The organism is Micromonospora inaquosa (assembly GCF_003857055.1).
In the GTDB taxonomy this organism is placed as follows: domain Bacteria; phylum Actinomycetota; class Actinomycetes; order Mycobacteriales; family Micromonosporaceae; genus Micromonospora; species Micromonospora inaquosa.
In genome coordinates this window covers 1-57,671 of sequence record NZ_QGSZ01000274.1, presented here as the reverse complement: position 1 = coordinate 57,671, position 57,671 = coordinate 1, and the positions used below count along the sequence as shown (strand labels likewise).

The window sequence follows — 57,671 nt, the reverse complement described above, 5'->3', positions numbered from 1 at the left end:
TTGCCGTCGGCATCGGAGGAGATCGCGGAGAGCACGATGTTGGTCTTCGCCACCGTCACACCTCCGCCGGGGCCGGGTACGCAGGCGCCGCCGGGTGAGGTGGCACCGTCCTTCGGCTCGTTGGGTGGACGGTTGTAGACGACGGTCAGCTCGGCGGAGGTGACCTTGAATTTGCGCCACGTGATCGTGTCGGACTCGCTGGTGGCGCGCATGCCGAGGGTGAGGTTCGACCAGCCGCCGTTGGCGGCGTCCTGGGCACCCTTTTTCACGTCGAAGCTCACGTAGTCGTCGGCGCAGTTGCTGCCGTAGCCGTAGGCGAAGGAACGTCGGGACTGTTCCTCCTTCCAGGCCGGCTGCTTGTTCCAGGTGCTGCCGCTGGAGATGGAACCAGTCAACCAGAGCTGCATCTCCCGGGCAGAACAGTTCCACGAGTGGTTGTTCAGCACCTTGAAGCTCGCTGAGGTGACCGTCGCACCCTTTATCGCGGCGTTGTAACCCATGCGCCAGAAGGAGCGGGCTCGCAGCGGGGTGTCCTGCTCGTAGCCGACTCGGGCATCCGTGGTTCCGGCGTTGAAGTTGGTGCCGTTGTAGGTGTTGGTATTGGGGTGCTGTGAGTAGACGGTGGCCCAGGCCTGTTTGCCGCTGATGAGCGTCGGGTCCAGGAAGACGGGGAAGAGCACGTCCGGGCCGGTGAGCAGACCGGTGGCGGCGGCGTCGAGGTGCAGCCGGACGTCGCCGGTCCCGTCGCCGTCGAGTCGGGTGGGGATCTGCGCCTCGCGCGCGCCCGGCTCACTGCCGACCAGGCCGGACAACGTCAGCACGTCGGCGGGCGTGGCCACGGCGGTGCGGGGGGCGCTGTCGGGTGCCTCCGGGTCGCGTCCGGCGGAGTCCCAGGCGAACGGGCTGGGGATCGAGCTGACCTCCTCGCCGCTGACCTTGTCGAGGGCGAGGACGCCGCCGGTCGTCGCGTCGCGTCGGAAGACGACCGTCTGGGAACGCAGACCGTAGGTGAGGGAGCTGACGGCCTGGAGGGTGGCGGCCGCTCGGTTCTTGACGATCAGCAGTTGTCCGACGCCGCCGTCGTCGCGGGCGACCACGAGCAGGTCGACCCCGGGGTGAACCTCGGGGTAGAGGGCGCGCGGGCCGTCGAGCACCGGCTTCGGCAGTCGGCCGGGCCAGGTGTACGCGATGGTGTGGCCGTCGACGTCCATTTCGGTCAGCACGGTCGCGGTGCCGTCCGGCTGGCCAGGGTCGCTGCCGCCGGAGAACCGCACGGGCGTGACGGCGTTGACGGGCCGGATGTCCAGCCCGCTGGCGGCGCTTCCGCCGCGGGTCAGCGTGTTGTCGACCGCCACCCACTGGCCGGCGGCGTTCTTCGACCGCTGGGGGATGGCGTGGATCGTGGTGCGCAGTTGCCCGTTCGGCATGGCCCAGGTGAGCGAGGTGGCGCTGGTGGCCGTGTCCACCAGCACTTCCGTGCCGGTCCGTAGGGCGTCGGTCATCGCGGTCGCCTCGTCGCGCGGGGCGGCTGGCACCGGCGCGAGGACGGTGTCGCGGGGCTGGTCGGTCCACCGCGTCGGCAGCAGGGTCGCGACAAGTGCGGCCAGCAGGACGCCCAGGGTGAGAGTCAGCCTGAAGCGCGTACGCACGAGCGGGCTGAGCAGGCGAGGCACGGTCACGGCGCTTCTACTCCCGTGGGGGCCGACAACAAGGGGAAAGGCACAACGATCAGCCCCATTCGGCGGGCCGAGGGGCAAAATGCGAGCACACGATCGCACGACGTGAGGTGTTTTCGGCTATCCCTCAAGCGTTATCGATCCGTTACACATCACCGTGCTGTCACCGAGAGTTCAGGCAGAATTCGATCTTGTGTACGTTTTGCCCGTGCGATTTTGCGAGATGTAGGAGCAGTCGCCATCTTTGACCGATTCTTGCTACGCGCGGCTAACTGATCACCAATGGTGGCGTGACCCAGATCACCTGAAGTCGATCCAGTGACGGTCGGTTGGCCTTGAGTAGCGACTCAGTCTGCCGCAGAGTGCTCACGCACGCGCCGATCCCGGCGCGTGCTTTTCGCGGTCTTCCGCGCCTTTTCGTTGTTTTGCGCCTGGGTGGAGTCGACACGTATGCGTGGTATCGGGTTGCTGTCCCGGCGGTGGCACGGCCGACGGACCTCGACGGAGCCGCTTCGCCCTCGGGGGCATCGCGCCCGTACGGCGATGGTGCTGTTCCTGTCCACGACACTCGTCGCGACCTCCGTGCCCGCGCCGGCGTGGGCGGTGCCGGGCGCCGGCATGAGCCGCGAGGACACCCAGGTCCAGCTGCCGGACGTCCCGAAGAGCAAGCAGGTCCTGCAGAACGAAGAAGCCGACTCGGACCTGCTCACCGCTGACCAGGTGCCGGTGGTCCCGTACGTGCCCACGTCCGTGGCGCCGTGGCAGCAGGACAGCGGCGCCGTGGACCTGACCGGCGTCGAGGCTGGAGCGACCAAGCAGGTCGACGACCTGCCGGTCGCCCTCGGCGTACCGGAGGGTGGCGACCCGGCCGCCCTCGCCGGGACCTGGACCGTCGATCTCGCCGCACCCGAGGCGTCCCAGGCGGCCAGCGTGTCGGGCCTGATCATGAAGATCACGCCGCCGGCCACCGCCGACCCGGCCGCGGAGGTCGCTCTCGACGTCAACTACACCGACTTCGCCGATCTGTACGGCCCGCTGGCCGCCGACCGCTTCGGCGTCGTGCTGCTGCCCGACTGCGTCTTCGACGCCCCCGACAGCGGCGACTGTGCCACCGGCAGCAGCGGGACGATGTGGACAACGTCCGGTGCGACGACTGCTCAGGCGGTGTCCAGCGAGGTGAAGCTGGTATCGACCAAAATGGCGTCGGCGCGCGTCGCGGCCACCGCGGACGAGCCGACGCAGCGGGTCGTCACCGGCAAGGTGCCCGTGGGCGCGTTGCTCGGCGCACAGGGTGCGGCGGGCGCACGCGCGGCGGCGGCGGAGAGTTCAAGCGTCGTCGGCGTACTGGACACCGGAGCGTCAGCGGCCGGCGACTTCACCGCCACTCCGTTGCTCTCCTCGGGCTCCTGGGCCGCGGGTTCGTCGTCTGGCGCCTTCACCTACTCGTACCAGGTACAGACTCCCGAGACGGCCGCCGGCCTGATGCCGAAGGTGTCGCTGTCGTACTCCTCGCAGTCGGTGGACGGCCGCACGTCCGCCAGCAACAACCAGTCCTCCTGGATCGGTGACGGCTGGGACTACAGCGCGGGGGCGATCACCCGCAGCTACGCGAGCTGCCGCGAGGATTCGAAGAAGCCGGGTGCGAACAACTCCTCGCACCGCACCGCCGACCTCTGCTGGGGCTCGAAGAACGCCACCCTGTCACTTGCCGGCATGACCACCGAGCTGGTCTGGGACGAGGGCAAGGACGCCTGGTTCACCGCCAACGGCGATGGTTCCAAGGTCCAGTTGGTGCAGGACACCAGCCTGGCGAACGGTGACGCTGACGGCGAGTACTGGATCGTCACGACCCGGGACGGCACCCGCTACCACTTCGGCCGCAACCGCCTGCCGGGCTGGTCCGACCGGGGCAGCGCCGCCGACGACCCGGTCACCAACTCGGTGCTCACCGTGCCGGTCTACAGCAACCACTCCGACGAACCCTGCTACAAGGTGGGCAACTGGGCCGGATCGGTCTGCACCGAGGCATGGCGGTGGTCCCTCGACTACGTCGAGGACATCCACGGCAACGCCATGAGCCTGTGGTGGGAACGCGAGACGAACCACTACGCCCGGAACTTCAATTTCAAGGACCCGGTCAGCTACGACCGCGGCGGCTATCTGACCCGCATCGACTACGGGCAGCGCCGGGACACCCTCTTCTCCGAGGCGCCGCTGGCGCGGATCTCCTTCAGCGTCGCGGAGCGCTGCTTCGCCGAGGGTTCCCTCACCTGCACTGACGAAAACTTCGCCAGCACCAAGCCTGACAAGTACCGAATCTGGTACGACACTCCGGCGGACCTTCGGTGCGCCGCCGGCCAGAAGTGTTGGAACGCCTCGCCGTCCTTCTTCACCCGCAAGCGCCTCGACAAGATCACCACGTCGGCGCAGCGCACGTCGGCGAAGACTCTCCAGCTCGTGGACGAGTACCAGCTCAAGCAGTCGTTCCCGATCCTCAAGACCGGCCCCAACACCGCGCTCTGGCTGGAGTCCATCACCCGTACCGGACATGGCCGAAGCGGCGACAAGATCGCGCTCAACGCGGTGCGCTTCGAGTCCAACACCGAGGAGATGCCGAACCGCGTCAAGCGGGACAACCGCCCCGGCTTCTCCCGCCTGCGCATCGCCCGGGTCATCAACGAGTACGGCGGCGAGACCGTCATCAACTACAAGGCGCCGGTGGGTGACTGCAAGAGTGGCACCGGCCTGCCCGGCAAGGGTGACACCGCCGAGCTGAAGGCCAACGACCGGCTGTGTTACCCCGCCTTCTGGCACCCCGACCCAGCGGTCGAGGAGATCGACTGGTTCCAGAAGTACGTCGTCGACAGCGTCGAGGAACTCCCCAACCTGGACGGCGCGTACACCACCATCACCGGGTACGCGTACGAGAAGCCGGCATGGCGGCTCGCCGAGCAGGAGTTCACCAAGAAGTCCACCCGCACGTACTCCCAGTTCGCCGGCGTCGAGAAGGTCACCGTCATCACCGGCGCCGACGACCCCGACATCGGCAGCAAGCGGAGCAAATCCGTCACCCGGTACTTCCGGGGCCTGGGCGACACCGTCTCGGTGAAGGACTCCGCCGGCTCCGAGATCGCCAAGGACCACGAGGCGTTCGCCGGTCGGGTCGCCGAGGAGCTGACGTACGCCGACGCCGCCGACGCCGACGGCGACTGGCTCACCCGCAGCGTGACGTTCCCCGCGGTGCAGGAACTCGCGACGCGGTCACGCGACGACGGCCTGAGCCCCCTGCGGGCATGGCGGGTCACCGAGCCCCGGCAGGCTTCGTACACCAGGTCCTCCGGCACCGGTGACGATGCCCGCACGTTGCGCACGGTCGAGACGAAGACCACCTACGAGGCGACGCATGGCCTGCCCACGTACATAGAGTCCCTCGGTGACACCGGCAAGACCGGCGACGAGTCCTGCACCTTCATGGAGTATCTGCACCGCGACGACAAGAACCTCATCGGGTTGACCAAGCAGATCCGCACCAGCCCGACGACCTGCGCCGCGGCCAACTTCAACGACCTGAAGACGCTGAGCTCCGCGGACCGGGTGGCTTACGATGGGCAGGCGTACGATGTCGCCCTCGGCGCCTCGACCCGCGGGCTGGCGAGCCAGACCTGGTCGTTGAAGGGCGACGGTTCCGGCTTCCAGCCCAACGGCACCACGGGCTTTGACGCCATCGGTCGCGTCGTCAGCAGCACCGATCCGGACGGCAAGACCTCCAAGATCACTTACACCCCGGCCACCGGCCAGGCCACCAGCGTCACCGAGGAGAACTCGCTCGGGCACAAGCAGGTCCGGGAGTTGGATCCGGGCCGCGCGGTCACGGTCAAGACCACCGATCTGAACGACCGGGTCAGTGAGGCGAAGTACGACGCGCTGGGCCGCCTCGTCGAGGCGTGGGGGCCTGGGCGCACCCCGTCGTCCACGGCGGTACCGGACTTCCGGGCCCAGTACACCGTGCCCGCCGGGAAGCCGCCGTACATCACCACCTTCAGCCGCGGCCACGAGAACCGCGTCCAGACCTCCGTTGCCATCTACGACGGCCTGGGCCGCGAACGGCAGACCCAGGAAGAGGCCACCGGCGGCGGCCGGCTGATCACCGACACCCACTACAACAGCTCCGGCGAGGTGTGGCGGACCAACAACGCCTACCTCGCCAAGGGAGCGCCGAACGGCCAGCTGTTCACGCCGTACGTGGACACCGAAAACCCGGCACCCGTGCCCAACGCCACCCTCTACACCTACGACGGCCTCGGCCGGGTGACCCAGGAGTTGCCGGTACTGGCCGAGGTCGAGCAGCCGGCGCGGGCCACCCGCTACGCGTACGGCGCCGACCACTCCACGGTGATCAACCCGGCCGGTGCGACCTCCTACCGGCTGTTCACCGACGCCCTGGGCCGGACCACCCGGGTGGACACCTTCACCAACAGCGCCCGCACCGAGTTCACCAGCATGCGCTACCAGCACGACACGCGTGGTCAGCTCGCGCAGGCCACCCACTCGGCCAGCCCGAACCGGCCGTGGACCTGGACGTACGACCAGCGCGGCCGGATGGAGACCTCCACCGACCCGGATTCCGGCACCACCCGGATGACGTACGACCACCGGGACCGGCAGCTGACCTCCACCAACGCCCGCGGCATCACGGTCTGGAACGGCTACGACCAGCTGTCTCGGCCGACCCAGCAGCGGCTCGGCAGCAGCACCGGAACGCTCCTGGGCGAGTTCACCTACGACACCGTCGCCGGTGGCAAGGGCCTGCCGGCCAGCGCCACCCGTTACACCGACGGCCTGCCGTACACCCAGCGGGTCAACGGCTACAGCGACGACTACCAGCCCACGTCGACGACGCTCACGTTGCCGCAGAGCATCGCCGACACGTGGGGCCTGCGGACCTCCTACACCTACGAGAGCACCTACACCGACACCGGTCTGCCCGAGTCGGCGACCCTCCCGGCCGTCGGCAGCCTGCCGTCCGAGAAGCTTCTGGTCCGCTACACCAAGGACGGCCTGCCGCTCTCGGTGTCCGGTAAGGACTGGTACGGCGCCGAGACCGTCTACTCGCCGTACGGGCAGGTGCTGCGGTCCACCCTGGGCGCCCAGCCGTACCGGGTGTGGACGATGGCCTCGTACGACGAGGCCAGTGGTGCCCTCAACAGCCAGCAGGTCTACCGCGAGCAGACCGGCGACAAGAGCATCGTCGGCGGCAACCTCGTCTCGAACCGCTCCTACGCCTACGACGACGCCGGCAACATCCTGGCGATCCGCGAGGAGGCGACCGGCATCGCGGAGCGGCAGTGCTTCCAGTACTCGCTCGGCCGGGTCAAGACGGCCTGGACCGCCAAGAACCAGGCGCAGTGCTCGCCGGGCCCGATCAACACGGACGGCACCCTCAACGTGGCGGCCGGCACGGACAAGTCCGGTTACTGGCAGGAGTACGAGTACGACCTGCTCGGTAACCGCACCAAGCTGGTGGAGAAGGACCTCACCGGCGTGACCGCCAAGGACGCCGTCAGCACGTACACCTACGGCAAGGCCGACGGCAGCCAGCCCCGCACCCTCACCAAGGTCACCAAGAACTACGTCACCCCGGCCGGCGCTGCGATTACCGCAGCCGCCGAGCGGCTGTACGAGCTGACCGGCGAGACGAAGTCCGTCACCTCCATCCAGAACGGTGACCAGCAGGCCCTGTCCTGGACCTACGACGGCCAGATCGAGCGGATCGTCGGCGAAGGCGACGGCGGCAAAACCTCGTACGTCGGCCTCGCGAACAAGTGCCTAGACCTCAGCGCCGGCCTCGGCGCGGCCGGTCAGCCCATCCAGCTGTACTCGTGTAACGCCACGCCCGCGCAGAAGTGGACCTTCACCCCGGCCCCGAGCCAGACCAACCCCAACCTGGGCACCCTGTCGATGCACGGCGACTGGTGCGTCCAGCCGGCGGCCACCACGGCCGGATCGACACTGGGAATCCAGCAGTGTGCGGGTACTTCCGCCCAGCACCTCGAGCGCACCTCCACCGGGCAATTCCGGCACGCCGCCTCCGGCCTCTGCCTCGCCGTAAAGGACGCGGCCACCGCCGAGTCCACGCCGATCGTGCTCGCGACCTGCGCCAGCACCGCCGCCCAGCAGTGGGAGGCGCAGAACGAGACCCGGCACATCTACGGGCCCAGCGGCCGTCTCCTCACTCTGCAGGGGCGGCAGGCCACGCTGAACCTCGGCGAGGCTCAGGTCACCGTCCAGAAGGGCGGTGCGCTGGTCAACAGCCAGCGCTCGTACGCGGCGCCGGGTGGCACGATGCTGCGCTTCTCGTACGGCAACACCCCGTCGGCTCTCATCGCCCTCACCAGCGACCATCAGGGAAGCCCCTATGCGGAGGTCGTCCAGAGCGGCGGGATGACCGTCCGGATCAGTAAGCAGGACCCGTTCGGCAACAGGCGCGGCGCCGCACCTGTCAGCGCCAACATGCAGACGAACACCGGTTTCCTCGGTGCGGTCCGTGATGACGCCTCCGGCTACACGCCGCTCGGCGCGCGTCTGTACGACCCGGCGGTGGGTCGGTTCCTGTCCGCGGACCCGGTCCTGGACCTGGCCGACCCGGCACAGTCCAACGGCTACGCGTACGCCCACAACAACCCGGTGACCCACTCGGACCCGTCGGGTCTGTCGGTGGCGTTGACCGCGTCGGAGACGGCGGCGGCGTTGGCCGGCGCGGGCCTGTCGGCGGCGATGGTCTCGCAGGCGCAGGCGAACATGGGCCGGTCGCTGATGTCGGTGATCCTCGATTCGGCGTGGTACATGCTGAAGGACTTCATCGGGATCAACGACGCCATCAACTGCTTCGGCGGTGACATGTGGGCGTGCGGCAGTCTGATCATCGGCGCGATTCCCTGGGGCAAGATCGGCAAGATCCCGGCCGTGATCCGGGCGATCGACCGGACGATCGCGGCGATCCAGGCGTGGAAGACCGCGAAACGGGCGGCTGAGGCTGTCCTGGCGGCTGTCCGAGCGGCGGAGACAGCGGCGCTGAACGCCAAGAAGTTGGCGATCGAGCGGGCGAAGAAGGCCGCGCAGGCAGCAAAGAAGAAAGCCGCCGACAAGGTCAACACGACGAGTAACAAGGCAACGAACGCCACGAAGAAGACCGGAAACCCGGCCCAGAAGGACGCCCAGGCAAAGAGCAATCCGAAGGGTTCCTCGGCCGCGTCGAGCGGCGCTGGCAAGTCCGGTGCCAGCAAGGGTTCGGGCGGCGCAGGCAAGGGCGACTCGAAGCCCGGTGGCTCGTCGGGTGCTTCCGGCCGCAGTAATGGCGGGGCCAGCGGAGGAGGCGGCTCCGGCAAGCCTGACGGCGGGTGCCCGACAGACGGCAATAGCTTCGTCCCCGGCACGAAGGTACTGATGGCGGACGGGTCCACGAAGCCCATCGAAGACGTCAAGCCGGGCGACAAGGTCAAGGTCACCGATCCGGCGACAGGTCGGGTCGAGGTGGAGACGGTCTCCGCGGCGATCCAGGGCGAGGGTGTCAAGCACCTGGTGAAGGTCACCATCGACACCGACGGCAAGCAGGGTTCGGGCACGGCCGAGGTCACGGCGACCGACGGTCACCCGTTCTGGGTGCCGGAGCTGAACGAGTGGGTCGACGCCACCGATCTGCGATCCGGTCAGATGCTGCGGACCAGTGCGGGCACTCTCGTGCAAATCACGGCGGTCGAGCGCTGGACCACCCCGTGGGCCACCGTCCACAACCTCACCGTCGCCAACGTCCACACGTACTATGTGCTCGCCGGCAAAACCCCGGTACTGGTTCACAACTGCGGCGGCAGCACGAACAGTCACTTGTCAGACCTGCCGGTGCATCCCGACATCAATAAGTTCAATGTTCGAGCTGGCGAGCTAGTCAACAACAGATTCGAAACGCACGCGCTGAATCCGCACCAAATGAATGGCGGTGAAGTTGCCGGGCATGGTGGTGTCAGGAATCTCACGAACGACGAACTTATTGTGCCGGGTGGCCCGCAGGGTAACGATCCAATCAGGGGTGCACGCGATTGGGGTACAGGAGACTGTGGGTGTTATCCTGCGTCTCGGGTGTACATCACCGGCGGCCACCACCGAACGGCCGAGATCGCGAGAAGGGTGAGAGCGGGAGACATGTCGCCAGATACCTTGATCGAGTTTGTGATTTCGCCTCCGTGATGACGTCATTCAAGTATTTGATCAGTGGCGAGCAGCGGTTCGTTGCCGTAGTTTTGGCTGGTGAAGCCGCTGCCGACACCCGTCTGTGGATATGTTTGGTGCCGGACAACCCGACGGTCGGAAGTGGCTGGGTCGGCTGCTGGAGTAGTGGCACGGGGAAGACGGAAACGGCGTATTCCCTCGGGCGGCTACTCAAGGAATTGAACGCAGAAGTGGCGCGTGTTGGGCGCACGGGACCGTTTGGCGCATATCTCGACGATCACCTCTTCTTCGACGGGTGGGATGCTTGGGGAAGTGGAATTCCGGCACCGATATCCAACCTGGCCCCGGTCGATGTGCTGGCGCGCGCGGAAGGCTGCCGGTCGAGCGATGACCTTGTAAGTAGGCTGTTTGGCAGAGAAAAGCAAACCGCCGATTCTCCTGAGTAACAAGAAAGATTCACGCGCGGTTCGGGCGGGTATTCCGGCAAGGTACTCGCCCGGCCATTTCGCTTCGGTCCGTGACCACGTTCCGTGCCCAAGGGCGCTGGGTGCCTGCCGCCGTCTGACCGTGTTGCCGTCAAGGTTGCCGTCACGACGGCAGTCGGATTGATGATCATAAATCGGTGATCGGGCGGGCTGGTCCGGTGCTATTGGTCTATGGCTATGGTTCTTTGTTGGTTTGGTGCGGACGGCGTGCGCGCGGGGCCGTAGGCCTGAAGCGCGTGCGCGCGGCCCGGCCTTGCGCCGGGCCGCCTTCTTGATCCTGTAGAGCAGTTTTGAACAAACCTGGTCCCGGCGGGGGCTACTGCTTGCGACCCAGCGGATCGACCTGCTCGGCTACGCTTACCCGTTCGTGCTGGAGTTGCTGCCCGGCACCATGCAACGGCTGACCGACAAGGCCGCCGCCGGTGCCCGCATCCGGCTGGCGTTCGCCGACCCGGACAGCGCGCATGTGATCGAACGCGACGCCCTGGAGCAGATCGGCGGCACCCTGCCCGGCCGTATCCGTAACGCCCTGAACTTCTGCGAACCCCTGCACGACGTGGATGGTGTCGCGATCGGGCTGCACGCGGTGCACCTATACAACTCGGTGTTCCGCTTCGACAACCAGATGATCGTCACTCCGCACCTGTACCGCGCCCGCGGCTACCAACATCCCGTCCTGCACCTGCGCGAACTCTCGCCGCACGGCATCTTCGCCTCGTTCGCCGACCAGTTCGAGCAGGTCTGGCAGACCACCACCGCTTACCCGTCGGAGCCGGCATCGTGAGCGGCCGGCGCGACTACTACCATGACCCAGCCGCTCCGCGAGCCAACAGCCTCGTCCCTGGTGGTTCCGCCCTGGTCGTCGACGAGCACGGCCGGGTGCTGCTGCAACGCCGGGCCGACTCCGGCAACTGGGCGCTACCCGGTGGCACCATGGACATCGGTGAAACCCTCGGCGACTGCATCGTGCGCGAGGTCAAGGAGGAAACCGGCCTCGACATCGAGATCACCGGCTTGCTCGGCGTCTACACCGACCCGCAGCACGTGATCGCGTACGCCGACGGCGAAGTCCGCCAAGAATTCAACATCACCTACTACGGACGGGCCATCGGCGGCACCCTCGCCGTCAGCGACGAATCGACCGACGTCCGGTTCGTCGACCCGGCCGAGTTCGACCGCATCCCGATCCACGAGACCGTCCGGCTCAGGCTCCGCCACCACGCCGAACACCGCGCCACGCCGTACCTCGGATAGCCCCACCGGACCGCTTGACGGCCGCCGACGTCGCTGGTTGTCTGCCCACGTTGCCGTCACGGTTGCCGTCAACGCCACCCGACAGAACGAACCGCGACCCAGCCGATCCACGAAAGACCAGGTGAGAGCCCTGCGCCGATAGGTCACTCTCCGTGTCGTCCGTGAATATGCCACACGTACTATGTGCTCGCCGGCAACACCCCGGTCCTCGTGCACAACTGCGGTAATGGAGTGGTTGGCAATAGCAAGTCGGGTGATCTGCCATTCGAACAGATGGCAGCCGATTTCGAGGGAGTTTCCGCAATTGCGGCTGGCTCTACCGAATTCTCGCAGGCGGCCGCAGGCGGCGGTAGGTATCTCTGGACTGTCGGAGAGGAGGGAAATCTGAACATTGTTCGCGACTTGCCTGGTATTCACCATTCAATAGCCAGTGGCGGATCTCCGGTTGTTGGTGCTGGGCAGATTACATTCGCGCGTGGTGGCAGGGTTACCTCTTTCGATAACTACACGGGCCACTACACGCCGCCCTGCGCTCAGTGTGCTGCCTCGTTCATCACGCAAGGGGGTAAATGCCTTCGGGCAAGCTGGCATCAGGATACCGCTCGCAGTGATCCGAGACTTTGGCGGGAGGGCGCCGTAAATGAGCGAAGAGTCTGATCTTCGTGAAATGCGAGCTGTCCCTGAAGGGCAATTAGTTGACTGGATGTCTCGCCGTTTCCCTGAGGGTGCATCGCCGCAGTGGTGGCTATCGGTCTTCGAGCCCCTAGAGTTCAGCGTAAATCCCTTCCGGGACGTAACTCCGGGCCGACGTGCAGAGGACCTAAACCTTGCTGCAGAGGCCATCCTGTTGGCTGTCGAAATTGGGGGTGTTGGGGCTGCGACCGGTGCGTACTGGATGCTCCGAATCGCAGCGCTTGCCTTGCGATTCAAGCCTCCGCTTTCCGGGATCCCGCAAATCCTTACACCGGATGGTTCCGCCGAGTGGGCCCTGCAGCAGCTTCCTCTTACGCGTGAACGCGCAATCGCGGAATCAGAAATAAGGAGGACCGCCTACCTCAACGCGGACGAGGGATTTTACGCGCCTGTTCATGGTGAGGTGAATCTGGCGGATAAGGTGGCCTTTCCGGGATTGCAGGACGTTGAGCTAATTCTGTCCGCCCTGCCGTGGGTATTTCCTCATGTCGAAGATGAAGGGGTTGGAAACGAGATTCGTTCCTGGCTGGAAATTGGCGGATCCTTGTAGGGGTTGCGGGGAGGGCGGGATGGCGGCAGCGGAATGCATACCCGCCTCGGAGGTGCCGAACAGCCCGTCATGAGCGAGGCGAGTCGAAGAGCCGTGACTACGTTCAGTCACTGAGAGGCGCGCTTGGCCGTAGTTGTCGGCTCGGGTTGCCGTCACGGTTGCCGTCAGCAGGGCCAAAATACTGGAGATCGTCTATCAGTCGATATTGTGGCACCTTGATCGCGGTTGCGATGGCCAACGATGGTCGATGACTACGGCCCTGCGATGCGGCGTACGCGCGGGGCCGTAGGTCCGTAGCGCGTGCGTGCGGCCGTCTTGATCCTGCAGAGCAGTTTTGAGCCAGTTGGATCTTGGTCGGGGGCCTTGGTCCGGCTGGCTTACTGCTTCGCGGTGCGTTGCTGGCTGGTGCGGGAGCCCTTGGCGGGTGGTGGTGCCTGCTCGTCGTTGCGGTCCTCGTCCAGAACTGCGGCGGCAAGGCAACGGTGCGTTGGGACGAAGATATGGAGCATGCCACGATTCGGGTAGAGGGTGGCGGCAGGTCGCTGGAGACTGAACAAGTAATCCCAGGATGGGATGGGGCAGGAAGCCCAAATGGTCTCCCGATGACGGGTGCGCGAGCGGAGCCACTCGGTCCAAACGTTATTGAGCGGACCTTCGATGTTCCTGATGTGGGAGCGGCCATGCGGGCCCAGCAAAGCTCAATTGGAGCGGACTTCGGCGGCTATGATGCGGGAGCGCGAGGAATGGTTGCGCTCAAAAGGACTCTAGGCTAGGGGCTGCGTTGCTGGATCAAGAGGAACATCACGACGCTGTTCTTGCGGATATTTTCTTAAGTAAAAGGGTTGGTCTAGCGCATATTCGGCTCGTTGGGGACGTTATTTCGACCAGGGCTCAACTAAGCATGATCCTGCAGGGCAGAGTCGGTCTTTCGTTCGACCAGAGAGCAGAGCTTGTCGAAGAGGTCCTTGGTCTAGAGGATGCTTACCGGGATGCGTGGGAAAAGGTGGCCTCTGGCGCTTACGCTCAAAATCGCGTGGAGTATCTTGCTGCTCTTGACGATGCGCTGAGAGGTGCTGTGGAGGGAATGTCAAGCATTCTCCGACGGTTTGGCGGGAGTTCGTAGCGACCGGCCGCGTGAGTACGCCGCGGCCGGTGTGCTGTTCTTCCTCCGGGTCGACCTGCGCAACCGGGTGCCCACCATCGCCTCGTACCAGCTGACCGAGGGGGAGTACCGCCCGGTGGCCGCCGCTGCGGCCGGGACGAGCTTCGTCATGCGGGAGCCGTTCGAGTTCTCCATCGATCCAGCCGACCTGCTCGGCGAGGAGGCGCCGCCGGAAGCACCGGGCGGGGAAGGCTGAGGCTCCCAGCGGGCGTACAGCCCGGGTGGGGAAGAATGGCCGGGTGACTTCCCCCCGCGACCTTGTTCTGCTCGGGTCCACTGGCTCGATCGGCACGCAGGCCATCGACATCGTCCGGCGCAACCCGGACCGGTTCCGGGTGGTCGCCGTGGGTGCCGGTGGCGGAAACGTCGAGCTGCTCGCCGCGCAGGCGCTCGAACTCAGCGTCGAGGTGGTCGGGGTGGCCAAGGCGTCCGCCGCGCAGGATCTGCAACTCGCGTTCTACGCCGAGGCGAGCCGGCGTGGGTGGGCCACCGGTGACTTCAAGCTTCCCAAGATCGTGGCCGGCCCGGACGCCATGACCGAGCTGGCCCAGTGGCCGTGCGACATCGTGCTCAATGGGGTGGTCGGCTCGCTGGGCCTCGCTCCTACGCTGGCCGCGCTGCGCGGTGGTCGTACTCTCGCGTTGGCCAACAAGGAGTCGCTGGTGGCCGGCGGCCCGTTGGTCAAGGCCGCGGTGACGCGGCCGGGGCAGATCGTGCCGGTCGACTCGGAGCACTCGGCGCTGGCCCAGTGCCTGCGCTCCGGGACGCGCGGCGAGGTGCGACGGCTGATCGTCACGGCCAGCGGCGGCCCGTTTCGGGGCCGGCGGCGCGACGAGTTGACGCAGGTCACACCCGAGCAGGCGCTCGCGCACCCGACCTGGAACATGGGGCCGGTCGTCACGATCAACTCGGCGACCATGGTCAACAAGGCGCTTGAGGTGATCGAGGCGCACGAGCTGTTCGACGTGCCCTACGCCGACATCGCCGTGATGGTGCACCCGCAGTCGGTGATCCACTCGATGGTCGAGTTCGTCGACGGGTCGACGATCGCCCAGGCCAGCCCACCGGACATGCGGCTGCCGATCGCGCTCGGCATCGGCTGGCCGGACCGGGTGCCCGAGGCCGCCACCGCCGTCGACTGGACGGCCGCGCACACCTGGGAGTTCGCGCCGCTCGACGACGCGGCGTTCCCGGCCGTCGCCCTCGCGAAGGCCGCCGGGGAGGCCGGGCGCTGCCGGCCGGCGATCTACAACGCGGCGAACGAGGAGTGCGTGGCCGCGTTCGTGGCGGGCCGGCTGCCGTTCCTCGGCATCGTCGACACCCTCGAACGCGTGTTGGACGAGGCTCCGGACTTCGACGAACCAGGTACCGTCGAGGACGTGCTCACGGCCGAGTCGTGGGCACGCGCGCACGCGCAGGAGATCATCGCGGGTTCGGTGGAAGGAGCTTGATGTCGTACCTGCTCGGGGTGGTCCTCTTCGCCCTGGCCATTCTCATCTCGGTGAGCCTGCACGAGGCGGGGCACCTGCTGACCGCCAAGGCGTTCGGGATGAAGGTCACGAAATACTTCGTCGGTTTCGGCCCCACCATCTGGTCGTTCCGGCGCGGCGAGACCGAGTACGGCCTCAAGGGCATCCCCCTCGGCGGCTTCTGCAAGATCGTCGGGATGACGCCGCAGGACGACGACGTCGAGCCGGGTGACGAGTCGCGGGTGATGTGGCGCTACCCGGTCTGGAAGCGGACCATCGTGATGGCCGCCGGGTCGATCACGCACTTCGCGCTCGCCCTGATCACCATCTGGATCCTCGCCGTCTCCGCCGGCCTGCCCAACCCCGACTTCCCGACCACCGAAGGGCAGGCCCGCCAGGAACCCGCCGTCATCCGGCTCAGCGAGTGCGTGGTGCCGGAGAACTCGCTGCGGGCCTGCGCCCCCGGCGACGCGGCCAGCCCGGCCGCCCAGGCGCAGTTGAAGAACGGTGACCGGATCACCTCGGTCAACGGCACCCCGATCAACTCCTACGGCGACCTGCTCACCACGCTGCGCGGGCTCAAGCCGGGCGACACCGCGCAGATCGCCTACGTCCGCGACGGGCAGCCGGGCACCTCCAGCACGGTGCTCGCGCAGACCGAGCGTCCGCCGCTGGACGACCCGAACGGCACCGCCGCGCCGGTGGCCGCGCTCGGCGTCGGGCTCGTCCCCAGCACGCCCACCCGCGTCACGTACGGCCCGATCGGCGCCTTCGGCGCGACCGCCGACTTCACCGGTGACCTGGCCGTCGGCACCGCCCAGGCGCTCCAGCGCCTCCCGCAGAAGGTCCCCGCCCTGTGGACCGCCCTCACCGGCGGCGAGCGGGACGTCGACACCCCGATCAGCGTGGTCGGCGCCAGCCGGCTCGGCGGCGAAGCGGTGGAGAACAACGCCTGGTTGGTCTTCTTCATGCTCTTCGTGTCGCTGAACTTCTTCATCGGCGTGTTCAACCTGCTGCCGCTGCTCCCGGTGGACGGCGGCCACATCGCCATCGCCTGGTTCGAACGGGCCCGCTCCTGGGTCTACGCGCGCATCGGCCGGGCCGACCCCGGCCGGGTGGACTACCTCAAACTGATGCCCTTCACGTACGTGGTGATCCTGATCGGTGGCGCGTTCACGTTGCTGACCATCGCCGCAGACGTCGTCAACCCCATCACGCTCTTCTCAAGGTGAGTGCCTGAAGTGACAGCTATCAGTCTCGGTATGCCCGCCGTGCCGCCCCCGCCGCTCGCTCCCCGTCGGGCCAGCCGCCAGATCATGGTCGGTTCGGTGCCCGTCGGTGGCGGTGCGCCGGTGTCGGTGCAGTCGATGACCACCACCCTCACCTCCGACGTCAACGCGACCCTCCAGCAGATCGCCGAGCTGACCGCGTCCGGCTGCCAGATCGTCCGGGTCGCGGTGCCGTCCCAGGACGACGTCGAGGCGCTGCCCGCCATCGCCAAGAAGTCGCAGATCCCGGTGATCGCCGACATCCACTTCCAGCCCAAGTACGTCTTCGCGGCGATCGACGCCGGCTGCGCGGCCGTCCGGGTCAACCCGGGCAACATCCGGCAGTTCGACGACAAGGTCAAGGAGATCGCCCGTGCCGCGGGGGCGGCGGGGGTGCCGATCCGGATCGGCGTCAACGCCGGGTCACTGGACAAGCGCCTGCTGTCGAAGTACGGCAAGGCCACCGCCGAGGCGCTCGTCGAGTCGGCGCTGTGGGAGTGCTCGCTCTTCGAGGAGCACGGCTTCCGCGACATCAAGATCTCGGTCAAGCACAACGACCCGGTCGTGATGATCCGCGCGTACCGGCAGCTCGCCGAGCAGTGTGACTACCCGCTGCACCTGGGCGTCACCGAGGCGGGGCCAGCCTTCCAGGGCACCATCAAGTCGGCTGTCGCCTTCGGCGCGCTGCTGGCCGAGGGGATCGGCGACACCATCCGAGTGTCACTGTCCGCCCCGCCGGTGGAAGAGATCAAGGTCGGCAACCAGATCCTGGAGTCCCTCGGTCTGCGTGAGCGGGGCCTGGAGATCGTCTCGTGCCCGTCCTGCGGGCGGGCCCAGGTGGACGTCTACAAGCTCGCCGAGGAGGTCACCGCCGGCCTGGAAGGGCTGCCGGTGCCGCTGCGGGTCGCCGTCATGGGCTGCGTCGTCAACGGTCCGGGCGAGGCCCGGGAAGCCGACCTCGGCGTCGCCTCCGGCAACGGCAAGGGGCAGATCTTCGTCAAGGGGCAGGTCGTCAAGACGGTGCCCGAGGCGCAGATCGTCGAGACGCTGATCGAGGAGGCGCTGCGGATCGCCGACGAGATGGGCGCCGAGCTCCCCGAGGAGCTGCGCGGGCTGATCCCCGGCCCCACCGTCACTGTGCACTGATTTTCCGTTTGGAAAAGCGGCCGTTCCCCGTGCGGGGAACGGCCGCTTTCGTTGTGGTGCCTTCGTGCTGGTGCCTTCGTGCTGGTGCCTTAGTGCTGGTGCCTTAGTGCTGGTGCTGGTGCTGTGGTGCTGGCTTGCGTTGTGGTGCGGCGCTGGCGTCACTCGGATTCGGCGAGGATCGCGTACAGCTTGCGTCGGGTCTCGTCGAGCACCTGGGCGGCCCGCTCACGCTGGTCGTCGGTGCCGTGCATCATCACCTGGCGCAGGGCGTTCATCGCCTGTGCGCCGGAGTCGCGGATGTCGTGCCAGCTGCTCACCGTGCCCTGGGCGACGTCCGCCCACGGCGGGGTCTGCGCGGCCTCGGCGGCCTCGGCCTGACCGGCCTCGGTGACGGTGAACCGCTTCCGCCCACCGCCGGACTCCTCAGTGCTGGCGACGATCACACCCTCGTCCTCCAGTAGCTGGAGGGTGGGGTAGATCGAACCCGGGCTCGGCCGCCACGCACCGCCGGTGCGGGAGTCGATCTCCTGGATCATCTCGTAGCCGTGCATCGGCCGCTCGGTGAGCAGAGCCAGGACCGAGGCTCGGACGTTGGGGCGTCGGCCCCGACCCCGTCCACGGCCTCGGCCGCCCCAGGGGCCGCCGGGTCCGTGCTCGTGGCCGTGACCGTGCGGGCCGGGCGGGACCGGCGGGAAGCCGAACCCCCGCATCCGAGCCTCGTGCATCTGGTGGTGCTGTCGGTGGAACCTCATCGGGCTCTCCTTCGTAGGACTATCGCTGATGCATCAACGATATATCGGCAATGCATCGTCGACAAGCTTCGTTTCCCAAACCGTACGTACGTCTTGTTAGAGTCTCGGTCATGCGCCTGCTACCCCCTCCGGGTCCGTCCCGGGTCCTCACCCTCGGCACCCTGGTCAAGACCGTCGGGCGGGGCCTCTGGCTCGTCGCCAGCGCGCTCTTCCTCACCCGGTCGGTTGGCCTGTCGGCGACCCAGGTGGGCCTCGGGCTGACCATCTCCGCTCTCGTCGGTGTGCTGGCCAGCACACCGAGCGGCTACCTGGCCGACCGCGTCGGCCCACGCGGGGTGCAGGTCGGCGCGCTGTTCGCCGCCGGCACCCTCACCATCGGCCTGATCGCCGTCCGGTCGCTCCCCACGCTCGTGCTGGTGGGAGCCGCCACCGCGCTCGCCGACGCCATCGAGCGCGGCGCCCGCGGCGCGCTGATCGCCGGAGCCATCCCGGCCGATGAGCGGGTCCGCACCCGCGCCTACCTGCGAGCCACCACCAACGTCGGTATCTCTGTCGGGGCCGTCCTCGGCGGCTTCGCCATCGCCGCCGACACCCGCACCGGGTACGTCGCGCTGATCCTGGCCTCGGCGGCGACGTCACTGGCCGCGGCGGTGGTCTTCCTCCGACTGCCCACCGTCGCCCCGGTTGCCGCCCCGGCGCAGGGCCCTCGGCTGGTCGCCCTACGCGATCGCCCGTTCCTCGCCTTCACCCTGCTCGACGGGCTGATGTCGATGCACTTCAGCCTGCTCACCATCGCCCTGCCGCTGTGGATCGCCGGTCACACCCGAGCGCCAGCCTGGATGATCTCCGCCTTGACGCTGGTCAACACCGTGCTGGTGGTGCTCCTGCAGGTACGCGCCGCGCGTACCGCCGCCACCCTGCCCGGAGCTGCCCGCGCCGCCCGTCGAGCGGGTGTGGCCATCGCCCTGGCCTGCGTACTCTTCGCCGCCAGCGGCGCGCTGCCCACGGCCGGCGCGGTGGGCCTGCTCGGCCTCGGGGCGGTCGCGCACGTCACCGGGGAGCTGTGGCACTCCGCCGCCGGCTGGGGGATCTCCTTCGGGCTGGCACCAGCGGACGCCCAAGGGCAGTACCAGGGGGCGTACGGCATGGGCTACGAACTGGGCAAGATGCTCGCACCGGTGGTGGTGACCACCCTCGCGCTCGGCTGGGGCGTGCCGGGCTGGCTTGTGCTCGGTGCCTTGTTTTTCCTGCTTGGAGCCCTGGTGCCCCCGGTCGTCCGGTGGGCCGGACGGACCCGGCCCGGTGGAGACGGTGCCGGCCTTGTCACTCGACCGGCGAAGCAGGGTGCCGATCTGGCAGGCTGATAGTCGTGCTGACGGTGCCGGTACGCCAACTGGGGGAATCGGAGCGCCGCGCGGTCGAGCGACTGCTCGACCATGACCCGTTCGCGGGCGCGCAGGTCGCCGAGCGGATCGCCGCGCGCGGGCTGTCCTGGTGGCGGGCCGAAGGCAGAATCCTGGGGTACGGGGCCCGCCGCAACCTCGAATCACTCTGCTGGCTCGGCGGCAACCTGACCCCGGTGCTCGCGAGCGATGCCGCGGTGGCTGCCTTCGCCGACCTGCTGTCGGGCGAGGAACGGCTCTGCTCCTCGATCGTCGGCCGGGCCGATGCCGTCCTCGGGCTGTGGGACCGTCTCTCCGACACCTGGGGGCCAGCGCGAGACGTCCGCCCCAATCAGCCGCTGCTGGCCACCGACACCCTGCCACCCGTACCGGCCGATCCAGAAGTACGCCAAGTCCGCTCCGGCGAGGTCGACCGGCTCTTCCCGGCGGCAGTGGCCATGTACACCGAAGAGGTCGGCGTCTCCCCCCTGGCCGAGGACGGCGGACGCAGCTACCGCCGGCGGGTCAACGACCTGGTTCGAACCGGCCGCGCGTACGCCCGCATCGTCGACGGCAAAGTCGTGTTCAAGGCCGAACTGGCCGTGGTGACCAAGCGGACGGCACAAATCCAGGGCGTCTGGGTCGCACCGGAGTGGCGAGGCCGGGGGATCGCCACCGCCGCCATGGCAGCCGTCGTCCGCGACGCGCTCCTGCGGGTCGCCCCCACCGTCAGCCTGTACGTCAACGACTTCAACCTCCCGGCCCGCCGCGTCTACGAGCGCTGCGGCTTCCAACCGATCGGCACCCTGGCCACCGTCCTCTTCTAACCGCTGCGTTTCGGCCGCGGTGGTCTATCCCCGCAGATCTTGGACACTTTCCGTCCTGGGCGAACGGAAAGTGTCCAAGATCTGCAAGCGAGGGCCGCTTGGTGACGCCCTCCGCCTCCGCCCGGTGACCCCAGCAGCGCAACCATCCCCATCGCGGCCGGCCTCCGGCGGTCAGTGGTCGACGTCTGGTGGTCAGCGTCCGGCTGTCGGCGGCTAGCGGTCAGCAGTGGGCGGTTGGCGGTTGGGGTTGGCGGTCAGCCTCCGGCTATCGGCTATCGGCTATCGGCGGTTAGCGGTCAGCAGTCGGCGGTCCGCGGTCGGCGGTCCGCGGTCGGCGGTCCGCGGTCGGCGGTCCGCGGTCGGCGGCGGTTGACGGTCCGCAGTCGGCGGTCGGCGGTCGGCGGTCGGCGGTCGGCATCCGGCATCCGGCGTCCGGCGTCTCGGTCGGTCGGGGTCCCGGCTGTGGGCGTCGGGTGTTCGGCCTCCCTGAGGTCTGGCGGGTCGGATGCAACGGAAAGGCCGCTGGCCGGCACCCCGGGGTTGCGGGTGCCGGCCAGCGGTCGGTGTTCTTCGGTGGTGCCGTGCGGTGGTTCTTGCGTGCGGGTGGTGCTGACGTGCGGTGGTGCGGTGGTGCTGGTGTGCGGTGGTGCTGGTGGTCAGCTGTTCCAGTGCTGGGCGACGAGGTCGGTGGCTTGCTGCTCCCACTGGGCGTAGGCGTCCGGGTACGCCGACACCTGTACGGTCTGGGCGGCCTCGGTCAGCGGCATGTCCTGCCACCCGTCGACCTGCTTCAAACCCTTCAGGAACGCGGTGGTGGAGTACTCGGGGTTGGTGATCTGTTCCGGGGTACCCCAACCCGAACTCGGGCGCTGCTGGAACAGGCCCAGCGAGTCGTGGTCGTTGGCGTCGCCGAGGTGGCCCAGGTTCTCCAGCTTCGACTCCTGCAGGCTCGTCGCGATCGAGATGACCGCGGCCCGCTCGGGCAGGCCGGCCTTCTTCGTCGCGGCGATGATGGCCTTGACGTTGGCGGTTTGCTCACCGTTGAGGGTGATGTGCGACTGGTCGCCCTGCGGCTTCGACGCCGACTGCACGGCCACCGCGACGGGCTTGGCGTCCACCGGGTTGGCGTGAGCGGCGATCGGACCGGCGAACACACCACCGGCGAACGCGAGACCAGCAACAGACAGCATGCTCTTACGGAAGATCGTGTTCATGAGGGGTAGCTCCTTCGGGGGTAGGACACCCGCTGTGCCGATCGGGGGGAACGACAGCCACGGGTGTGAGCACCTCGTCCGGCGCTGCACAAACAAAGGGGAAAGTCTTCGGGGGGTGACGCCTACGGGCGTCGGTCGGCGACTTCACGGGCGGGGTGCTCGCGGGCGCCGGGTCCATGTGTAACGACCGGGGGGCCGGGGTCATTCCGAGGGTGGCCCACCCGCCGGGCGCCCTCATCAAGGCGGTGCCTGCGGTCGGTCGTGGGGACTGTAACGGCCGGGCGGAGCCTGGCATTCCGACCTGCGCGACCAGCCTGCGCGGCGGGCGGCGGGTCGGTGGTGCTGCGATCGTCAGGGTATGTAACGACCCCGGCCCGGCCATGATTCCGGCCCCCGGGTGCAGCCGATCACACCCCACATACACCCACTGCCGGACAAAACACCCACCCAACCCCGACCCAGCAGCATCGAATCCGGCCTCACCCGGTGATCCACTCGGGTTCGCGGAAAACGGGGTGTCCCGGACGCCCGGACACCGCGAGTTTATGAAACCCGAGTCGATCACGGACCGGTCGGGTCGCACGGATCGGGCAAACCAGACAAGAGGGCCACCGTCGGTGGGTTTCGGTGGCAAACCCGCAGCGCGGCAGGCACCGTTCGGGCGAGGCCGCCTCTGACCCGAGAATCGCGGGCGCGGTGCCACGGTCTGGTTGATCAAGGGCTGGCGCGACGTGGCCACGGCATCGAGAACGGTGGTCGCCGGGGCACGCCTCTGACTCGAGAACCGCTGCGCGTGCCGCGCGTCTAGTTGATCAGGGGCTGGCGCGACGTGGCCACGGCATCGAGAACGGTGGTCGCTGGGGCCGTCTGAACGGACGGAGGCCCTGCTCAGGGCCGGAAAATCGGTTGAGTTGACGGGTTGGTGCCGGCAGGCTGAGGTCTCAGCCACCCACGTCCCGGAGGACTTTCCATGCGCCTGCTCCGTGATCTGTGGGGCACCTCGACCCGCCGTATGACGATCGTGGCCGTTCTGATCGTTTTGGGCGCTGCGGGGCAGGCGGGCGCGTCGGCGCTGGCCGGCGCGGTGCTGGTGCATCGTTCGGCGGGCTTCTTCGCCGTCCTGGCTGCGGCCCTGGTCGTCGTGGTTCTCAGCGACCTCGCGGTGAGTCTGCTGATGGCCGGCCTGACCGCCGACTGGTCCGCCGACGTGCGTCGCCGGCTCTGTCGGGTCGCTTTTGGCCAGGACCTGCCCACCCTTGAGACCACCCCGGTGGGCGAGCTGCTGGACCGCATCGACGGGGACGTCTATCAGGTGGCGTCGGCGGTTCGTAACCAGGGCACCCGGCTCGCTCAGGGCCTCTGCGTCGGCCTGTTGTCGATGGTGGTGGCGCTGTTCGTGTGGTGGCCGGCCGGGATCGCGATGCTGCTGCTCACGGTGGTGCTCGCGATCGGATTGCGCCGGCCCACGGCACGGATCGGCCCGGCGCGGATGGCCGAGGAGGAGGCGTGGTCCGACCTGGCCGCCGTGATGGAGGAGGCGGTGCACGGTCAGGATGACGTGCGCACCAGTTTGGCTCGTCCGTACGTGCTGCGGTTGTACGCCCGGCGGGCCGCTGCCGTGCTGTCCCGGGGCGGGGTGGTGTGGGTGCTGTCCGCCCGGGTGGCGACGGTGGCCACCGCGACGATCCGGGCTGGTATCGGCGCTGTGGTGCTCGGCGGGGCGTGGGCGTTGGCCACCGATCGGATCGATGCCGCCCGGCTCACCGCGATCTGGCTGCTCGCCCTGGCGTTCGGGGCGACCGCGGAACACGTCAGCCGGATGGTGCCGGAGATTCAGGAGGCGCTCGGCGCGTGGGCGCGGGTGCAGTTGCTCTACAAGGCCCGGCAGGAACCGGTCGGCGGGGCCAGCCCGAGCGAGGGTGACCTGCGCATTCGGGACCTGACATTCGGGTACGGGGAAAGTGACCGGGGGGCCGCGCTGCGGGGGCTCAGCCTCACCTTCGCCCGTGGTCGCTCGTACGCGCTGATCGGACGGACCGGTTCGGGCAAGTCGACGCTGGCGAAGGTGCTCACCCGGGCGGTCGACGTGCCGCCGGGCACGGTTTTCCTCGGCGGCACCGACCTGTGTGACCTCGACGTCGAGCAGTTGCGCCGCTGGGTGGCGCTGGTGCCGCAGCGCACCGAGATCCTGGCCGGCACGCTCGCCGAGAACGTCGCGCTCTTCGACCCGGAGCTGCTCGACGCGGCGGCTCGGGCGCTCGACGAGTTGGGCCTGGCCGGTTGGATCGCTGAGCTGCCGGACGGGTTGGCGACCCGGTTGGGGGAGGGCGGGCACGTGCTCTCCGCCGGTCAGGAGCAGTTGGTGGCGTTCGCCCGGATCCTGGTCCGGGAGCCGCACGTGGTGATCCTCGACGAGGCCACCGCGCGTCTGGACCCGGTCACCGAGGCGCGGGTGCAGCGGGCCACCGAACGGCTGCTTCGCGACCGGATCGGCATCGTCATCGCGCACCGGCTCTCCTCGGTGCGCCGCTGTGACGAGGTGGTTGTCCTGGCCGACGGCGCGGTGGTCGAGGCCGGTCCACTGGAGACGTCGACGCGCTTCGCCGAACTGTTGGCGACCAGCCACGCCGCCGCGTACGCCACGGTGGTGCCGGCGGGTCGCGCCGGCGTCGGCACCGACCTGCTGGTCGGCCCCGGCCCGTCCGACGTCTGGCCGAGCGAGCCGGCGCCCGCCCAGGTCGAGCCGGTCGCGCCGGTCGGGCCGGAGCCGGCCCCGGTCGAGCAGGTTGCGCCGGTCGGGTCGACCCGGGCCGACCCGCCGCCACTGCCGCCGGTGCCACGGGCCCGGACGCTGCGGGAGATCTTGCGGCTCTGCACGAACGATCCCCGGTACGGCGCGGCGGCGATCGTGCTGTTCCTCGGCCTCAGCCTGCTCGGGCTGGACGGCCCGGTGCTGCCCTGGCTCTGGGCGGACGTGGTCGACGGGACCGGCAACCCGTACCTGCCGGCGGTGGGGATCGTCGCCGGGCTGCTGGTCACCCTGCCGCTGCCGTTTTACACCCATGTCTGGTTCCCGCAGTGGTGGGTGCGACAGATGCTGCGGATCGGCCTTCGCCTGGTGCACGGCCAGACCGGGCCGCGTCGGGTCAGCTCACACACCCCCGCGGAGGTGGTGGCGCAGGGTGGGGACACCGAGCGGGTGGTCCAGCTCGCCGACAACGTGCTGGATCAGACCGTCGCGCTGGTGCTCGTGGTCGCCATGACGGCGGTCACCGGCAGCGTCGTACCCGGGCTGTTCTTCCTCGGCACGATGGTCGTCTCCGGGCTGGCCGCGACGTTGTTCGGGCCGAAACTGGAACGGGCGGCCCGGGCGACGGTGGCGGCACGGGCCGCGTTCGCGACGGCGCTGGTCTCCGCGCTCTCCGCGGCGCGGACGGTGAAGCTCGCCGGCGCGACCACGGCGGTGCTGCGTCACCTGGCGGGCCTGGACGTGCTGCGCAGCGACCGGCAGCGGCGGGAGATTTCGGTGCAGGTGTGGGCACGTTCCACGCCGTCGATGGCCAGCGGGCTGTTGCCGATCGGTGCCTGGGCGCTCTACCTGAACGGTTCGCTTTCCGCCGGGGCGGTGCTGGTGGCCGTCTCCACGTTGGGCGCGGCGCGCTGGTTCGCCTGGACCACAGCATCGTTGATCTCGCAGCTGCCATCGGCGCGGGTCTGGACCCGGCGCACTGTGGCGATGGCCGGGGTGAGCGCGTACTCGGCGGGGGTGCCGGAGGTCGACCTGACCGCCGGGACGGCGCCCGCGCCGACCATGCCGCCCCGGCATCCGCTGCGCCGGCTGGAGCTGCGCCGCTTCGGGGTGGTGCACTCCGACGGTACGGTGGCCGTCCGCGACGTGGACCTGACCGTGCAGCGGGGGCAGTTGGTGCTGGTCGTCGGGCCGGTGGGGTCGGGCAAGTCGTCGTTGCTGCGGGGGTTGGCCGGGATCGTGCACCACACCGGCGAGCTGGCCTGGAACGGTGACCCGGTCACCGAGCCGGAGCTGTTCCTGCGCCCCAACCAGGTCGGCTACGTCGGTCAGTTGCCCCGGGTGCTGTCCGGCACGGTGGCCGACAACATCGCCCTCGGGCACCAGGTGGACGCGGCCGGGGCGGTCAGCACCGCCCAGCTCGACCATGACCTGGCCGCCGCCGGTGGTGGGTTGGGCCTGCTCATCGGGCACAAGGGCACCCGGCTCTCCGGCGGGCAGTTGCAGCGGTTGGCGCTGGCCCGGGCGCTGGCACCGCGTACCGAACTGCTGGTCGCCGACGACGTGTCGTCGGCGCTGGACGTCACCACCGAGCTGGCGCTGTGGCAGGCGTTGCGCGGCCACGGGGTGACAGTGGTCGGCTCGACCGCGAAGCGCGCCGCGTTGGTCCGGGCCGACCACGTGGTGGTGCTGCTCGGCGGCACGGTGGCCGCCCAGGGCAGCTGGCAGGACCTGGAGGGCGACTGGTCGCACCTGGCCGGTTGACCCACGGTCGGGCGGCCGCTGACCCGCGGCCGCCCGACCGGGCGGGGATCAGGCGGCGCGGGCGTACTGCGCGGGCCCGGAGTACGCGACGCCGAGCTTCGCGGCGGCCCGGCGCGGCCAGTACGGGTCGCGCAGCAACTCCCGGCCCAGCAGCACCAGGTCGGCTTCGCCGCTGGCGACGATCTGCTCGGCGTGCTCAGGCTCCACGATCAGGCCCACCGCGCCGGTCGGCACGCCGGCCTCGCGGCGGATCTGGGCGGCCAGCGGCACCTGGTAGCCGGGGCCGAGCGGGATGCGCTGGTCCACGCTCACCCCGCCGGAGGACGCGTCGACCAGGTCGACGCCGATGCCGGCCAGCTCACCCGCGAGCACCACGCTGTCGTCGATCGTCCAGCCGCCCTCGACCCAGTCGGTGGCGGAGATCCGGGTCAGCACCGGCACGTCCTCGCCGACCGCGGCGCGCACCGCGCGGGCCACCTCCAGGGTCAGTCGCATCCGGGCGGCCCGGTCGCCGCCGTACGCGTCGGTGCGGTGATTGGTCAGCGGTGAGAGGAACTCGTTGAGAAGGTAGCCGTGGGCGGCGTGGATCTCCACGGCGGCGAAGCCGGCGTCCAGCGCGCGAACGGCTCCGGCCGCGAACGCCTCGACCACACCGGCGATGCCGGCCTCGTCGAGGCTGGTCGGCGTCCGGTAGCCGGCGGTGAACGGCTCCGCGCCGGGGGCGACGGGCGTCCAGCCGCCCTCGGTGTCCGGCACGCCACCGTTCTCCGGCGCCCATGGCCGGTAGGTGGAGGCCTTGAAGCCGGCGTGCGCGAGCTGCACGGCGGGCACCGCGCCGTGGGCGGCGACGAACGCGGTCACCGGCCGCCAGGCGTCGACGTGCGCACCCGACCAGAGGCCGGTGTCCTGCGGGCTGATCCGGCCCTCGGGGAGTACGGCGGTCGCCTCGGTCAGCACCAGGCCGGCGCCGCCGACCGCGCGACTGCCGAGGTGGATCAGGTGCCAGTCGGTGGGCAGACCGTCGGGTCCGGCGGAGTACTGGCACATGGGTGCCATGGCGATCCGGTTGGGCAGGGTGACCGCGCGCAGGGCCAGGGGAGTGAACAGGGAACTCATGGGGTCATCCTCTCCGACACGACGACGGGCCCCCGGGGAGAGGGGCCCGTCGTCGTACTGGTGAATCGATCAGGCAGGAACGGGGCTGAGGGTGGGGCGGGTGTCGTCGACCGGCTCCGGCTCGGTCAGGTCACGCCGGCCGGCGGACTCGTACGCGGCGCGGTCGAGGATGCCCTCACGGGCGGCGACCACTGTCGGCACCAGTGCCTGACCCGCGACGTTGGTGGCGGTGCGGATCATGTCCAGGATCGGGTCGATGGCCAGCAGCAGGCCGGCGCCGGCCAGCGGCAGGCCCAGCGTGCTGAGGGTCAGGGTGAGCATCACGATCGCGCCGGTCAGGCCGGCGGTGGCCGCCGAGCCGACCACCGAGACGAAGGCGATCAGCAGGTAGTCGCCGATGCCGAGGTGCACGCCGAACACCTGGGCCACGAAGATCGCGGCGAGGGCCGGGTAGATGGCGGCGCAGCCGTCCATCTTCGTGGTGGCGCCGAAGGGCACCGCGAACGAGGCGTACTCGCGGGGCACGCCGAGTCGCTCGACGGAGCGCTGGGTCACCGGCATGGTGCCGACCGAGGAGCGGGACACGAAGCCCAGCTCGATCGCCGGCCAGGCGCCGGCGTAGAAGCGCAGGGGGTTGAGGCGGCCGGCGAGGATCAGGACCAGCGGGTAGACCACGAACAGCACGATGGCGCAGCCGACGTAGACGGCGGTGGTGAACTTCGCGAGGGGGGCCAGCAGGTCCCAGCCGTACGAGGCGACGGCGTTGCCGATCAGGCCGAGGGTGCCGATCGGGGCGAGTCGGATGACCCACCAGAGCGCCTTCTGGACGATCTCCAGCAGGGAGCGGTTGAGCGCGACGAACGGTTCGGCGGCCTCGCCGACCAGCAGGGCTGCGGCGCCGATGACGACGGCGAGGAAGACGATCTGGAGGACGTTGCCCTCGACGAACGCGCCGACCGGGTTGGTGGGCACGATGCCGGTGAGGAAGTCGGTCCACGAGCCGGTCTTCTTCGGCGCCGCGGCGCCACCCAGGTCGAGGGTCACGCCCTTGCCCGGGTTGGTGAGCAGGCCAAGGCCGATGCCGACGCTCACCGCGATCAGCGCGGTGATGCCGAACCACATCAGGGTCCTGAGGGCGAGCCGGGCCGCGTTGGCGACGCCGCGCAGGCTGACCACGCTGACCACGATGGCGGTGAAGACCAGCGGCGGCACCGCCAACTTGAGCAGTTGGACGAAGAGGCTGCCGATGGTGTGCAGGGTGCTGGTCAGCCAGCTCAGGTCGTTGGTGCGGGCCAGGAAGCCCAGCGCGACGCCGAGCACGAGGCCGAGCAGGATCTGCACGGAGAAGGGAATTTTGCGCAGGCTGAAGGGCATGAAGATCTATCCAATTGTCCGGTCCGATCGGGGCAGGCGTAGAAACGCGGCTAGCCCGGACAGATGCCACTGGCCTGCAGTCGGAGATCGACATACAGGCGGACAGTGAGGCCCCAGACGTTGGTCATCGTTGAGCGACGTTACGCCGATTTCCGTTTATCGGAAGGACCCAACGGCGTGAGACTCCTTACAGAGGGCCAGCGTGGTGGCGGTGCTCAGGCCCCACAGCACCGCGAGGGCGAGGATCAGTCGTTCGAGCACCCCCACCACCGGGCCTCGGCCGATGACGAGCATCGCCAGCCCCACCGTGGCGCAGAGCGGCAGGGCCAGCGCGGCGGCCCCGCCGGCCAGCCGACGCACCGTCGGGCCGGCCGGCCCGGAGACGGTAAGCGTGATCATGGCGAAGACCACCGCCGCGGTCGCCGCGATGCTCGCGCCGCCGTGCACCAGGTCCGCCGTCGTCGCCCGCTCGAACGGGGGCAGCGGGCAGCCGTCGGAGCAGGTCACCGCCCCGGACACGGCGGTGAACACGGCCCCGGTGGCGAGCAGCGCCGGAGTCGCCGCCCACACCCCCGGGGGCAGCGCCACGCCGATCAGCAGCAACGCGCCGGCAAGGGCCAGGATCCCGATCCGGTACGTCGCGGCGTGGGCGCTGCCGGCGATGCCCGCCTCACTGACGTACCCGGTGAACCCCGGACCGGGACCGGCGACCACCGCGAGCGTCACCGCCACCGCACCGGCCAGGATGCAGCCGGCCGCGGCGGACCCGGCGGCCCGGCGGGCGATGTCCCCGCGCGCGGTGGGCGCGGTCGGGGCGGCGGGCCGACCCGGCTCAGCCACGTCCGTGCGGCGTGCGCCAACCGGACTCGTCCGGCCCGAGTGGCACGATGCCGGTGGGGTTGATCTCCCGGTGCGTGCCGTAGTAGTGCCGCTTGATGTGGTCGAAGTCCACCGTCTCCCCGAAACCCTGGGTCTGGAACAGGTCCCGGGCGTACGCCCAGAGCACCGGCATCTCGGTCAGCTTGTTCCGGTTGCACTTGAAGTGCCCGTGGTACGCGGCGTCGAAGCGGACCAGCGTGGTGAAGAGCCGCACGTCCGCCTCGGTGATCGCGTCGCCCATCAGGTAACGCTGCCCGGTCAGCCGCTCGGAGAGCGCGTCCAGCCGGGCGAAGAGCGCACCGAACGCCTCGTCGTACGCCTCCTGGGAGGTGGCGAACCCGCACCGGTAGACGCCGTTGTTCACGTCGGTGTGGATCTCGGCCATCAGCGCGTCCATCTCGGGGCGCAACTCGACCGGGTACAGATCCGGTGCCCCCGCACGGTGCAGCGACCGCCACTGCGTGGAGAAGTCGAGGGTGAGCTGCGGATAGTCGTTGGTGACCACCCGACTGGTCAGGGTGTCGACGAGCGCCGGCACGGTCACCCGGCCGGTGTAGTCCGGGTCGGTGGCCAGGTACGCCTCGGAGAGGAAGCTCACCCCGAGGACCGGGTCGAAGCCGTCCGGGTCGAGGGCGAACGCCCAGCCCCGCTCGTCCCGGATCGGGTCGACGGTGCCCAGCGAGATCGCGTCGTCCAGGCCGAGCAGGCCGCGTACGATCCTCGCCCGGTGCGCCCAGGGGCAGGCGCGGCACCAGATCAGCCGGTAGCGGCCGGCCTCCAGTGGCCAGCGGTCCTGCTCGTCCGGGCCGCCGCCGGGTGGGGAGGTCGAGTCGGCGGTGACCCGACCGGTGAATCGGTTCGGCTGACGGACGAACGCGCCACCGCCGCTGGTCTCTGCGCTGAACTGGGCCCGGGCCATGCCGTCAACCTATCCGCTGCCGGCGCGGATATCCTGGCGGCCGGCAGCCCTCGCGACCCGGTGGGCGTGCCCCACCCCCGCCGTCTGCACCCCCTAAGGACTCGCGATGACCGTGGCATACCTGGTGGCCGGTGTCCGCACCCCGATCGGCCGGTACGCGGGCGCGCTGGCTGGCGTCCGCCCCGACGACCTGGCCGCGCACGTGATCCGTGAGTTGGTGGCCCGCCACCCGTCGGTGGACTGGGCGGCGGTCGACGACGTGGTGCTCGGCTGCGCCAACCAGGCCGGCGAGGACAACCGCAACGTGGCCCGGATGGCGGCGCTGCTGGCCGGCCTGCCCGAGGCGGTGCCGGGCAGCACTGTCAACCGACTGTGCGGCTCGGGGCTGGACGCGCTCGCCACCGCGGCCCGATCCATCGTCGCCGGGGACGCGGAGTTGGTGATCGCCGGCGGGGTGGAGAGCATGAGCCGGGCGCCGTTCGTGATGCCGAAGGCGACGTCGGCGTACTCCCGCTCGGCGGAGGTGTACGACACCACCCTGGGTTGGCGGTTGGTGAACCCGTTGATGCGCGACGGGTGGGGGGTCGACTCGATGCCGGAGACGGCGGAGAACGTGGCCGTCGAGTACGGCGTCAGCCGGGCCGAGCAGGACGCCTTCGCGTACCGCTCGCAGCAGCGTGCGGCCAAAGCGCAGGCCGACGGCCGGTTCGCCGAGGAGATCGTGCCGGTCACCGTGCCGGCCGGTCGCCGGGAGACCCGGCTGGTAGCTGTCGACGAGCACCCCCGGGAGACGTCGCTGGAGAAGCTCGCCGCGCTGCCCACCCCGTTCCGCGACGGCGGCACGGTGACCGCGGGTAACTCGTCGGGCGTCAACGACGGCGCGGTCGCGCTGCTGGTGGCCAGCGAGGCGGCGGTTTCCCGGTACGGTCTGACCCCGCTGGCCCGGATCGTCGGTGCGGCGGCGGCCGGTGTGCCGCCCCGGATCATGGGGATCGGCCCGGTGCCGGCCACCCGCAAGCTGCTCGACCGGGTCGGCGTCGGGTTGGGCGCGGTGGACGTGGTGGAGCTGAACGAGGCGTTCGCCGCGCAGTCGGTGGCGGTGCTGCGGGAGCTGGGGCTGCCCGTGGACGCCGACCACGTCAACCCGAACGGTGGGGCCATCGCGTTGGGGCACCCGCTGGGTGCCAGCGGCGCCCGGCTGGCGCTGACCGCCGCGTTGGAGCTGCGCCGTCGTGGCGGCCGCCGGGCTCTGGCCACCATGTGCATCGGCGTTGGTCAAGGCATCTCGCTGTTGCTGGAGTCAGCCGCCTAGAGTGGTCCACACCACACGACCCGCGGGTCGGCCGGTGCCCACGCGTGCCCGTGGCACGCCCATTCGCCGGTGCCGTCCCGCGCCGCGGCGATGAACTGGGGAGCACACTGATGCCGGACGGACTGCCGACCGAGATCGATCTGACCAGGCCGAGCGCGGCCCGGGTGTATGACTACTTTCTGGGTGGGGCGCACAACTTCGAGATCGATCGGCAGTTGGCCGAACAGATCGCCAGCATGACCCCGAATCTCGCCGCCACCATGCGGTCCGGCCGGGAGTTTCTCCGTCGGGCCGTCCGGGTGCTGCTCGATGCGGGCATCGACCAATTTCTCGACATCGGCTCCGGGATTCCCACCGTGGGCAACGTGCACGAGGTGGCGCAGGGGGTGAACCCCAAGGCCCGCGTGGTGTACGTCGACATCGACCCGGTGGCCGTCGCGCACAGCCGGGAGCTGCTCGCCGGCAACGAACTGACCGGGGTCATCCACGCCGACCTGCGCGAGCCGGAGCGGATCCTCGCCGAGACGCGACAGCTCGGGCTGATCGACTTCAGCCGACCGATGGGCATCCTGCTGGCCGGGGTGGTGCACTTCATCCCGGACGCCGACCGTCCCGAGGCGATCCTGGCCGCCCTGCGGGACGTCGCCGCGCCGGGCAGCTTCCTGGTCATCTCGCACTCCACCTTCGAGGACCAGCCGCAGGAGATGCTGGACGCCCAGCGCCTCTCCGCCCGCACCGCCACCGAGATCACCCTGCGCTCCCGCGCACAGGTCACCGGCTTCTTCGGCGACTGGACCGTCCTGGAACCGGGCGTGGTGCACATGCCGCTCTGGCGTCCCGACTCACCGTCCGACGTGGACGAGCACCCGGAGCGGTTCGGCGCCTTCGGGGGCGTCGCCCGGTACGACCAGCCCGCCGGCTGATAGGAGTGGCCGCCGTCCCGGACCCCGCCGGGGTCGATGCCGGCCGGGACCCCGGCGGGATCGGTGCCCGCCGGAACCCCGGCGGGGTGGATGTTCGCCGGGCCGAAACCCAGGGGTACGCCGCCGACTGGGCCCGCGCGGTGCGCCGTCTCGGTTTCGTGCCGCTCAGCCTGGCCGAGACCGAGCGGCTGCTGCTGGTGCAGACGATCCGGCTGGCCCAGGCGGTACGGGCGGAGCCGTTCAGCGCGCGCCCGGCCGAGGAGGTCGGGCGGGCCCTGGTGGAGGCGCACCTCACCGAGCCGCAGGCCCTGGAGTGGACGCTGCACGCGCTCGGTGCGACCTTCGGGCGGCGGGTGCTGTGCGACGGTGACCGGCCGGCCGACCTCGCCGACCGGATCGCGGCGTTGCAGGGCGGGCTGGCCGCCGGGTTCGCCCGTGCGCTGCGCGACCGCACCTTCAGCCAGCAGGAGCGGATCGCCCGGTCGGCCTGGCAGGCACGTGACGAGGTCGAGCAGGCGCTGCGCGAGAGCGAGGCCCGGTTCCGGGCGGTGTTCACCGGCGCCGCGATCGGGATCGGGATCGCCGGCGTGGACGGCCGGATCATCGACGTCAACCAGGCGTTCGCGGACATGCTCGGCTACTCGATCGAGGAATTGCGCGAGATCAACGTGGCGGCGCTGTTCCACGCCGACGACGCCGCCGGGATGTGGGAGCTCTACCAGGAGTTGGTCGAGGGCAAGCACGACGCGGCCCGGGTGGAGAAGCGCTACTACCGCAAGGACGGCAGCGTGGTCTGGACGGATCTGGCTGTCTCGCTGATCCGCCACGAGGGCCGGCCGCGATTCACCGTCGCGATGATGGAGGACATCACCGAGCGGTACCAACTCCAGCAGCGGCTGCGCTTCCAGGCGCTGCACGACCCGCTGACCGGGCTGCCCAACCGGACGCTCTTCTTCGAGACCTTGGGGCGGGTGCTCGACACCGCGGACGTCGGGCAGCGGGTCGGGGTGTGCTTCCTCGACCTGGACGGCTTCAAGGCGATCAACGACAGTCTCGGCCACGACCTGGGCGACCGGCTGCTGGTGATGATCGGCCGGAGGCTGGCCGCGTGCGTGGCCGACCACGGCCACCTGGTCGCCCGGATGGGGGGCGACGAGTTCGTGATCCTCGTCGACGGGGGAGACGACACCGATGACCCGGTCGCCGTCGCGGAGGCCGCGCTGGCCGCCGTCGCCGCCCCGGTGCACGTCGGTGAGCACCAGTTGGCCGTATCGGCCAGTGTGGGCATCGTGCAGTGCCCCGCCTCGGAGACCACCGCGTCGGAGCTGATGAAGGCCGCGGACACCACGCTCTACTGGGCCAAGGCGGCGGGCCGGGGCCGGTGGGCGGTCTACGACCCCGAGCGCGGCGCCCGCGACATCGCCCGCTCGGCGCTGGTCGCCGGGTTGCCCGCCGCACTGGACCGGGGCGAGTTCGTGCTGCACTACCAGCCGATCGTGTCGCTGCTGGAGGGCACCATGCTCGCGGTGGAGGCGCTGGTCCGCTGGGAGCACCCGGAGCTGGGCCTGATCGGGCCGGACCGGTTCATCGGCCTGGCCGAGGAGACCGGCCTGATCGTCCGGCTCGGCGAGTGGGTGCTGCGGCAGGCCTGCGCGGACGCCGAACGGTGGTGGCGGGAGTTCCCGCACGCCAAGCTGGTGGTCAGCGTCAACCTGGCCGCGCGGCAGGCCGACGAACCGGCCATCGTGGACACCGTGGCCGACGCGCTGCGCACCAGCGGGTTGCCCGCGGAGTTGCTCCAACTGGAGCTGACCGAGAGCGCGGTGATGGGCAGCGCCGGTGAACCCCTGCGCAGCCTGCACCGGCTCGCCGCGCTCGGCGTCCGGCTGGCCGTGGACGACTTCGGCACCGGGTACTCCAACCTGGCGTACCTGCGCCGGTTGCCGATCCACTGCCTGAAACTCGCCGGGCCGTTCGTCGAGGGCATCCGCGCGGACGGGACCGACGTGGCGGCCGACCACCGCGACGAACGGATCGTCGACGCGTTGGTCCGGCTGGCGCACGCCCTGGAGCTGTGGGTCACGGCCGAGGCGGTGGAGACCGGCGTGCAGGCCGAACGGCTGCGGGCGCTGCGCTGCGACACCGGGCAGGGCCGGTATTTCGGCGCCCCGGCCCCGGCCGACGTGATCACCGCCCGGCTGCGCGGCGGCGGAGTGCCGGCGTGAGCGGGGTGCCGGTCCGGTCTGGACGGTGGCGGTGGAGGGTGGCGGCGTGGACCTGACGGACTCGCAGACGGTGGTGACCGTGGTGGCCGGGCTGGCCATCCTGGCCGGGTTGGCCGGCGTGGTGGTGCCCGGTCTGCCGGCGCTGCCGCTGTGCTGGGGTGGCGTGCTGCTCTGGGCCGTGTTCGGCGGTGCCGGCCTGGGTGGCTGGGCGGTGTTCGCCGCCGTCACCCTGGTCGCCGCGAGTGGCGCCGTGATCAAGTACGCGTGGCCCGGCCGGAACCTGAAGCGCACCGGTGTGCCGACGTCCACGCTGCTCGCCGGTGGGGTGCTCGGCATCATCGGGTTCTTCGTGGTGCCGGTCGTCGGCCTGGTGCTCGGCTTCGTGGCCGGGGTGTGGGCGGCGGAGCGGCTGCGGCTGGGCAGCAACCAGCTCGCCTGGCCGTCCACGGTGCAGGCCCTGAAGGCCGCCGGCCTGTCGATGCTCGTGGAGTTCCTGGCCGGCCTCCTGATCGCCGCCCTCTGGGTAGCCGGCCTCCTCCTAACCTGACCCCCAGCCTCCTTTCCCGGCGGTGATCAAGAGGTTTGCGTCAGATTCCGGGCCTCGTTTGACGCAAACCTCTTGATCACGAGGGGAGAGGGGGCGCGGGGCACTTTTGGGTACGGCGGAATGCTCGTACGTGAGAGAGAGGCGTGCCCCGCGCCGTGGGCCGGGCGGTCCGAGTGCCCGGCGGGTCGGCCCTGATCGGGCCTGGTCACCGGTTCAGGATGCGGGCCGGGGCGGCCGGACGGCAACGCAATTAGCCCGGTGGCGGTGAGATTCCCACCGACTACGTATTGACCGCCTTGATCGTCCGGGTCGACACTTTGCCCACTCGCACGCGGAACCACCTCAGGGAGGTGTGCAGTGGCCACGACGCCCGTGCCGACCGCCGAGCAACCGATGGACGACGACGCCCGGCGGCTCGCTGAACTCGGCTACAAACAGGAGCTACGCCGCAAGTGGAGTGGCTTCTCCAACTTCGCCATCTCCTTCTCGATCATCTCGATCCTGGCCGGTTGCTTCACCACCTTCGGTCAGGCGTGGAACAACGGCGGACCGGTCGCCATCTCCTGGGGCTGGCCGCTGATCTCACTGTTCATCCTGATCATCGGCTTCTGCATGGCGGAGCTGGTGTCGGCGTACCCGACCGCGGGTGGGATCTACTGGTGGGCGGCGACAATGGGCCGTCCGGTGCACGGCTGGTTCACCGGCTGGCTGAACCTGATCGGTCTGGTCGCGGTCACCGCCTCGGTCGACTACGGCTGTGCGACGTTCCTCAACCTCACCCTGTCGGCGCTCTTCGACGGCTGGGCCGGGACGCTGCGGCAGGCGTTCATCCTCTTCGTGATCATCCTGGTGTTGCACGGGCTGATCAACATCTTCGGGCACCGGATCATCGACGTACTCCAGAACGTCTCGGTCTGGTGGCACGTGGCCGGCGCGGCCGTCGTGGTGGCCATCCTGGTCTTCGTGCCGGACAACCACCAGAGCTTCCAGTTCGTGTTCACCGAGCGGTTCAACAACTCCGGCTTCGGTGACGGGGACATCGGCGGGCTGACGTTCTGGTTCTACGTGCTTCCGCTGGGTTTCCTGCTGACCCAGTACACGATCACCGGCTTCGACGCCTGCGCGCACGTGTCCGAGGAGACCCGGGGCGCCTCGCAGGCCGCGGCCCGCGGACTCTGGCAGTCGATCTTCTACTCGGCGGTCGGTGGCTGGATCCTGCTGCTGGCGTTTCTCTTCGCGGCCACCGACGTCGAGGCGGTCAATGCCGCTGGCGGCTTCTCCGGAGCCATCTTCGAGTCGGCACTGACCCCGGTCTTCTTCAAGATCGTCATCATCATCTCCACCATCGGCCAGTTCTTCTGCGGCATGAGTTGCGTGACCTCGATGAGCCGCATGGCGTACGCGTTCAGCCGGGACCGGGCGGTGCCCGGTTGGCGGCTCTGGTCGACCGTCGACCGCAACGGCACCCCGGTCAACGCCATCATCGGCGCCACCCTGGCCGGGCTGGTGCTGACCCTGCCGGCGCTCTACGAGAGCTCCGCCGGCATCCCGATCGCCTTCTACGCGGTGGTCTCGGTGGCGGTGCTCGGGCTCTACCTGTCGTTCCTCATCCCGATCGCGCTCCGACTGCGGATGGGCGACCGGTTCGTCCCCGGGCCGTGGACGCTCGGCCGCAAGTACAAGCTGCTCGGCTGGATCGCGGTGATCGAGATCGCGATCATCGCCGTCTACTTCGTGCTGCCGATCGTGCCGTCCGGGGTGCCCGGCAATGACGAATTCACCTGGTCGGCGGTGAACTACGCGCCGCTGGCCGTGGGCGGGGTGCTGCTGGTCGTCGCCGTCTGGTGGTACGCCTCGGCCCGCAAATGGTTCACCGGCCCGGTCCGCACTGTCGACGAACGTCGTGAGTGATCGGTGACCGTCGAGGAGAGATCCCGAACTCGTCCAGGTTCCGTCCGGCGAGAGTTCAAGCCACCGGCGCGGGCGTACTCCCCGGTTTCGCGCCCCGGCGGGTCGGGGCATTGACGGTGGTCCGGTTTGCCAGTAGACCTTGGTGATGGAGGCCCGCGAATGACGAAAGCCCCGTTCACGCTGGAACAACTGCGGGTCGCTGTTGCCGAGGGTGAGATCGACACCGTGGTGCTGGCCCTGGTCGACATGCAGGGCCGCCTACAGGGCAAACGGTTTCACGCGCCCTTCTTCCTCGACCAGGTCGTCGAGCACGGCAGCGAGGGGTGCAACTACCTGCTCGCCGTGGACGTGGACATGAACACCGTCGACGGGTACGCGATGTCGAGCTGGGAACGCGGCTACGGCGACTTCGCGATGGTGCCGGACTTCGACACCCTGCGCCGGATGCCGTGGCAGCCCGGCTCTGCCCTTCTGCTGGCCGACCTGACCTGGCTGGACGGCTCGGGTGACGTGGTCGCCTCGCCCCGGCAGATCCTGCGCCGGCAGCTGGCCCGGCTGGCCGAGCGCGGGTTGACCGCGTACGCCGGCACCGAGTTGGAGTTCGTGCTGTTCCGCGACTCGTACGAGGACGCCTGGCGGCGTGGCTACCGCGACCTCACCCCGGCCAATCAGTACAACGTCGACTACTCGTTGCTCGGCACCGCCCGGGTGGAGCCGCTGCTGCGCCGGATCCGCACGGAGATGGCCGGTGCCGGGCTCACGCCGGAGAGCGCCAAGGGTGAGTGCAACCTCGGCCAGCACGAGATCGCCTTCCGCTACGACGAGGCGATCGCCTGCGCCGACCACCACGTCATCTACAAGAACGGGGCCAAGGAGATCGCCGCCCAGGAGGGGATGGCGATCACGTTCATGGCCAAGCCGAACGAGCGGGAGGGCAACTCCTGCCACATCCACTTCTCGTTGCGTGACCACAACGGTGACTCGGCGATGCTCGGCGACGGGCCGGCGCACCTGTCGCAGACCGGGCAGCGGGTGCTCGCCGGGCTGCTCGCCACCATGCGGGAGTTCAGTCTGCTCTTCGCCCCGAACATCAACTCCTACAAGCGGTACCAGCCGGGATCGTTCGCCCCGACTGCGCTGCGCTGGGGGGTGGACAACCGCACCTGCGCGCTGCGGGTCGTGGGGCACGGGCAGGGCATGCGGGTGGAGAACCGGGTGCCCGGCGCCGACGTCAACCCGTACCTGGCGATCGCCGGGCTGGTCGCCGGCGCGCTGCACGGCGTCGAGCGGGAGTTGGAGCTGGGCGAGGAGTGCACCGGCAATGCGTACGACGACCCGGAGGCCGAGCGTGTCCCCGGCACCCTCCGTGACGCCCTGGCGCTGTGGGAAGACTCCGAGGTGGCCCGCGAGGCGTTCGGCGACGAGGTGGTGGCCCACTACGCCAACCAGGCAAGAGTGGAGATCGCGGCGTACGACGCGGCGGTGACGGACTGGGAGCTGAACCGTGGCTTCGAACGCCTCTGACCCCCGCTCCCATCCTCCGCGATCGTGCACTGTGTGTCGGCGGTCTGTGGTGGTCGACGGCTCCTGTCGGGACAACAACTGCACGATCGTGCAGGGGTGGGGGTAGGGGCGTGACAGTGCTGGTGGATCCGGCTTCTGGGGTGGGGTTTCGGGAGGTATCCGGGGCGTCGGTGGTTGAGGTGGACGCGGCCATTTCCCGGGCCGCGCGGGCCTTCGAGACGTGGCGGGCCGTTGGGGCGGGGGATCGGGCTCGGTTGCTGCGGCGGTTCGCCGCTGTCGTCGACGCGCACGTGGAGGAATTGGCCGGGCTGGAGGTGCGCAACTCCGGGCACACCATCGGCAACGCCCGCTGGGAGGCCGGCAACGTCCGCGACGTGCTGGACTACTACGCCGGGGCCCCGGAGCGGCTGACCGGGCGGCAGATCCCGGTGGCCGGTGGCCTGGACGTCACCTTCCACGAGCCACTCGGCGTGGTCGGCGTGATCGTGCCGTGGAACTTCCCGATGCCGATCGCCGCCTGGGGGTTCGTTCCGGCGCTCGCCGCCGGCAACACCGTGGTGCTCAAACCCGCCGAGCTGACCCCGCTCACCGCGCTGCGCCTGGCCGAGCTGGCCCGCGAGGCGGGCCTGCCCGACGACGTGTTCACCGTCGTCCCAGGCGAGGGCGCGGTGGTGGGCGAGCGGTTCGTCACCCACCCGGCGGTCCGCAAGATCTGCTTCACCGGCTCCACCGAGGTCGGCACCCGGATCATGGCCGGCTGCGCCGCCCAGGTGAAGCGACTCACCCTGGAGCTTGGTGGCAAGAGCGCGAACATCGTGTTCGCCGACGCCGACCTGGAACGCGCCGCCGCGACCGCGCCGGGCGCGGTCTTCGACAACGCCGGCCAGGACTGCTGCGCACGGTCGCGGATCCTGGTCCAACGGCCGGTGTACGACAGGTTCCTGGAACTGCTCGAACCAGCGGTACGCGCGGTGCGGGTCGAGGACCCGTCCCACGACACCGCCGAGATGGGCCCGCTGATCTCCGCCGCCCAACGGGACCGGGTCGCCGGTTACCTGACCGGGGCGACCGTCGCCTTCACCGGCTCCTGCCCCGACGGCCCCGGGTTCTGGCACGCGCCCACGGTGCTGCTGGCCGACTCGCCGGCCGACCGGCACTGGCGGGAGGAGATCTTCGGCCCGGTCGTCTCGGTCCTCCCGTTCGACGACGAGGCGGACGCGGTCCGGCTCGCCAACGACACCGAGTACGGCCTCTCCGGCTCGATCTGGACCCGCGACGTCGGTCGGGCCCTGCGCCTGGCCCGTGCCGTCGACTCGGGCAACCTGAGCGTCAACTCGCACTCCTCGGTGCGTTACTGGACCCCGTTCGGTGGGATGAAACGCTCCGGCCTCGGCCGTGAGCTGGGCCCGGACGCGTTGCACTCCTTCACGGACGTCAAGAACGTGTTCATCGCGACAGAGGAGTGAGGCCAGTGCAGGGTCGGTTGCAGGACCGGGTGGCAGTGGTCACCGGAGCGGGCAGCGGCATCGGGTTGGCCACCGTGCGGCGGTTCGCCGCCGAGGGGGCCCGGGTGGTCTGCGTGGACATCGACGCGGCGGCCGGCACGAAGGCGGCCGAGGAGTGCGGCGGCGAGTTCGTGGCCACCGACGTGGCCGACGAGTCGGCGGTACGCGACCTGTTCGACGGGGTGGCCGACCGGCACGGCCGGGTGGACATCGCGTTCAACAACGCCGGCATCTCACCCCCGGACGACGACTCCATCCTGGACACCGGCCTGGACGCGTGGGAGCGGGTGCTGCGGGTCAACACCACGAGCGTCTACCTGTGCTGCAAGTACGCCATTCCGCACATGCGCAGGCAGGGCAAGGGCTCGATCATCAACACCGCGTCGTTCGTGGCGCTGATGGGCGCGGCGACTTCGCAGATCGCGTACACCGCCAGCAAGGGCGGGGTGCTGGCGATGACCCGGGAGCTGGGTGTGCAGTTCGCCCGTGAGGGCATCCGGGTGAACGCGCTCTGTCCCGGCCCGGTGGCCACCCCGTTGCTGTTGGAACTGTTCGCCGCCGACCCGGAACGGGCCGCCCGCCGGCTGGTGCACGTGCCGATGGGTCGCTTCGGGCAACCGGAGGAGATCGCCGCCGCGGTGGCGTTCCTGGCCAGTGACGACGCCTCGTTCATGACCGCCGCGCAGTTCGTGGTCGACGGTGGCATCACGGGCGCCTACGTCACTCCCCTGTGAGCGCGAGGAGTGAGCCGGGTTTGCGAGCCCCGCAGTCGCGAAACGCTGCCGGCTCTGTGAGCGCGAGGAGTGAGCCGGGTTTGCGAGCCCCGCAGTCGCGAAACGCTGCCGGCTCTGTGAGCGCGAGGAGTGAGCCGGGTCCGCGTACCCCGCGGTCGCGAACAGTGCCGACCGGGGGAAGGCGGCCGCTGATCGGGGTCAGCGCGTACGTCGAGCCCGCCGACTGGGCTGTCTGGCGGGGGGTGCGGGCGGTGCTGGTGCCGGAGGCGTACACCCGGGCGGTGACGGCCGCGGGTGGCCGGGCGGTGGTGCTGCCGCCCGACGACGTGGACGCGGACGTGGTGGGTGTCCTCGACGGGTTGTTGCTGGCCGGTGGCGCGGACGTCGGTGCGGGGCGGTACGGCCAGCCGCCCGACCCGCGTACCGAGGACCGGCCGGACCGGGACGCCGGCGAGCTGACCCTGTTGGCCGCCGCGCTCGCCGCCGAGGTGCCGGTGCTGGGCGTGTGCCGGGGCATGCAGTTGCTCGCGGTCGCGTACGGCGGGACCCTGCACCAGCACCTGCCGGACGTGGTGGGTCACGAGGCGCACCGTCCGGCGCCCGGCGTGTACGGAACCCACCCGGTGCGGTTCGCGCCGGGGAGCCTGGCCGCCTCGGTGTTGGCGGGGGTCGAAGAGGTCAACTCGTACCACCACCAGGCGGTTGCCGATCCGGGTCGGCTCACGGTGACCGGTTGGGCGGGGGACGGCGTGGTCGAGGTGGTGGAGGACCCGGCCCGGCCGTTCGTGCTCGGGGTGCAGTGGCATCCGGAGAATGAGCGGGAGCCCCGTTCGATCACGGCGCTGGTGCGGGCCGCTGGCCGGGGGTGTGACTGAGATCGCCCCCGCCGGTCGCTGGCGCCGGTGGGAGGTCATCACGGTCGAGGTGGAGCGGGTCAGTGACTCCTGCGGATACGCGGTGCCACTGATGGACTTCCGGGCCGAACGCGATCTGTTGCTCACCTCACACTCCCGCCGCAGCACCGACGACCTGGCCGTCTACCGGGCCGCCAAGAACGCGGCGAGCATCGACGGGCTGCCGGTCTTCTGACTCGGCAGGGCGCGCTCCGGCCACCGCCGTTCTCCGTACTGTCCGGTGCCCGACCGCTCAGGCGTAGGTAACCAGCGTCAGACCGTCGTGATGCGTTACGTTGCCGGTCCGCTTGGGTACAAGTCGGAGCACGGCGGGTGAAGATCAACGGTCGAGGGGTACGGCCGGAGCGGGAGGCTGCATGAGCTCGGCCCAGGGGGGCGCTGACATCGGGCCTGCCGCCCTGTCCGGCCGCGAGAACCCTCCGTTGCTGGCCGCCGCGTTCGCGGCCGGCGGTGAGATGGGTGAGCGGCTGGCCTCCTTCGACTGGTCCGCCGGCCCGCTGGGTGAGCCCGGTCAGTGGCCCCCGGCGCTCTGCACCGCGGTCGGGATGATGCTCGCCTCCAGTGCACCGATCGTCATGTTCTGGGGCGACGAGCAGTTGGCCTTCTACAACGACGCCTACCGGCCGACCATCGGCGGCAAACACCCAGACGTGATCGGTCAACCGGCCCGCGCGTACTGGGCGGAGACGTGGGCGGTGCTCGGTCCGCTGCTCGACGGCGTCCGGAGCACCGGACGTTCCTATCGGGGCGAGGACCACCCCTTTCTGCTGGACCGGCACGGCTTCGTCGAGCAGACCTACTTCAACGTCTCGTACGATCCGATCCGGGGTGACGACGGCTCGGTCAGTGGCGTCTACTGCATCGTCAGCGAGACCACCGGGCGGGTGCTCGGCGAACGCCGGCTGCGAGCGCTCTCCGAACTGGGCGCCGAACTGAGCGACATCGGCAGCGCCGCGGAACTGGGCCGGACAGCCGCCGGGGTGCTCGGCCGGCACCGGGCGGACCTGCCCTTCGCCCTGATCTATCTGGTCAACGGCGACGGCCAGCTCACCCTTGCCGGTCGCACCGGCACCACCCCTCCCGCCGCCGATGTCACCTCGCAGCTGCTCGCCCGGTTGACACCCGATGGCGCGCCCGCCACGGTCGAGGTGGCCGGTCTGCTCGACGCGTTGCCGGTCGACGCCGCCGACCAGGCCCTCGTGCTGCCGCTCACGGCGAGCAACCAGACGGTTGGCGTGCTGGTCGTCGGCGTGGCCCGCCAGCTGCCGCTCAACGACGACTACCGCGACTTCCTCGGCCTGGTCGCCGCCCAGATCTCCCGGGCGGTCGCCACCCAGCGGGCGTACGAGGAGGAGCGGGCCCGGGCCGCCGAGCTGGCCGCGCTGGACCGGGCGAAGACCAACTTCTTCGCCAACGTCAGCCACGAGTTCCGCACCCCGCTGACCCTGGTGCTCGGCCCGCTGGAGGACATGCTGGCCGACCCGGAGCTGCCCGCCACCGAAACCGACCGGCTCAGCATGATGCACCGCAACGCGCTGCGCCTGCTCAAGCTGGTCAACACGGTGCTGGACTTCTCCCGGCTGGAGTCCGGCCGGCTGGCCGCCCGCTACCAGCCCACCGACCTCGCCGGTTACACCGCCCGGCTGGCCAGCACCTTCCGCTCAGCCACCGACCGGGCCGGGTTGCGGCTGGTGGTGGACTGCCCGCCCCTGCCGACGCCGGTCTTCGTCGACCGGGACATGTGGGAGAAGATCGTCCTCAACCTGGTGTCGAACGCTGTCAAGTTCACCTTCGACGGCGAGATCCGGGTGAGGGTCCAGGCCGTGGAGGGCGCGGCCCGGCTGGAGGTGACGGACACCGGCATCGGCATCGTCCCGGAGGAACTGCCGCACGTCTTCGAACGGTTCCACCGGGTGCCGGGGGTGCGGGCACGCACCCACGAAGGCACCGGCATCGGCCTCGCGCTGGTCCGGGAGTTGGTCGAGATGCACGGCGGTCAGGTGGGGTTGACCAGCCAGGTCGACGGGGGCAGCACCCTCACCGTGACAGTTCCGTTCGGCTCGGCGCACCTGCCGGCGGACCGGGTGGTGGCGTTCGACCCGCTGCCCTTGGGTGAGCCCGAGCAGGCCCGGCTCTTCGTGGCGGAGACCGCGCTGTGGGCCGGTGTCGCGCCGACACCCGAGGTCGACCGTCGGCTGACGAAGGGCCCTCCGGCTGGCCGGATCCTGGTCGTCGACGACAACGCCGACCTGCAAGAGCACGTCAGCCGGCTACTCTCGCCGACCTGGGACGTGGTCACCGCGAACGACGGGCTCGATGCCCTGCCGTTGGCCCGCGAGGGCGGCTTCGACCTGGTGCTCACCGACGTGATGATGCCTCGGCTGGACGGGTTCGGGCTGGTCAGCGCGCTGCGCGCGGACCCGCGTACCCGGCATGTGCCGATCGTGCTGCTCTCCGCCCGCGCCGGCTCCGCGGAGGCCGTCGCCGGCCTCGCCGTCGGTGCCGACGACTACCTCACCAAGCCGTTCTCCGCGCAGGAGCTGATCGCCCGGGTGCGGGCCAACGTGGAGCTGGGCCAGCTGCGCGGGCAGATCATCCGCCGGCTCGGGGCGCTGGCCGACGCGGCGGTGGCGGTGAACACCGCCCGGTCCACAGCCGACGTGCTCCAGGTCGCCGCCCGGCACGCGTTGAGCCTCGCCGAGGCGGCTCGGGTGGTGGTCACAACGGCCGGGGCGCGCTTCGAAGCGGACGGTGGCGGCACCGCCGCCGCCGACCCGTCCTTCGTGGCCGAGCTGACCGGCACCACCGGCCGGCAACTCGGTGAGCTGCAGGTCTGGCGGGCGGACGGCGACGAGGCGCAGGCCGACGACGCCGCGCTGACGCAGCTGGCCCGGCTGGTCGGGGTGCGGCTGGAAAACGCCCAGCTCTACGAGGCCGAACACCGCATCGCCACCACCCTGCAGCACAGCCTGCTGCCCCGGTCGCTGCCCCAACTGCCCGGCGCGGTGGTGGCCAGCCGTTACCTGCCCGGCAGCGCCGACGTCGAGGTCGGCGGCGACTGGTACGACGCGATCGCGCTGAACGGCGACGAACTGGTGCTGGTCATCGGGGACGTGGTCGGTAAGGGCGTCCGGGCCGCCGCCGCGATGGGGCAGCTGCGCAACGCGCTGCGGGCGTACGTGCTGGAGGGCTTCGACCCGGGTGAGTCACTGACCCGCCTCAACCGCCTGGTCGGCTCCACCGAGGGCCGGTCCTTCGCGACAGTGGTCTGCCTGCTGTTCAACCCCCGCACCGGTCGGCTGCGGTACGCGAGCGCCGGCCACCCGTCCCCACTGTTGATCACCGGAGGCGACGTGGCGTTCCTGCACGACCGGGCGCTCGGTCCACCGGTCGGCGCCCTCTCGGCTGCGACGTACGAGTCGACCGAGACGGAGTTGCCGGCCGGGAGTCGACTGCTGCTCTACACCGACGGGCTGATCGAGGACCGTCAGCTCGGCATTGATGCCTCACTGGCCCAGCTCCGCGTGGACGCGGCCACCCCGAGTGAGCACGTGGTGGATCTGATCGACGCGGTGGTCGAGCGGGTCACCGGCCGGCCGCGCCGCGACGACGTGGCGGTCCTCGCCCTGGAGGCGGCGGAGCTGAACCGCTTCGCGCTGCGGCTACCGGCGGACCCGACCCGGCTCAGCGTGCTACGCAAGCGGCTGGAGGACTTCCTGGTCGCGCACTCCGTCGGCGAAACTGACCTGTTCGACCTGACCGTCGCCGTCTCCGAGGCCGCCGCCAACGCCATCGAGCACCCGGTCCAACCCGCCGAGGCCATGATCAGCGTGGAGGTGGCCATCGAGGATCGGACGGTGACGGCCACCGTGCGCGACAGCGGGCAGTGGCGGGAGTCGACCGGCTCCGGCTTCCGGGGTCGCGGCCTGGCCCTGATCAGAGCGCTGGGCGACCTGACGGTGCGGCGTACCGATGAGGGCACCGAGGTGACGCTGCGCCGGCAGCTGCGGGACTGACCGGGCGCCCGGCTGCGGCCGGGGGGCGTCGGCCGGCTCGACCGAGGACTGTGACGCCGGCCCTAGGCCGGGTCGAGCCAGCTCTGCTCACCGAGGCCGGAGATCTCCAGCACACGACGAACCTGCTGGGACGGACGAACGGTGAGCGTGCCCGGAACCTGCTGGGCGAGCCGGACCAGGGCGTGGATGGCGGCCGAGTCGAAGAAGGTGACAGCGCTCAGGTCGAGAGTGATCTTGCCGGCGGGCTCGCGCAGGGCCGTCTGGAGCATCGTGTCCGCGGTCGCCATGTCGACCTCACCGGCCACCACCACGTGGAGATGGCCACCGTCGATCTCGGCGGTGGCGGAGAAGACGGGCGGTGCTCCCCCTTGATCCACGCAGACACCATGGCACAGCCGCCCTGGCAGGGCAACAACCTCCACCCGGCGGCCGTGGCGCGGCTCACCAGCGGTCCCGGCGATAGGCTTACGGCATGACCGTCCGCCCGCCGCTGACACCAGGCACGCTCTCCCCGATGCGACCGGTGCCACCCCAGATCGCCCGACCGGAGTACGTGGGCAAGACGCGCCCGATCCAGTGGCGTGGCTCGCACGTGCAGACGCCGGAGACCATCGAGAAGATGCGGATCGCCAGCCGGCTCGCCGCCCAGGCGACCCAACTCGCCGGCGAGCACTGCAAGCCCGGCGTGACCACCGACGAGATCGACAAGGTGGTCCACGAGTTCCTCTGCGACCACGGCGCGTACCCGTCGACGCTGGGTTACAAGGGCTTCCCGAAGTCCTGCTGCACAAGCCTCAACGAGGTCATCTGCCACGGCATCCCGGACTCCACGGTCCTGCAGGACGGCGACATCATCAACGTCGACGTGACCGCGTACATCGGTGGGGTGCACGGTGACACCGACGCCACCTTCTGCGTCGGCGAGGTCAGCGAAGAGGCCCGGCTGCTGGTCGAGCGGACCCACGAGGCGATGATGCGCGGCATCCGCGCCGTCGCCCCGGGCCGCCAGATCAACGTCGTGGGCCGGGTCATCGAGTCGTACGCCAAGCGGTTCGGCTACGGCGTGGTCCGCGACTTCACCGGCCACGGCATCGGCGAGGCCTTCCACAGCGGCCTCTACGTGCCGCACTACGACAGCCCGCGCCCCACCGACATCATGGAGCCGGGCATGACGTTCACCATCGAGCCGATGATCACCCTCGGCACCTACCAGTACGACATGTGGGACGACGGGTGGACCGTGGTCACCAAGGACCGGAAGTGGACGGCCCAGTTCGAGCACACCATCGTGGTGACCGACGACGGCCACGAAATCCTGACCCTGCCGTGACCGACACCCCAGCGGCGCTGCGCGAGGCGCACCACGCGGACGTCTCCGGCGGCTGGCTGCGCCCCGCCGTCTTCGGCGCGATGGACGGCCTGGTCACCAACATCGCCCTGATCGCCGGCGTCGGCGGTGGCGGGGTGTCGCCCCGCAACATCGTGCTCACCGGCACCGCCGGCCTGGTGGCCGGTGCGATCTCGATGGGGCTCGGCGAGTACACCAGCGTGCGCTCCGCCAACGAGCAGGTCGCCGCCGAGGTGGCAAAGGAACGACGGGAACTGGAACGGCACCCCGAGGCGGAGGCGCGGGAGTTGGCCGACGCGTGGGTGGCCCGCGGCCTGCCCCGGGACCTCGCCACCCAGGTCGCCGAGGCGGTGCGGCGCGACCCGGAGGAGGCGCTGCGGGTGCACGTCCGCGAGGAGTTGGGCGTCGACCCCGACGACCAACCCAGCCCGTGGGCCGCGGCCATCTCGTCGTTCCTGTTCTTCTCGATCGGCGCACTGATCCCGCTGCTGCCGTACCTGCTCGGCGCCACCGAACTCTGGCTGACCCTCGCCGTCGGCGGGCTCGGGCTGTTCGTCGCCGGTGCCGTGGTGGCCCGCTTCACCAACCGTCCCTGGTGGACCAGCGGGCTGCGCCAGCTGCTGTTGGGCGCCGCGGCGGCCGGGGCCACCTACCTGATCGGCTCGCTGATCGGCGTACCGGGCGGGCTGTGACGCGCCGCCTCAGGTGCTGAGCAGCTCGTCGACCGTGCCGTCGACCGCACGACCACGGGCCGCCAACTCCTCGGCCTGCCGGGCCAACACCACACCCACCTCGGTCATGTCCGCGCCGGCCAACCCGGTGCGCCGCACCGCGTCCCCCGGGTCCCGGAAGTAGGTGCGACTCAGCAGGCCGGTCACCGTGGCCGCCGCCAGCCGGGCCTCACCGAGCATCAGCAGAGCCTGATCGGTCTCGTACCACTCGGCGAGCCGGGCCGCCCGGGAGTGCGCCGCGCTGCCCCGGTACCACGCCTGCCGGGCCGCGGTGCTGAACTCCGCCGGCCGGGCCCGGGCCAGCCGGCCCAGATGCTCGTCGCGCAGCGTCCGCAACCAACCCGTCGGATCGTGCAACGCCTGCGTGGTGACGTACCGGTCGGCGGTCAGCGGCCAGAGCGGGGAGAGCACCCTGGCCTGCGCCAGGTAGTCCTCGGCGGCGGCCACGGTCAGATCGACGAGCACCCCGTCCACCCGCCGGGTCGCCGGCGGCGGCCCGGTCCCGGGTCGATAGGTCACCACCAGCATGCCCGCCTCGCGGTCCCCGCCGCCGTCGTCGTCACCGTGCGCCAGCGGCCCGTGCACCGCGATCGCGAGCACATCGGCCGGGAACCGCCGCCGGACCGCCCCGGCGACCCGCTCCGCGACCATCCACCGTCGATCGTCGAGACCCCGGTCGGCACCGGCCTGCTCGCTGCTCGCGCTCATGGGCTTGCCTTTGTTCGCGACTGCGGGGCTCGCAACCCCGGCTCACTCCTCGCGCTCACGGGTCCGCCTTTGTTCGCGACTGCGGGGCTCGCAACCCCGGCTCACTCCTCGCGCTCACGGGATCGCCTCGCCTTGGCTACCAGGCGTCAGCCTAGCCAGCCGACGGCGGACCCTCGGGTGCGCCGCGCCCGGTCGGGGCCAGCCGGAAGATGTGGATCTCCCGGCCGCCGGCCCGTTGCACGTACGTGTGGTACGCCGGCCACTCGGTGACCAGCAACTGCCACAACCGGTCCCGTTCGGCGCCGGTCGCCCGCTCGGCCCGCACCGCGATCCGCCGGCCCTTCACGTCCACCTGGGCGGCGGGATCGGCGAGCAGGTTCATCGCCCAACCGGGGTGGTGGGTCTGCCCCCAGTTGGAGCCGATCACCACGTACGCGTCACCGTCGGGCACGTAGACCAGCGGATTGCTGCGAGGCTTGCCGGAGCGGCGGCCGGTCGTGGTGATCACCAGAGACGGGATCAGGCCGAGCGCGACCACCCGGCCCCGGGTGAGGCGACCGACCACCCGATCGGCGGGGACCAACAGACGCGCGGCCGAGCCGAACCAACGATGATGACCGAGCCGACGGGTGACTCTTCCCAGCACTGACACGCCGATCAGTCTGCCGGCTGCCCGGCCCCGGCGGCACCCCTGCGTGGTCCCTTTCGGTAGCCCCCAGGATCGGTCAGTCCAGCCGCCGTTCGATCGGCAGCCGGGCCCGGGTGAACAGGCCCGCCCCGAACATCGCCACCACCGGCACCAGCACCAGGACCCCGAGCGCGGGCCACGGCACCAGAAAGGGGTACGGATCGGGTACCGGCCAGTCGCCGGCGTACTGCCGGTTCACCGACACCAGCACGATCGCGGCGGTGCCGAGGCCCGCCACGATGCCGAGCACCGAACCGAGACCGGCGATGACGCCGGCCTGGCAGATCGCCAGCAGTCGGCGTACCCCCGGGGCGGCGCCGACCGCCGCGAGGGTGGTCAGTTCGGCGCGCCCCTCGGCGGCGGCGAGCGCGGTGGCGATCCCGGCCGCGCCCACCGTGATCAGCCCGGCCGCCGCCGCGAGCAACAGCAGCAGCGGTGAGAGGTCGCGCGGAGGGCCGCCGTTCTCCACGCTCAGCGAGAGCGTCCCGAAGGGCCGCAGGGCGGCGGCGAACCGGGCCTGTTGCTCCTCGTCGGGCGGGGTCGTGGTGCCGATCACCCAACCGGTCGTAGACCAGCTCAGGTCGAGCTGTCGGGCCGCGGCGGTGGACAGCAGCAGACGAGGCTGGCCGGTCGCCCGGGGCAGCGCGTACCCCGGAAGGTCGTGGTCGGTGATCGGCCGGTTCGGGCTGGCCTCCACCTCGCTGACCCGGACGGTGACCAGGCCGTCGTGCAGGTAACGCGGGTCGGTCACCACCACGCCGCCGGCGCGCAGCACGGCCGTGGCGGCGGCGGTCGTCGCCGGGTCCACGCCGGTGAGCAGGGGGAGCGCGGTCCCGTCGTCGACTCCGGGTTCCACGTAGCCGCCGAAGTAGTTCGTCTCGCGGAACTGGCAGCGGGGGTCGGCCCGGGCCTGCTGGCGCTGCGCCGCGGGGAGTTCAACGCCGGGCTGCCAGGGGCAGGCCCGGGTCAGCGGGAGCACTGGTGCGATGTCGCAGTAACCAGTGCGCCCCGCCCCGCAACTCGCCGACTGCACGAGGGCGACCGCGTCGACCCCGAACTGACTCCGGGCCGCGTCGGTGACCTGGGCCAGCGTGGGCTGCCCGGCCGACCTCATCGGGTTGACCAGTACGTGGCCGGTCGGCAGCGCCGGTTGGTAGGCACGCGCGTCGCGGGCGCCGTCGCTGGCCAGGTATCCGCCGAGGGCCACGCTGCTGGCGACGGCGGCCATCACGGCGCAGATGGCAGGTGCCGCGGCGGACCGGTTGCGGCTGGCATCACGCAGCGCGATCCGTGGCGCCAGCGGCAACACCCGACCAAGGCGGGCCAACGCCCCGAGCAGCGTGGGAGTGCAGCAGACCAGGCCCAACTCGCCGAGGATCAACCCGGTGAGGATCACCGCCGGGGAAGTCCGGGTGGCCCCGAACGCCGCCAGCCCGGCCCCGCCGGCCACCAGCGTCACGCCGAGCGCCAACCACCGGCCCCGCGACTGCGCGGGCGTCCGTCGCCCGGCGAGCCCGGCGCTGACGTCCTGTCGGGCGGCGGTCCAGGCCGGCGCCAGTGCGGCGAGCACCCCGGCCAGCACCGCGACACCAGCGAGGAGCACCAGCGCTGTCGGCCAGCAGCGGTAGCCGCCGAAGCGGGCGCTGAAGACGTACTGCTCCATCAGCGGGCGACCGGCGAACGCCGCGCCGACGCCGACCAGCAGGCCGGCGGCGGCCCCCAGCACACCCAGCACCACACCGTCGGCCAGTACGACCCGGCGGAGTTGGCCGGCGTCCCCGCCCGCCACCGCGACCAGCGCCAGATCCCGCCGCCGGCGACGGACGCCGACGGCGAAGGCCGGCCCGACCAGCAGGACGACCTCCAGCAGCCCGAGGCCGGCGATGAGGACACCGGTGCTCAGGTCGTTGGCGTCGCTCGGCCGGATCGATCCGAGCCACGTCCGGTTCGCTGCGGTCGCCGGGCCGATCGGGTGTCGGGCGGCGACCACCACTCCCAGGTTGTTGAGTCGGGACACCAACGCGGCGTCCACTGTGCCGGGCAGGTCCGCCAGCCAGACGCTGTCCGGCTGCGGACCGGTTGCGGGCACGGCCCCCGGGTGTAACGCCACCACCGGCCCGAGGTCGTCGGGAAACTCGACCACCCCCACCACCGTGTACGCCCTGCTCCCGTCGGCGGTGGCCACGGCACGGCCCAGGCGCAGGTCGAAGCGGCGCAGCGCCGCCGGACTGACCGCGACCTCCCCGGGCTGCCGCGGTGCCCGGCCGGCCCGGAACCGCACCAGGCCGCGGGCCAACGGGTCGGTGAGGTCGAGCACCTGAGCGTTCACGACCTCGTCGCGGTCCGGGCCGCGCAGGGTCAGCGGGACGCGCGGACGCACCTCGGTGACCCGGCTGCCCGGCCCCAGCAGTGCGGTCACCTGGGCCGCAGTCACCTTCGAGGAGGGCCCGCCGTCGCTGGTGTACCAGCCCTCACCCCACTCGTCCTGCGCCACCGGGGCGTCGGCGATCCACTGCAACTGGGCGTCGGCCACCCCGAGCCGGCGGTCGATGCGTTCCTGTGGGGTCAGCTCGGCCATGTCGTAGCTCGCCGCCAGGAAGGCCAGCGCCGCCACCGGCATGGCGATCATCGCGAGCACCAGCAGGGTCCGGCCCCGGGACCGGCGTGACTCCCGCCGGGCGATCCGCAGCGCCGCCCGCCAGGAGCCGGTCAGCTCGGCGAAGCGCCGTCGGCCGACCGGGGCGGACGGCGTGACGGGCCGAGGTGTCGCGGTGTCGGCCCGACCGGGGGCCCGCGTCGGACGGCGGATGATCACCGGTCGCTGCCGGACAGCAACTGCTCGACACTGCCCAGCGGTGCCGTCGTGTCGACCAGGACGCCGTCGCGGAGGAACACCACCCGGTCGGCCCAGCCGGCGTGCCGCGCCTCGTGGGTGACCAGCACTCCGGCGGCACCCGCGTCGATCCGGCGCCGCAGCAGGTGCAGCACCGCCTCGCCGGTCTGGGAGTCCAACGCCCCGGTGGGCTCGTCGGCGAGCACCAGCCGGCGTTCACCCACCAGCGCGCGGGCGATCGCCACCCGCTGCTGCTGCCCGCCGGAGAGCTGGTCCGGGAAGCGGTCACCCAACGCGGGCAGACCCACCTCGGTGAGCGCGGCCATGGCCAGCGCGCGGGCCCGCCGTCCGCTGGTCCCGTCGAGTTCCAGCGGGAGCGCCACATTCTCCACCGCGCTCAGACTGCCCAGCAGGTTGAGCTGCTGGAAGATGTAGCCGATCCGGCGGCGGCGCAGCTGGGCCAGCCCGCGGCGGTCCAGCGCCCCCAGCGGTTGCCCCTCGACCCGGACCTCGCCGCCGGTCGGCCGGTCCAATCCGCCGGCGAGCGCCAGCAGTGTTGATTTACCGGAGCCGGACGGCCCCATCACGGCGACCAGCTCGCCGGGCCGGACGACCAGGCTGACGCCGCGCAGCGCGTGCACCGCCGCCGGCCCGCTGCCGTGGGTGCGGTGGACGGCGCGTAGCTCCAGCACCGCGTCGTCCGACCCGCTCACCGTCGTGCCTCCTCGCCGGCCCATCGAGCCGCGTCCCGCGCGTCGGCGTCACCGGGCGGCGCCGGGGCGCTGGGCCGGTGCCGGACCAGGCTGGTCTCGCAGTGGTCCAGCCAGCGCACCTCGGCCTCGGCCTGGAACACCATCGAGTCCAGCACGAGGCGCCAGGGGAGGTCCTCCGGCCGGTTGCTGCCGTACTTCAACCGGGTCAACTCCTGAAGGGCCCGGATCGTCGCGCTGCGCTGCGCCTGCACCACCGACCGGACGTCGACGCCGGGGGTGGTGAGCGCCAGCGCCAGCTTGATCGCCAGTTCGTCGCGGGGCCGGTCGGTACGGCTGATCGGGGTGGCGAACCACAGTGCCAGGTCCGCCCGGCCGGCGTCGGTGATCTCGTACGGGCGTTGCCCGGCCTCGCTCTCCGGCAGCGGGCGCACCAGACCGTCCCGTTCCAGCCGGGACAGCGTGGTGTAGACCTGCCCGATGTTCAGCGGCCAGGTCGAGCCGGTCGACTCCTCGAACGCGGCGCGTAGCTGGTAGCCGTACATCTGGCCGCGTTCGAGCAGGGCGAGCAACCCGTGACGGATGGACATGGCAACGGAGTATGCATACCTGGTATGCGTACCGCAACCGGAACAGACCGGTTCAGGTTGGTCGTCCGGGAAACGGGACAGTAAGCGGGGTCGACCCGGCCGTCTTCCGCCACCTGGTGGCCCGCACGGCGTACTCGACCAGGGCAGCCAGCGCCTGGTCCCGATCGGCGCCGGTGGTGGATGCCAGGGCGGCCCGCCAGTGCGCGGCGGTGCGCTCCTCCATCTCGGCGGCGAGCCGCAGGGCGCTGGCCCGGTCGGTGACGGGGAACGGCAGCGCGTAACCGGCGCGGTCCGGTGGGACGACGCCACCGCCCGTGGTGAGCTGCACCACCAGCGCGTCGCGTCGGCGGCGATGCGCAGCCTCCGCCTGGCGTGCCGCGTCCCGCGCCGCTCCGGTGAGCCGGACGCCGATGCGTCCGTAGGCGTAGATGGCCGCGTACTCGGCGGACAGGGCGGAGGCGAGCGCCTCCCCGGCGGACGGCTGCCTCACTTGAGTGCCTCCTGGTGAGTGGCTCGGGCGGCGACGATCGACCCGAGCAGTGCGGCCCGTTCCGCGGGTGCCGCGGCGCAGGCGGCGGTGGCGGACTGCTGGGCGGTCTTCTCCAGCGCCCGTAGGCCGGCGCGTGCGCTGTTCGGATCGGCCGCCGGTGCGGTGGTCGGGGCGGCGGAGGCCGGCGAGGGCAGGGTCACGCCGATCACCCGGGCCAGTTCGGTGGCGTGCGCGGTGTGCGTCTCGGCGATCGGGTTGAGCCGGTCGGCGAGTTCGGGATGCGCGGTCGCGCTCGCCCGGTACGCGGCGGCCAGCGCGAGTGACTCGTCCACCATCGGCCGCAGCGGGTCGGGCGGTGGGGCCGGTTGGTCGTCGCGGTCGAAAAGATCACAGCCGGTCAGCGGCGTCACGGCGCCACCGAGCACCAGCAGCGCCCCGGCGCTCAAGAGCTTTCGCCGGGAATGTCCGGATGTTTGGTCGCGCTGAGTCGTTCTGCCGATCCCCACCGGCCAAGTCAACACCATGCGCGCCGGTCCGGGGGTCACCGGCGTCGGTGCGCCGCCCGGTCCGCCGCCGGGCAGGCGCGTTACGCTCTGCGCAACCACCGGCGTGTCCACTCCGGTGGCGTGCCGGCATGGCGGGACGACGTCCCCCGTTGACCAGGGAGAGGGTGCGGAGATGACGCAGCGTGGCCGTGCCACCAGGCCGACGGGTCGACCCCGCGACGCCGCGGCTCCCCGCGGCGGTGACCTCGCCGCGCGGCGGGCCCGACTGCGGGCCGTGATCGAGCCGGTGGTCAACGACGCCGGCTACGACCTGGAGGACCTGTCGGTTTCCCGGGCCGGCCGCCGACACGTGGTGCGGGTGATGGTGGACACCGACGGCGGGATCGACCTGGACGCCGTCGCGGACGTCTCCCGCGCGGTCTCGGCCGCGCTGGACGCCGCGGAGGAGACCGGTGGCGACATCGTCGCCGGCGAGTACCAGCTGGAAGTCAGCTCGCCCGGCGTCGACCGGCCCCTCACCCTGCCCCGCCACTGGCGGCGCAACGTGGGCCGGCTGGTCAAGGTCACCGTCCGGGGCGCGGCCGCGCTGCCCGGCCAGCGGGGCGAGCGGCCCGCCGGTGACCGTCAGCTGACCGGTCGGGTGGTCGCGACCGACGACGAGGGCGTGCACCTGGAGACCGACGACGGCCGTGCCGCCTGGGCGTACGCCCAACTGGGCCCCGGCCGCGTGCAGGTCGAGTTCACCCGGCTCGCCGAGCTCGGCGAGCCGGACGACGAGTTCGACGACGCGGACGATTCCGACGAGATCGACGATTCAGACGACATCGACGACGAAGATGATGTGGAGGACGAGGAGAGGTGAACATCGACCTCGCGGCGCTGCGCGCACTCGAGCGCGAGCGGGAGATCCCGTTCGACACGATTCTCGCGGCGATCGAGACCGCGTTGCTGACCGCCTACCGGCACACCGACGGGGCCGAGCCGCACGCCCGGGTGGAGATCGACCGCAAGTCGGGCGCCGCCCTGGTGTACGCGCAGGAGCTCGACGCCGACGGCAGCCTGGTGCGGGAGTGGGACGACACCCCGCACGACTTTGGCCGGATCGCCGCCATGACCGCCAAGCAGGTGATCCTCCAGCGGTTGCGGGAGGCCACCGACGAGGTGCACTTCGGTGAGTACGTGGGCCGCGAGGGTGACCTGGTCACCGGCGTGGTGCAGGCGCACGAGACGCGTACCGAGAAGGGCATCGTCAGCGTCGACCTGGGCAAGTTGGAGGGCGTGCTGCCGCAGTCCGAGCAGGTGCCGGGTGAGCGGTACGCCCACGGCGAGCGGGTCCGGTGTGTCGTGGTGCATGTGGCCAAGGGCATGCGCGGGCCGCAGATCACCCTGTCCCGGTCGCATCCGGCTCTGGTGAAGAAGCTGTTCGCCCTGGAGGTGCCGGAGATCGCCGACGGCACCGTGGAGATCGGCGCGATCGCCCGTGAGGCGGGCCATCGCACGAAGATCGCCGTCCGCTCCACCACCCCTGGGGTGAACGCAAAGGGCGCCTGTATCGGCCCGATGGGTCAGCGGGTGCGGGCCGTGATGAGCGAGCTGCACGGTGAGAAGATCGACATCATCGACTGGTCGGACGACCCGGCCACCTTCGTCGGCAACGCGTTGTCGCCGGCCAAGGCGTTGCGGGTCGAGGTGGTCGACCTGGCCGGTCGAGCCGCCCGGGTGACCGTTCCCGACTTCCAGCTCTCGCTCGCGATCGGTCGGGAGGGGCAGAATGCCCGACTCGCGGCCCGATTGACCGGTTGGCGGATCGACATTCGCTCCGATGCGGAGCAGGCCGCGCCGGCGGCGCGTGGGGTAACTGATCACGTGCGGGAGCCGGGCGGCGCGATCTCGGGTAGCTAGGGGTAGACTTCCTCCAGTGGTACGACGCGCGCAGCCGGAGCGCACCTGTGTGGGTTGCCGGCAACGTGCGCCGGCCAGCGAATTGCTGCGGATCGTCGCGGTCAGGGACGAGGCTGGTCACAGCCTCCGGCCTGATCCACGCCGCAGGCTGCCGGGTCGGGGAGCGAACATGCACCCGGATCCGGCCTGCTTCGCGCTGGCGGTGCGGCGCCGCGCCTTTGGGCGTGCGCTGCGCAGCACCGAGGTCCTTGACCACGGTGTGCTGGCAGAGCACGTCGATGCGCCAACCACTACGTCCGGTCAGCCCGACCGGGCGAGGGTCGCTAGCAGGGTAGGACGACCGACATGAGCACACGATGAAGTCCCTGAAATGACCAGGCTTCAAGTGCACGAGTGAGGTCGCTGCGGGTGCTGCCCGCACGACCTCGGAGTGAGGAGTGCAGTGGCAGGCAAGGCCCGCGTACACGAGCTTGCAAAAGAGCTCGGGGTCGAGAGTAAGACCGTTCTCGCCAAGCTGAAGGAAATGGGCGAGTTCGTGAAGTCCGCGTCCAGCACCGTCGAGGCGCCCGTCGCCCGGCGGCTGCGTAACGCATTCGTCGCGTCCGCCGGTTCCCCGGCTCCGGCCGCCACCTCGATGTCGTGGGCACTCGCC

44 protein-coding genes and 1 pseudogene (1 of these 45 running past the window's edge) are annotated in these 57,671 nt (G+C 70.5%); 29 read left to right on the top strand and 16 right to left on the bottom strand.

The window, feature by feature from the left end:
- Positions 1–1,679, bottom strand: the 5' portion of a protein-coding gene (locus DLJ59_RS25425) for a DNRLRE domain-containing protein (protein WP_124775221.1). 1,435 nt of this gene lie to the left of the window's left edge; the window shows 1,679 of its 3,114 coding nt (coding positions 1–1,679); the start codon lies at positions 1,677–1,679; its stop codon lies beyond the left edge, outside the window.
- Between the two features lie 447 nt (positions 1,680–2,126).
- Between DLJ59_RS25425 and DLJ59_RS25420 the strand changes: the two genes are divergently transcribed.
- The 5 genes and pseudogenes from DLJ59_RS25420 to DLJ59_RS25400 all read left to right on the top strand — a co-directional run bounded on the left by DLJ59_RS25420 (position 2,127) and on the right by DLJ59_RS25400 (position 12,881).
- On the top strand, positions 2,127–9,917 hold the full coding sequence (locus tag DLJ59_RS25420) for a ricin-type beta-trefoil lectin domain protein (RefSeq protein ID WP_124775219.1): 7,791 nt from the start codon (positions 2,127–2,129) through the stop codon (positions 9,915–9,917).
- Positions 9,917–10,345: a hypothetical protein gene (locus DLJ59_RS25415; protein WP_124775217.1), complete on the top strand. Its 429-nt coding sequence runs from the start codon at positions 9,917–9,919 to the stop codon at positions 10,343–10,345. The genes DLJ59_RS25420 and DLJ59_RS25415 overlap by 1 nt, the downstream gene beginning before the upstream one ends.
- 364 nt (positions 10,346–10,709) lie before the next feature.
- Positions 10,710–11,168: pseudogene (locus tag DLJ59_RS25410) on the top strand (XRE family transcriptional regulator); the annotation flags it as partial.
- Positions 11,165–11,638, top strand: a complete 474-nt coding sequence (locus tag DLJ59_RS25405) for an NUDIX domain-containing protein (protein ID WP_208648834.1) — start codon at positions 11,165–11,167, stop codon at positions 11,636–11,638. The pseudogene DLJ59_RS25410 and the gene DLJ59_RS25405, both read left to right, overlap by 4 nt.
- A gap of 640 nt (positions 11,639–12,278) precedes the next feature.
- Positions 12,279–12,881 (top strand): hypothetical protein, encoded by a 603-nt coding sequence (locus DLJ59_RS25400; RefSeq protein ID WP_124775213.1) that lies wholly within the window; start codon positions 12,279–12,281, stop codon positions 12,879–12,881.
- A gap of 377 nt (positions 12,882–13,258) precedes the next feature.
- Here DLJ59_RS25400 and DLJ59_RS37960 read toward each other — a convergent pair whose 3' ends face one another.
- Positions 13,259–13,390 carry a hypothetical protein gene (locus DLJ59_RS37960; protein WP_279635777.1) on the bottom strand — a complete coding sequence of 44 codons (132 nt, stop codon included), beginning with the start codon at positions 13,388–13,390 and terminating at the stop codon, positions 13,259–13,261.
- A gap of 597 nt (positions 13,391–13,987) precedes the next feature.
- Between DLJ59_RS37960 and DLJ59_RS25395 the strand changes: the two genes are divergently transcribed.
- Genes DLJ59_RS25395 through ispG form a run of 4 tightly spaced genes read left to right on the top strand, consistent with a single transcriptional unit; the run spans position 13,988 to position 17,926 of the window.
- Positions 13,988–14,239, top strand: a complete 252-nt coding sequence (locus DLJ59_RS25395; RefSeq protein ID WP_124775211.1) for a hypothetical protein — start codon at positions 13,988–13,990, stop codon at positions 14,237–14,239.
- Positions 14,240–14,282: 43 nt separating this feature from the next.
- Positions 14,283–15,494 carry a 1-deoxy-D-xylulose-5-phosphate reductoisomerase gene (gene dxr, locus DLJ59_RS25390; protein WP_124775209.1) on the top strand — a complete coding sequence of 404 codons (1,212 nt, stop codon included), beginning with the start codon at positions 14,283–14,285 and terminating at the stop codon, positions 15,492–15,494.
- Positions 15,494–16,744 (top strand): M50 family metallopeptidase, encoded by a 1,251-nt coding sequence (locus DLJ59_RS25385; RefSeq protein ID WP_124775207.1) that lies wholly within the window; start codon positions 15,494–15,496, stop codon positions 16,742–16,744. The genes dxr and DLJ59_RS25385 overlap by 1 nt, the downstream gene beginning before the upstream one ends.
- A gap of 9 nt (positions 16,745–16,753) precedes the next feature.
- The gene (gene ispG, locus DLJ59_RS25380) at positions 16,754–17,926 is read left to right on the top strand and encodes a flavodoxin-dependent (E)-4-hydroxy-3-methylbut-2-enyl-diphosphate synthase (protein WP_124775205.1); all 1,173 of its coding nucleotides are present in this window, start codon (positions 16,754–16,756) and stop codon (positions 17,924–17,926) included.
- 158 nt (positions 17,927–18,084) lie between these two features.
- Here the strand turns inward: ispG and DLJ59_RS25375 are convergent, their stop codons facing one another.
- Entirely contained in the window at positions 18,085–18,678 is a 594-nt protein-coding gene (locus DLJ59_RS25375; protein WP_124775203.1) for a PadR family transcriptional regulator, read from the bottom strand.
- Positions 18,679–18,788: 110 nt separating this feature from the next.
- Here DLJ59_RS25375 and DLJ59_RS25370 point away from each other — a divergent pair, with 110 nt between their 5' ends.
- Entirely contained in the window at positions 18,789–20,042 is a 1,254-nt protein-coding gene (locus tag DLJ59_RS25370; RefSeq protein WP_124775201.1) for an MFS transporter, read from the top strand.
- 5 nt (positions 20,043–20,047) lie between these two features.
- Positions 20,048–20,887 (top strand): GNAT family N-acetyltransferase, encoded by an 840-nt coding sequence (locus DLJ59_RS25365; RefSeq protein ID WP_124775199.1) that lies wholly within the window; start codon positions 20,048–20,050, stop codon positions 20,885–20,887.
- Between the two features lie 656 nt (positions 20,888–21,543).
- Here the strand turns inward: DLJ59_RS25365 and DLJ59_RS25355 are convergent.
- On the bottom strand, positions 21,544–22,101 hold the full coding sequence (locus DLJ59_RS25355) for a hypothetical protein (protein WP_124775195.1): 558 nt from the start codon (positions 22,099–22,101) through the stop codon (positions 21,544–21,546).
- 970 nt (positions 22,102–23,071) lie between these two features.
- Here DLJ59_RS25355 and DLJ59_RS25350 point away from each other — a divergent pair.
- Positions 23,072–26,614 carry an ABC transporter ATP-binding protein gene (locus DLJ59_RS25350; RefSeq protein WP_124775193.1) on the top strand — a complete coding sequence of 1,181 codons (3,543 nt, stop codon included), beginning with the start codon at positions 23,072–23,074 and terminating at the stop codon, positions 26,612–26,614.
- 48 nt (positions 26,615–26,662) lie between these two features.
- On the opposite strand, the gene DLJ59_RS25345 is transcribed toward DLJ59_RS25350, so the two are convergent.
- The 4 genes from DLJ59_RS25345 to DLJ59_RS25330 form a co-directional block, all read right to left on the bottom strand.
- Positions 26,663–27,730: an NADH:flavin oxidoreductase/NADH oxidase gene (locus DLJ59_RS25345; protein WP_124775191.1), complete on the bottom strand. Its 1,068-nt coding sequence runs from the start codon at positions 27,728–27,730 to the stop codon at positions 26,663–26,665.
- Positions 27,731–27,799: 69 nt separating this feature from the next.
- Positions 27,800–29,092, bottom strand: a complete 1,293-nt coding sequence (locus tag DLJ59_RS25340) for a dicarboxylate/amino acid:cation symporter (protein WP_208648835.1) — start codon at positions 29,090–29,092, stop codon at positions 27,800–27,802.
- Between the two features lie 168 nt (positions 29,093–29,260).
- Positions 29,261–29,944 carry a DUF998 domain-containing protein gene (locus DLJ59_RS25335; RefSeq protein WP_124775187.1) on the bottom strand — a complete coding sequence of 228 codons (684 nt, stop codon included), beginning with the start codon at positions 29,942–29,944 and terminating at the stop codon, positions 29,261–29,263.
- A complete protein-coding gene (locus DLJ59_RS25330; RefSeq protein ID WP_124775185.1) occupies positions 29,937–30,902 on the bottom strand; it encodes a glutathione S-transferase family protein in 966 nt (321 codons plus the stop codon). The genes DLJ59_RS25335 and DLJ59_RS25330 overlap by 8 nt, the downstream gene beginning before the upstream one ends.
- Positions 30,903–31,008: 106 nt before the next feature.
- On the opposite strand from DLJ59_RS25330, the gene pcaF reads away from it, so the two are divergent.
- The 11 genes from pcaF to DLJ59_RS25275 all read left to right on the top strand — a co-directional run bounded on the left by pcaF (position 31,009) and on the right by DLJ59_RS25275 (position 46,513).
- Entirely contained in the window at positions 31,009–32,214 is a 1,206-nt protein-coding gene (pcaF, locus tag DLJ59_RS25325; RefSeq protein WP_124775183.1) for a 3-oxoadipyl-CoA thiolase, read from the top strand.
- A 110-nt stretch (positions 32,215–32,324) separates the two neighbouring features.
- Positions 32,325–33,137 carry an SAM-dependent methyltransferase gene (locus DLJ59_RS25320; protein WP_124775181.1) on the top strand — a complete coding sequence of 271 codons (813 nt, stop codon included), beginning with the start codon at positions 32,325–32,327 and terminating at the stop codon, positions 33,135–33,137.
- A 59-nt stretch (positions 33,138–33,196) separates the two neighbouring features.
- Positions 33,197–35,362: a putative bifunctional diguanylate cyclase/phosphodiesterase gene (locus DLJ59_RS25315; RefSeq protein WP_124775231.1), complete on the top strand. Its 2,166-nt coding sequence runs from the start codon at positions 33,197–33,199 to the stop codon at positions 35,360–35,362.
- 46 nt (positions 35,363–35,408) lie between these two features.
- Positions 35,409–35,909, top strand: a complete 501-nt coding sequence (locus DLJ59_RS25310) for a DUF456 domain-containing protein (protein WP_124775179.1) — start codon at positions 35,409–35,411, stop codon at positions 35,907–35,909.
- 357 nt (positions 35,910–36,266) lie between these two features.
- Positions 36,267–37,820 carry an amino acid permease gene (locus DLJ59_RS25305; protein ID WP_124775177.1) on the top strand — a complete coding sequence of 518 codons (1,554 nt, stop codon included), beginning with the start codon at positions 36,267–36,269 and terminating at the stop codon, positions 37,818–37,820.
- 159 nt (positions 37,821–37,979) lie between these two features.
- Entirely contained in the window at positions 37,980–39,344 is a 1,365-nt protein-coding gene (locus DLJ59_RS25300) for a glutamine synthetase family protein (protein ID WP_124775175.1), read from the top strand.
- Between the two features lie 119 nt (positions 39,345–39,463).
- Positions 39,464–40,810: an aldehyde dehydrogenase family protein gene (locus DLJ59_RS25295; RefSeq protein WP_425271459.1), complete on the top strand. Its 1,347-nt coding sequence runs from the start codon at positions 39,464–39,466 to the stop codon at positions 40,808–40,810.
- Positions 40,811–40,815: 5 nt separating this feature from the next.
- A complete protein-coding gene (locus DLJ59_RS25290; protein ID WP_030489498.1) occupies positions 40,816–41,583 on the top strand; it encodes a 3-oxoacyl-ACP reductase in 768 nt (255 codons plus the stop codon).
- Positions 41,584–41,747: 164 nt separating this feature from the next.
- Positions 41,748–42,458, top strand: coding sequence for a gamma-glutamyl-gamma-aminobutyrate hydrolase family protein (locus DLJ59_RS25285; RefSeq protein ID WP_244236224.1), 711 nt, complete (start codon positions 41,748–41,750; stop codon positions 42,456–42,458).
- The gene (locus DLJ59_RS25280; RefSeq protein WP_244236222.1) at positions 42,451–42,672 is read left to right on the top strand and encodes a hypothetical protein; all 222 of its coding nucleotides are present in this window, start codon (positions 42,451–42,453) and stop codon (positions 42,670–42,672) included. Before DLJ59_RS25285 ends, DLJ59_RS25280 begins: the two co-directional genes overlap by 8 nt.
- Before the next feature lie 181 nt (positions 42,673–42,853).
- The gene (locus DLJ59_RS25275) at positions 42,854–46,513 is read left to right on the top strand and encodes a SpoIIE family protein phosphatase (protein ID WP_124775169.1); all 3,660 of its coding nucleotides are present in this window, start codon (positions 42,854–42,856) and stop codon (positions 46,511–46,513) included.
- Positions 46,514–46,575: 62 nt separating this feature from the next.
- Here DLJ59_RS25275 and DLJ59_RS25270 read toward each other — a convergent pair whose 3' ends face one another.
- Positions 46,576–46,890, bottom strand: coding sequence for an STAS domain-containing protein (locus DLJ59_RS25270; protein ID WP_208648833.1), 315 nt, complete (start codon positions 46,888–46,890; stop codon positions 46,576–46,578).
- A gap of 95 nt (positions 46,891–46,985) precedes the next feature.
- Here DLJ59_RS25270 and map point away from each other — a divergent pair, with 95 nt between their 5' ends.
- Together map and DLJ59_RS25260 are read left to right on the top strand one after the other, a co-directional pair.
- On the top strand, positions 46,986–47,843 hold the full coding sequence (gene map, locus DLJ59_RS25265; protein ID WP_124775167.1) for a type I methionyl aminopeptidase: 858 nt from the start codon (positions 46,986–46,988) through the stop codon (positions 47,841–47,843).
- Entirely contained in the window at positions 47,840–48,553 is a 714-nt protein-coding gene (locus tag DLJ59_RS25260) for a VIT1/CCC1 transporter family protein (protein ID WP_124775165.1), read from the top strand. Before map ends, DLJ59_RS25260 begins: the two co-directional genes overlap by 4 nt.
- A gap of 9 nt (positions 48,554–48,562) precedes the next feature.
- Here DLJ59_RS25260 and DLJ59_RS25255 read toward each other — a convergent pair whose 3' ends face one another.
- The 7 genes from DLJ59_RS25255 to DLJ59_RS25225 all read right to left on the bottom strand — a co-directional run bounded on the left by DLJ59_RS25255 (position 48,563) and on the right by DLJ59_RS25225 (position 55,135).
- The gene (locus tag DLJ59_RS25255) at positions 48,563–49,300 is read right to left on the bottom strand and encodes a nucleotidyltransferase domain-containing protein (RefSeq protein WP_124775163.1); all 738 of its coding nucleotides are present in this window, start codon (positions 49,298–49,300) and stop codon (positions 48,563–48,565) included.
- A gap of 151 nt (positions 49,301–49,451) precedes the next feature.
- Positions 49,452–49,952, bottom strand: a complete 501-nt coding sequence (locus DLJ59_RS25250; RefSeq protein WP_124775161.1) for a nitroreductase/quinone reductase family protein — start codon at positions 49,950–49,952, stop codon at positions 49,452–49,454.
- Between the two features lie 73 nt (positions 49,953–50,025).
- On the bottom strand, positions 50,026–52,803 hold the full coding sequence (locus DLJ59_RS25245) for an FtsX-like permease family protein (protein ID WP_208648832.1): 2,778 nt from the start codon (positions 52,801–52,803) through the stop codon (positions 50,026–50,028).
- Positions 52,800–53,558, bottom strand: coding sequence for an ABC transporter ATP-binding protein (locus DLJ59_RS25240; protein WP_124775159.1), 759 nt, complete (start codon positions 53,556–53,558; stop codon positions 52,800–52,802). Before DLJ59_RS25240 ends, DLJ59_RS25245 begins: the two co-directional genes overlap by 4 nt.
- Positions 53,531–54,121: a PadR family transcriptional regulator gene (locus tag DLJ59_RS25235; RefSeq protein ID WP_124775157.1), complete on the bottom strand. Its 591-nt coding sequence runs from the start codon at positions 54,119–54,121 to the stop codon at positions 53,531–53,533. The genes DLJ59_RS25240 and DLJ59_RS25235 overlap by 28 nt, the downstream gene beginning before the upstream one ends.
- A gap of 52 nt (positions 54,122–54,173) precedes the next feature.
- Entirely contained in the window at positions 54,174–54,611 is a 438-nt protein-coding gene (locus DLJ59_RS25230) for a ferritin-like domain-containing protein (protein ID WP_124775155.1), read from the bottom strand.
- Positions 54,608–55,135, bottom strand: coding sequence for a hypothetical protein (locus tag DLJ59_RS25225; protein WP_244236221.1), 528 nt, complete (start codon positions 55,133–55,135; stop codon positions 54,608–54,610). The genes DLJ59_RS25230 and DLJ59_RS25225 overlap by 4 nt, the downstream gene beginning before the upstream one ends.
- 154 nt (positions 55,136–55,289) lie before the next feature.
- Between DLJ59_RS25225 and rimP the strand changes: the two genes are divergently transcribed.
- From rimP to DLJ59_RS25205, 4 genes are all read left to right on the top strand, one after another.
- A complete protein-coding gene (gene rimP / locus DLJ59_RS25220) occupies positions 55,290–55,979 on the top strand; it encodes a ribosome maturation factor RimP (RefSeq protein ID WP_124775151.1) in 690 nt (229 codons plus the stop codon).
- Complete coding sequence (gene nusA, locus DLJ59_RS25215) at positions 55,976–57,019, top strand: transcription termination factor NusA (RefSeq protein ID WP_124775149.1); 1,044 nt, start codon at positions 55,976–55,978, stop codon at positions 57,017–57,019. The genes rimP and nusA overlap by 4 nt, the downstream gene beginning before the upstream one ends.
- 16 nt (positions 57,020–57,035) lie before the next feature.
- Complete coding sequence (locus DLJ59_RS25210) at positions 57,036–57,368, top strand: YlxR family protein (protein WP_091400374.1); 333 nt, start codon at positions 57,036–57,038, stop codon at positions 57,366–57,368.
- A 93-nt stretch (positions 57,369–57,461) separates the two neighbouring features.
- A partial coding sequence (locus DLJ59_RS25205) for a translation initiation factor IF-2 N-terminal domain-containing protein (RefSeq protein ID WP_148096967.1) occupies positions 57,462–57,671 on the top strand: 210 nt, incomplete at its 3' end.

Bases quoted from the DNA above. Each gene is read 5' to 3' on its own strand.
- DLJ59_RS25420 (WP_124775219.1), top strand. From the start codon at position 2,127: ATGCGTGGTATCGGGTTGCTGTCCCGGCGGTGGCACGGCCGACGGACC.
- DLJ59_RS25415 (WP_124775217.1), top strand. From the start codon at position 9,917: ATGACGTCATTCAAGTATTTGATCAGTGGCGAGCAGCGGTTCGTTGCC.
- DLJ59_RS25400 (WP_124775213.1), top strand. From the start codon at position 12,279: ATGAGCGAAGAGTCTGATCTTCGTGAAATGCGAGCTGTCCCTGAAGGG.
- DLJ59_RS37960 (WP_279635777.1), bottom strand. From the start codon at position 13,390: ATGCTCCATATCTTCGTCCCAACGCACCGTTGCCTTGCCGCCGCAGTT.
- DLJ59_RS25385 (WP_124775207.1), top strand. From the start codon at position 15,494: ATGTCGTACCTGCTCGGGGTGGTCCTCTTCGCCCTGGCCATTCTCATC.
- DLJ59_RS25375 (WP_124775203.1), bottom strand. From the start codon at position 18,678: ATGAGGTTCCACCGACAGCACCACCAGATGCACGAGGCTCGGATGCGG.
- DLJ59_RS25370 (WP_124775201.1), top strand. From the start codon at position 18,789: ATGCGCCTGCTACCCCCTCCGGGTCCGTCCCGGGTCCTCACCCTCGGC.
- DLJ59_RS25355 (WP_124775195.1), bottom strand. From the start codon at position 22,101: ATGAACACGATCTTCCGTAAGAGCATGCTGTCTGTTGCTGGTCTCGCG.
- DLJ59_RS25350 (WP_124775193.1), top strand. From the start codon at position 23,072: ATGCGCCTGCTCCGTGATCTGTGGGGCACCTCGACCCGCCGTATGACG.
- DLJ59_RS25345 (WP_124775191.1), bottom strand. From the start codon at position 27,730: ATGAGTTCCCTGTTCACTCCCCTGGCCCTGCGCGCGGTCACCCTGCCC.
- DLJ59_RS25330 (WP_124775185.1), bottom strand. From the start codon at position 30,902: ATGGCCCGGGCCCAGTTCAGCGCAGAGACCAGCGGCGGTGGCGCGTTC.
- pcaF (WP_124775183.1), top strand. From the start codon at position 31,009: ATGACCGTGGCATACCTGGTGGCCGGTGTCCGCACCCCGATCGGCCGG.
- DLJ59_RS25320 (WP_124775181.1), top strand. From the start codon at position 32,325: ATGCCGGACGGACTGCCGACCGAGATCGATCTGACCAGGCCGAGCGCG.
- DLJ59_RS25300 (WP_124775175.1), top strand. From the start codon at position 37,980: ATGACGAAAGCCCCGTTCACGCTGGAACAACTGCGGGTCGCTGTTGCC.
- DLJ59_RS25275 (WP_124775169.1), top strand. From the start codon at position 42,854: ATGAGCTCGGCCCAGGGGGGCGCTGACATCGGGCCTGCCGCCCTGTCC.
- map (WP_124775167.1), top strand. From the start codon at position 46,986: ATGACCGTCCGCCCGCCGCTGACACCAGGCACGCTCTCCCCGATGCGA.
- DLJ59_RS25255 (WP_124775163.1), bottom strand. From the start codon at position 49,300: ATGAGCGCGAGCAGCGAGCAGGCCGGTGCCGACCGGGGTCTCGACGAT.
- DLJ59_RS25240 (WP_124775159.1), bottom strand. From the start codon at position 53,558: ATGGGCCGGCGAGGAGGCACGACGGTGAGCGGGTCGGACGACGCGGTG.
- DLJ59_RS25235 (WP_124775157.1), bottom strand. From the start codon at position 54,121: ATGTCCATCCGTCACGGGTTGCTCGCCCTGCTCGAACGCGGCCAGATG.
- DLJ59_RS25225 (WP_244236221.1), bottom strand. From the start codon at position 55,135: ATGGTGTTGACTTGGCCGGTGGGGATCGGCAGAACGACTCAGCGCGAC.
- rimP (WP_124775151.1), top strand. From the start codon at position 55,290: ATGACGCAGCGTGGCCGTGCCACCAGGCCGACGGGTCGACCCCGCGAC.